The organism is Enterococcus columbae DSM 7374 = ATCC 51263, assembly GCF_000406925.1.
Classification (GTDB): domain Bacteria; phylum Bacillota; class Bacilli; order Lactobacillales; family Enterococcaceae; genus Enterococcus_E; species Enterococcus_E columbae.
The window spans coordinates 2501-60171 of sequence record NZ_KE136348.1 but is presented as its reverse complement, the minus strand read 5'-3'; the positions used below and the strand labels follow the sequence as shown (position 1 = coordinate 60171).

Below are 57671 nucleotides of genomic sequence, written 5' to 3'. Positions count from 1 at the left end.
TTGCATTTCTATTCTTTTTTAGATTTTATTAGCGCAAGTCATAAAGAAAATTTATTCCCATTAATTATGATTAATGCTATCTGTTGGACAGTAGTCATCTTAATTATTCAATATATCGAAATTAAGCGAGATGTCCTACAAGTAAAACAAAAATCAATTCGTTAGCAAGGAGGAGTAGAGATGTCGAAGATTGTCAAAAGTCGTTTAAAAAATTTATCTCTCTTGCAATTGACTATTTTCATATTGATTCTTTTGTTGGTTACTCCGGCCTTTGCCTTGGCATTAAACGAATTCATCGATGGAAATTTATATGAAAATATATTATTCTCGATTGAATTTACTTTTTACGGCTTGCCCCCTTTTTTTGCATTACTACTTTGCTTGATTCAATTTCCAGAATCAATGGAGCGTATTCGGTTGACTAAAAAATTAGAATTTAAAGTGAATCTTTGCTGCATTGCCTCTGCTGCATTTACTAGCGCCTTCGTTCCAATTTTCGCTTTAATCATTTTAGCAATTTATCATCAAACAACGCAAATCTTTATCTTGGGTTTGATGATAGAAGTGTATATTCGTTATTTGATGATGTTTGTAACGATTGGTCTTATTCAATATTTAGGGACTTTGTGGTTGAAAAATAAATGGTATATGGCAGGTTTTTTGATGATTAGTTTTTCATGCTTAGCTTTTTTATATTATATAAGAACTGATTTTGGAAACCTTTTTAAGATGGCTTTCTTTTACCTAACCCCTCCTGTTGCAGAATCAGGTCATTCCTTAGTAGCAATTATTCCAGTCTTTGTGGGAAGTTCAGGCTTACTAAGTGTATTATGCTACTTTCGACTTGTTACACAAGAACATCTATCTTAATAGGAAATTTGACTAAATGGAGATTAAAATGATTTTAGAATGGAAATATTTACTACAATTACTTAGCAAAAATTTATTATATCGCATAGTTGTTGCAATTTTATTTGCTATCTTTTTATTAATAATGTGGATGAGAGGAATAGATTTAGACAGTCATATTTTTTTGTTTAAATTTCCTAGTAATCTCGAAAATTGGACATTTTATAAATTGTTGTTTTATAACCTAATGCCTATCATCGTTTATTTCGGAGCATCATTATGGATGAATGATGTATTTCCAGTCATGATCAGTCAAGAGAATTTATGGGTTAGGATACGTAATCAAGGTAGCGTTACATCACTATTAATATACTACAGTGGTATTGTAGCTTATAGCTTATTAATTGTTGGTCTGGCAAATAGTTTGTTAATGGTGTCTTTTTATCATTTTTTGTCTGTGAGTGAAAGTGTAATAGGCTTTTTGTTTATCTTATTTTTACAACAAATGCTTGCAGTGGGTTATCTAATTAATATGCCATTTATTGGTTACATTTTCTTAATCTGTGTATTGATTTGTCTTGCTACTACACCAACGTTCACTCCATTTCAAATTGGGCTAGCAATTGTAGGAAATATTATCTTATTAGGAATAAATCCACTGTTGTTAAAAAATAAAGAGTATCTATAGAGGGGTATCTTACGATGTATATTGAAATTAGAAATATTAATAAACGAATCAAAAGAAAAGATGTATTGAAAAATATCTCGCTCCAATATGAAAAAGGTACGGTTAATGGCTTAATTGGAGCAAATGGTTCAGGTAAAACGATGCTATTTCGAGCTGTCTGTGGTTTGATAAAATTAGATAGTGGAGAAATTAAGATTAACAATCAGCTTGTTCGTTTTAATGAAAAATTACCTGTATCAACAGGGCTAATTTTAGAACATCCAGGATTTTTGAGTAATGAAACGGCGATGGAAAATTTAAAATATTTAGCTGATTTGAATAATAATTATGATGAGAAATATATTTGTTACTTATTAGATAAATTTGGTATTTTGGCAAATAAAGATCAAAAAGTAAAGACTTTTTCTTTAGGAATGCGTCAAAAATTAGGAATTATTCAATCTATTATGGAGCATCAAGAGTTAGTGATACTAGACGAACCGACCAACGGATTAGATAAACGTTCAGTAGCACAGTTCATCGAAATTGTTCAAGAACTAAAAGAACAAGGAACGACTTTTTTTATGGCTTCCCATAATGAGTATGAAATTAAAGAGCTATGTGATACTATTACAGAAATCGAGGCGGGACAAATTGTTAAAAACACTTAGAAAATATCGACATTCTATCATTTTCATTCTCGCAATCCCATTGATGATTTTTATTTGTTACCTCATGGCTGGAAAATCGTCCTTTGCAACGCAAGAAGAAAAATGGTTTCATTTTGACAATTTTGAAACACCAACAAGAACAATTATTTTAAAATATCATAATGAACAATTAACAGGATATTCCATTGAGTTATCAACAATGTATGAGCACATTGGTCTAAAAAATGCAGATGAAGCTAAAGAAAAATATCAAGGCGTTGCAAAAAAATATAAGAATAGATCAGGTATTAAAACAAAAGCAACCTTTGAACAAAGCGTGGTTATTGAAAAACTAACATTTAATTTTGAAGAAATGTCTAAAGGCGATTTTAGTACTACAAATAATCAATGGATATTCGGCAAACTTCCACCTAAAGACTTAACATTAAAACAGGCAGAAAAAGCCTTAAAAAAAGGTGGATTTACCTTGCAAAAAGATTACTATTTGAAAAAAGAAAAGCAGGAAAAAGAAGATTTAAAAAAAATACGTAGAAGATAAACTAGCGATTATCTATTGGTATATATTGATAGATAATCGCTAGTTTTATTTTTTCTCCACATAGGTGGCTTGATTGCCTAGACTTTCAAAAATCTTTTGCAGATTTACTTGACAATTTTTATAACCAAAAGTATCGTACCATTGGTACCAGTAATAGCCGCTGAATGAATTTTAGATGTTACTTTTCTTACTCCGTTTAGCGTAGACAAGCTATGGAAGGCTTGTTCGTGCGGTACTTTTAATTCTAAGGTGGCTAAAATCGAAATAGGTGTTGATTGGCTAATCAGTTTTTTTTAGTTGTTTAAATGAAAGGTATTCATTATGAACAATATAACTGTTGCCAACGACCTGACCGGCAACCGCTTTAATGGGAGAGAACCATACGCACATCGCTTGATTTATTTCTTTTATGTTGCCGACAAAGCCTTCATTAGGATCGTCATAATGGGTATTATCTACCTTTAAAGGTACATAGTATAATTGATTGGCTAATTGATTTTTATTAACATTATGTCCATAATATTGCAAAAGCATGGATAAGGCAGTAATCTCACAACCATTTTGTAGACTAGGTTTTTCAAACTGATTTTCTAAAGGTACATCCATCTGAACCTTTACTCCATTAGAAAAAGGCCAGGGGAGGTTTCCCTCCACCTTAGCCATTGTATCTACTAATAGTCTCGATAGATTTTCAAAGAATAGATCAGGATTTACTACAATTTGTTTGGAGATAAAAAATAAAAAGGTACAAAATAGTGATAAAAATAGTATTTTTCCTATTTTGGATTTTTTCATTTTGATCATTTCCTAGTCTTAACCCCGCTTTTCTTGATAGGAACGCCATTTTTTTAGAAGTGCTTGGTGATACACCAAGAAGGTTGAAATTCCCCAAATGAATAGGAAATAAAAGAGATGTTTAAAACTGCTAAATACAAGAGTGTGGCTTACATATCCATAAAAGAAAAATAAGCTAGTACCTACTGACATTAATAAAAAGATTGGCAAGCGTAATTTAGGAACAAGGATATAGTTTCCATTTTCTTCCAAGCTAGTATGGCTAAAACTGTAATAAGCTATGGATAACCCACAGACAATAGCAATAACTAAAAATGCTAGCAAATATGGATGAATTCCATAAAAAGTAGCTATGAATTGTAGTGTAGCTAAATATTTTGTTAAAGAATAAGGCAAGAGTGCACTAACAAATGCCGCATAGTAAAAAACTAGTACTATAGAAAGTGGTCCTAGTACCATATGACCTAAGACTACGCCGCAAGCTAACCCAATAATGTAGATGGTAAAGTAAGTTAGTGTAGTACAAATGCTAGCATAAATGCTTTGAAGAAAAGTTACATTTAAATATTCACTTGGAATCGATATACATAAAATGCTTTGGGCGATAATACAACCCATCAAGGTACTTATGAAAACAATCAGAGAGTAAAAAATTACTTTTTTTCTAAAGATAGTGGATCGTTTTACATTTAAACTCAATAAATATTTGTTAAAATGGGTTTTTAAATCGATAAAAAAGATAGCGAATCCTAAGAATAAAAAGAAGAAAATCCTACCGAAAATAGACATACTACCAGTTGCACTAAGATAACCAATCCAATCAGTATGGTCAAGATCGCTATTAGGTTGCAAATAATAGTCAGTATTTTTGGAATGCAAAGTTAAGTTATAACGAATATAGTCTGCTTTGGTACTGCCTTTTTTAAATCCTTGTAAAAAGTTTTTGGGCGTTTCATCAAAATATTGATTAAATTCTTTGGAATGGTAATAATCATAATTTTGATGCCACTGATTACTCAAATCTTTTGCTGAGAGACTAAAGCTTCCGATAATGATCAAACTAGCCAATAAAATTAGCCATTTACTACGTTGCCAAAAGATTTTATAAAGCATAATAATCCTCCTTAAATAGTTTCATTTTTAAGATTAGCTTCAAAGACGTCACTAAGTTGAATAGGTAGTTCTTCCATTACTAGTGGCTCTAACGCTTTGATTTTTTCAGCTAACTCATCAGAATAGTTTTCAAATAATGCGACAATGACTCGACCTTGAATTGAAATAGCCTTTGAATTTTGCTTGACGATTTCAGGTATTTCTTTACCTTTAAAGACGAGCTGTAATTTTCTAGCATGCTCACGTAAAGCTTCTAATTGATAATCTTGGGTAATGGTGTGTTGACTTAATAGCATCACACGGTCAATAATTGGTTCTAATTCGTTAAGTTGATGTGAAGAAATCAAAATACTAATTGGTTGATTACCAACAGCATCAAGCAACAATTCAATCATTTGTTTCTTTACTAAAACATCTAAACCATCAAAGGGTTCATCTAAGAAAATATAGGTTGCTTTCGAGCTCATGGCTAAGATAAGCAGGAATAATTTTTGCATTCCCTTTGAAAGACGTTGATAACTACGATTTAAAGGTAGCTGATAAGCATGGATGAGCTTCGTGAAAAAGTCTAAATCAAATTTGGGATAGCTTAATTGATAGAAAGCAGCAATTTTTTTCAGAGAATAGGGATTGAAAAAATTTTCTTTTTCATCGATAAAAAATAGTTCGTTTTTATATTGGGGATCCTCCAAAAGATTGGTTCCCTGAAGGATGATTTCACCACTGTCAGCTAAGTAATGGTTGTTCAAGGTTCGAAATAGTGTGGTTTTACCTGAACCATTTCGACCAACTAAGCCAACGATTTCGCCAATGGTTAGTTCAAATTGGATATCACGTAGGATTTCTTTTTGATCAATTATTTTACTTAAATTTTGGACTTTCATTTTTCGTCGCCTCCTAACTCGCTAGAAATTTCATTAATCCAAGTAAAAAGCTCTTCATTGGTAATTTTAAGATGTCGTGCTTCAATGATTAGTTGATAGAGCTGTTCTTTCAATAGCTGGATTTTATAGGTATCCTTAGGTAAATCTTGCGTTTGTTTGATAAAAGTCCCTTTTCCTTTGACGGTAACGATGACTTGCTCAGCTTCTAACTGTTTATAAGCCTTACTGACGGTATTAGGATTCATTAAAAGCTGTTTGGCAGCTTCTCTTACTGAGGGAAGTTGATCGCCTGGCTGAAGCACGCCTTGAATGACACTCTCTTTAACCGATAAGACGAGCTGCTCATAATAAGGTTTACTGCTGGTTTTATCAATACTAAGCATGCTATCTACTCCTTTCCGTGAATGATTTTCCTGTCCTTTGTGTACTATTATAACTAGTACACTTAATACGGTCAATCTCAAAATAAAAATTTTTTTGAAAAAAATGCAAGCTGTAAAGAAAAAACTCTTTACACCATGAAGAAAAACTGTTAAACTAGCACATGTGATTAAAAATTATGGAGGTGTTAATTAACATGGCAGTAAAAATTCGTTTAAAACGTATGGGATCTAAAAAAGCTCCTTTCTACCGTATTGTAGTTGCTGATTCACGTTCTCCTCGTGATGGACGTTTTATTGAAACTGTAGGTACTTACAACCCATTAAAGAACCCTGCAGAAGTAACAATCAAAGAAGATTTAGTTCTTGATTGGTTATCAAAAGGTGCGCAACCTTCTGATACTGTTCGTAACATCCTTTCTCAAGAAGGCGTTATGAAGAAACACCATGAAGCTAAATTCACTAAGAAATAAGGTGGATGGATATGAAAGATTTGAAAGATTTAGTCTTAACAATCGTTCGTCCATTGGTGACTCAGCCAGACCAAGTAAATTTGGAAATTACTGAGTCCGCAGAATTTTATGAATATAATTTGACCGTTGCACCTGAAGATATTGGTCGTATTATCGGTAAACAAGGACGTGTCGCTAAGGCAATCCGTACAATTGTTTATGGTGTACGTGTAAATGGTCCTAAAAAGGTGCGTTTAAATATTTTAGACGGCAAAGAATAAAAATAAAATTTTATCAGAGACTGGAACTGATTGTTCTAGTCTTTTTTTTGAAAACTAGGAAAACTAGGATGTGAGGCAACTTGCTAAGACATGAGAAAATTCGGGTATACCCACCAATGCAAAAATCAAATGATTTTAAGATTTTGGCAATTGGCGGGGCGAATTTTCAATATGTCTAGTTGCCAAACACTGAAAACTAGGATGTGAGGTGGGTTGCTTAGCTGCGAGCAGCTAAGCTTGCATCTTGGCTAGAAGGTGAATAAGCTTTAAAAACACTTCAGCCAAGATGACTTAGATGCGAAGACAGCTACCCTCCAAACACTTAAAAACTAGGATGTGAGGTGATGTGCTGATGGATTTTTGGATTATGTGGGCAGTAGTTATCTCTTGTATGATAGCTCTTTTCAAAGTAAAATCTAAATTATTAAAATTACTCTTTCTAGCAGCAATCCTCTTTTTACTATGGATTTACCAGAGCGAAATTTTTTCACTAGTACAATACGTAAAATCAAATGGTCCTAAACTAATGGATTTACAGACACTAAAGGATTGGGCCAATCAGGGGCTTACTTGGTTAAGAGATTTTGTTCAACAAATTTTTTAGTGATGATTAAGCATACGATAAAGGTTTATAAGATTTCCTGCTTAAATTCAAGAGCTAAAATCTTAAATAAAATTGATGAGGAAGGCAACCAATGACGGAATTTTATAATGTCGGAAAAATCGTGAATACACATGGAATCCGTGGAGAAGTTCGAGTAATTTCTCAAACTGATTTTCCGGATGAACGCTATCAAGTGGGCAATCAACTGACTTTATTTAGAGCCAAGCACGAACCTCTAACCCTAACGATTACTAGTCACCGTAAGCATAAAAATTTCGACCTTTTGACTTTTGAAGGCTATACAAATGTGAATGATGTCGAAGCGTTTAGAGATGGTATTTTAAAAGTAGCGGCAGAAGACTTGTCTGAATTAGCAGAAAATGAATATTACTATCATGAAATTATTGGTTTAAATGTAATTGATGAAAATGGGCAAACGCTAGGGAAAATTGCTGAGATTCTTTCGCCAGGTGCCAACGATGTCTGGGTAGTTAAAAGACCTGGAAAAAAAGACTTGCTATTACCTTATATTGAACCAGTTGTTAAACAGATTGATCTTGAAAATGGCTGTGTACACATTGAATTACTGGAAGGATTGTTAGATGATGAGGATTGATGTGCTAACCTTGTTTCCTAAAATGTTTGAAGGACCAATGGGAGAGTCGATTATAGGTAAAGCACGTGAGAAAGAGCTATTATCTATTCATGTGCATAATTTCCGTGATTATTCTGACAATAAGCATCAAACGGTCGATGATTATCCTTATGGTGGCGGTGCGGGTATGCTACTGAAGGTTCAGCCTATCTATGATAATTTAAAGGCAATTGAAGCACAAACGCCAGATACTAAAAAACGAGTGATTTTACTTGATCCAGCTGGCAAACCTTTTAATCAAAAAATGGCTGAAGAATTTTCTAAAGAAGAGCAGCTTGTTTTTATCTGTGGTCATTACGAAGGGTACGATGAACGTATTCGTACATTGGTAACAGATGAAGTGTCATTAGGCGATTATGTATTAACTGGTGGAGAGCTTGGTGCAATGGTTATGATTGATGCCACTGTTCGCCTATTGCCAGATGTCTTAGGCAATCAAACCTCTGCTCAAACTGATTCACACTCGACTGGACTTTTGGAGCACCCACAATATACGCGACCAGCTAATTTTAAAGGTATGGAGGTTCCCTTTGTTTTAACAAATGGCAACCATAAGCTCATTGAGGAATGGCAACTAAAAGAGTCCTTACGCCGAACCTATTTACGTCGGCCAGATATGTTAGAAAAACTAACTTTAACCAAACAAATGACTAAGCTCTTAGCTGAAGTAAAAAAAGAAGAAACCCCAAAAGACTGATTGCACTGCTGCGATTAGTCTTTTTTTAATAGGGATATTCAGCAAGTTGGTTAGCTCCGAGCAAATAAGATTTAGTCTGGGAAAAATTCAGCGATTATAGAAATTTTTCACCAGACTAGCTTATTTGACGAAGGGGTTACTTGCTGGACACAGACTATAATAGGGATGTTCAGCGACTTGCCTAGCTACGAGAAAATTTGAGTGTTACTTACCGTTTGAAAAACGGAAGAATTTAAATTTTTTCAAACGGTAAGGCAAATTTTCCGAGTAGCTAGTCGTTGAACACAGACTACTCTAGGGATGCGAAGTAGCTTGCTCAGACATAAGAAAATTCGAGTGCTATTCTTTATTTTAGGAATATGAAGCAGTCGATTTTAAACTAAAAAAACCATCTGCAATTTTGCAGATGGTTCGTGTCAGAAAATAGATTAGCGGCGGATTTCTTTGATACGCGCAGCTTTTCCGTGTAATGCACGTAAGTAGTAAAGTTTTGCACGGCGTACTTTACCGTAACGAACAACTTCGATTTGTGCAACACGTGGAGTGTGTAATGGGAAGGTACGTTCAACACCTACACCATTTGAAATTTTACGTACAGTGTAAGTTTCGCTGATACCAGCACCACGGCGTTTGATAACAACACCTTCAAAAATTTGGATACGTTCACGTGAACCTTCCACAACTTTTGCATGCACGCGTACTGTATCACCAGGACGGAATGCAGGGATGTCTGTACGTAATTGTTCTTGTGTTAATTCTTGAATTAATGGATTCATTTCTCTTTCTCCTTATACCAAATACTCTTAAGACTTTATAAGGTCCCAGCGGAATATCGTAATCGTTGAGCACACGCTCAAAAATTATCTTAACATAGAGATATACTTGCTGTAAAGAGAAAATTCTTGTCAGTTAGAAATTTTTTTAATACACAATAAAATTTTGGGTTTACTTAGCTTCTTTCGATTTTAATCAATGCGCTAAGCAAAGGGATAAAAAAAGCTGAATAAGCTGAGGAAGCACTAAAATCGTATATAAGGTTCGGCTAATTTGGATGAGTGCAATCTTAGTCATATCACCACCTAAGTCGCCTGCAATCAAGGAAATATCGGTTGCTCCAGCTGGTGAAGAAGCAAATAAAGCAGAGCGTAAATCTAAGCGTTTAGTGCGATAAATGGTCAAACCAAAAATCAAATTAACGATTAGATAATTGAACAATAATAGGGCTGCAGGCAAAATTAATTGGTGAAAAAATAGTAAACTGTCATCAGTAAAGGTGCTACCAATAATTGAACCAGCAATTAATTGTGCAAAAAAGCGAATGTTTTTATCTAAAGGCGTGGTGTTCATGGTTAATTTTAAAATAATTGAAGCTAGTAGTGAAAAACTCAATGCACCAACTGGCAGTTGTAAATATAAACCGAATAGTCCACCTAAGCTGGCTACTAATAGAATGAATAATTGATTGCAAAAATACTTTCTCTGCTTAGTTGTCTGCAAGCTTGATTTTTGTTTGGCTACGCTCGTTTCATTTTTTGGTTGAGGTGTCTGTTTATGAAAGTGTTGCACAAACAATTCAATCCAATAGGGTAAAATCAATAACATTCCTGCCAAACGAATAAATTGTAAAGTTGCAACAGTATGTGCATTAGCTTTCATATCCATACTGATCAGTGAAACATCCATAATGCCCCCAGGTAAACAGGAAAGCAAGCCTGTGATCCAATCAAAATGAAAAAATTTAACAAACAACCAGCCAGTTAAAAAGGTGTTAATTGTAAACAGGCTTAATAAAAAGATAATTGGTAAAGCCATTTTAGGTAGATTTTTCAGATCTTGTTTGGTGATCTGTTGGCCGATATAGGCACCACTGATTATTTGAGCAAAAGTTTTTAAATTACTGGGCATGACAGCCTGATTAGTTAAAGCAGCAAAAATGCCCACACCAATCATGCTACCAGTCATGTAAGGTGCTGGTAGTTTGAAATATTTGGCGATTTGTGCGCCAATAAAGGCGATAAATAGGGTTAATCCAATCATTAGCATTTTAGTGGTCCTTTTCTTTGGTGATTTACAAGTTAAGCATAGCATGCTTTTGTTTGTGAAGATGTTTTTTTAGTGCATTATTTGTTTCATCCAAAAATATCCAATTAGAATATTGCTTAATTTTGGCAATCTGTTTTTTCTCATGATAAAATGATTAAAAAATTATGATATTGGAAGTGAGTTAAATGCGAAAAAAAGGGTTATGGTTGGCAACAGGAGCGGCTGTTTTGACGGCTAGTTTGGCAGGTTATCGATTCTACAAAAGAAAAAAAGCGCTAACTCATAGCGAAGAGAAGACTCAAGAGGGAATGGATAAAATTACTGCTGATTTTGAAGCTGATCAAGAATTATTACAATATGAAAATGAACGATTAAGAGAAGTAATTGAAACACAATTAGCTTCCATTGATCGCTTGGCAATTAGAAAGAAGGCTAAATACATCCTTGAAAAAGATGTTTTGACTATCCAAGGTTTCATTCAAGAGGGAAAATTAACTTATGAAGAATTAACGGCTTTTTATTTGGACCGTATGTTAGCGTTTGATGTTTGTGATTCCGGATTGAATGCTATTTCGGAAGTGAATCCGCATGCTTTGGCTGAAGCTAGACGATGTGATGAACAAAAATATTTAGCGAATAATCATCCACTGTTTGGGATTCCTGTTACCTATAAGGAAAATATTTTAACAAAGGATTTAGCAACAAGTGCTGGAACGATCGCTTTTAGCAAATATATTGGCGATGAAGATGCTGGAATTGTCCAAAAATTATCCTCAGCTGGGGCTATTTTATTAGGTAAAACCAATCTATCTGAGTTAGCTAATTTTATGGATCCAACTATGCCAAGTGGTTATAGTAGCAAGCATGGGCAAACCTTAAATCCATATGGACCATTGCGCATTTCACCATTAGGCTCTAGTTCAGGAGCTGGCTCAAGTATTGCAGCGAATATTGGTGCGATTGCCATTGGATCAGAGACAACTGGCTCTATTACTGCTCCTGCCGCTTTTCAATCATTAGTAGGTTATAAGCCATCTAAAGGCGCACTACCAGAAACTGGGGTTTTTCCATTATCGAGTAGCTTAGATGTAGTTGGACCAATTACTAAAACTGTAAAAGATGCTATTTTGGTTTACAATGCAAGTAGTCATTTGGCTAAAATTGATGTTCTTGCGCTTAAGCAAGCTTCATTGGCAGGGATGCGAATTGGTTTGGTAAAAAGTGATCATCCAATGCAAGATGAGCTTCGTCAAGTATTAGCGGCGCTTGAAGCCGTTGTTGTTGATGTGGAATTTGATGAGCAAGGGATCGATAACTTGCAAATTATCAATCATGATTTATTTACCGATTTTAAAAATTTTACAACTCGTTACCATTATCCAATCCAAAATTTAGCTGATTTAGTCAGCTTTAACCAAAAAAATTTACAACAAAATGCACGCTATGGTCAACGCTTGATTGAAGAGGCAAGTAATTATCAAACACCTGATAAACTATTTATTACCCAGCAAATTGAATTGGCTCGCAAGCGTTTAAATCAGCTCAGACAAGCCTATCAACTATCAGCTTTTGTTTCATTTAATTATGACAAAGTCTTATTACCAGCAGTAGGAGGCTATCCTGAATTAACGGTGCCATTTGCTTTTGATGCGCAAGGTGTACCACATGGCGCTACTTTTATTGGGTTTAAAGATGAGGATGCTGAATTGTTGACATTAGGTTATGCATTTGAACAGGCGACAAAAGCAAGAAGACAACCGGATTTAACGCTTTTAGCGCAAATCAAATCATTTTAACAATCCTCTAATCATTTTACTAGGTTTTTTAGTGAATATTTGCTATCTTTAATAGGTATGTACGCTTAACACTGATTGTTGTTTCGCGTGCATGCCTTTTTTAGGAATTGGAGGAATTGTTTTGAAGCAAACAAATGTCAAATTAGTGACCATTGCGATTTTTGTAGCAACTTTTATGACTGCTGTTGAAGGAACCATTGTCACAACTGCGATGCCCACCATTGTTGGTTCGTTGCATGGAATCGAATTAATGAATTGGGTGTTTTCAATTTATTTACTAACTAGTGCGATGTTAACCCCAATTTACGGAAAACTAACGGATAAAATTGGGCGTAAACCAGTTTTCATGGTGGGGACATTATTATTTATCATCGGTTCTGCTCTTTGTGGGTTGTCTTTTAATATGCACACCTTGATTTTATCACGTGCCCTACAAGGGATGGGAGCGGGAGCTTTGATGCCAGTTTCGCTAACCTTATTAGCCGATTTATATCCAATTGAAAAGCGGACCAAGGTCATGGGCTATAATTCAACGATGTGGGGCATAGCGAGTGTCATTGGCCCTTTAGCTGGTGGCTTAATTGTAGATACAATCGGTTGGCATTGGATTTTCTTTATTAATGTTCCGATTGGCCTCGTGCAATTATTATTGGTTTTTATGAGTCTGCATGAAGAAAAGCGAGTTCGTCAAACAAAGAAAATGGATTTACTCGGAAGTTTTCTCTTGATGTTGGTTTTATTAACTTTACTAGCAAGCTTCCAATTATTAAGTGATCAGGGTTTTCATTTCATGGTCCTTGCTTGTTTAGTAGTCAGTGTGTTATTTTTGGCATTATTTATCAAAATCGAAAAACAAGCACAAGACCCAATTATTACTTTAAGCTTATTTAATAATCCCTTATTTATCGGGGTGAATTTAGTAGCTGCTTTGGTAAGCGGCATTTTAATGGGAGTAGAGGTATATATTCCCATGTGGATGCAAGGGGTATCAGGCTTAGCTGCGGGGATTGGTGGCTTAGTTTTAGCACCAATTTCTCTTTTTTGGGTAGTAGGGACCAATTTTGCTAGCAAGCTATTAACCAAACATTCCATTCGTCGAGTTATTTTCATTGGATTATTGTTTATTTTAGTAACAACAATTGGTTTGTTTATTGCGCCAATTAATATGCCTGCTTGGTATTTTGTCATCTTAATGTTTGTATTTGGTTTAGGAATGGGTATGGTGATTGTTTCTACAACGATTACGGCACAACAGGTAGTACCTAAAAGTCATTTAGGGGAAGCTACTTCGTTTAATACATTAGTTCGTACGATTGGTCAAACGGTGATGGTGGCGATTTTTGGCTTGATTTTTAACTTCATTACCAATCAAAGCCTAAATCAGGTTCAATTAGCCGGACGTACGGACTTATTAAATCAATTTGTCAATCCTAAAACTGCTGATCAAGTCCCAGAAATGTATCATAAGCTATTGCGCAAGGTGTTATATGATGGGTTACACATGACCTTTTTAATGACGGTTATATTGGTAGGAGTAAGTATTCTTTGTGTGGTCGTTTATATTCGTAATCAAGTGAAAATGAATGAGTTAAATTAAACTAAAAAAGCTTAAAATGTTTCCTTGAAACATTTTAGGCTTTTTTTAAGAATGATATTTAACAATCAACGGCTTTCATCTCACGCAACATGCAATTCCTGCTTGTTGGAAAATTTCCTGATGGTGTGATAAATCTTCAGTGTGTAATTGCGCTACATTTGCTAAACGATACTGTCGGTTTAATTGTTCATATTTTTTTTCACCAAATTGATGGAAGGGTAACAATTCAACCTTGGTGATGCCTAAATTTTGACAGAAGCGCGCAAATTCATGCGCATCAGCAAGTTGATTATTATAATTTGGAATGATAGGGATACGCACCACGACATTTTGATGATGTGCTAAGGCATAAGTAAGATTATCTAAGATTAGTTGTTGGTGAACACCAGTACCAGCTAGATGCTTTTGATCGTCGTAATGTTTTAGATCAAAGTAAATGAAATCAACGAGATCAATCACTTTTTGAAAAATCGCAGTTTTGGCATAACCAGTGGTCTCAATCGCTGTATGAATTTGCTTATTTTTCAATTCCTGAAGTAAAGCGATGGCAAAATCAGCTTGATACAATACTTCCCCACCTGATAGCGTCACTCCGCCACCAGATTCTTGATAAAATGGCAAATCTTTTAGTACCTCAGCCATCACTTCATCAACGGTTTTTATTTCTCCAACCGTTTGCATTTTATTTTTCTGAGGATGAAACATTTTTTCAGGATAGGTATTCTGTGATTCAGGATTGGCACACCAATAACAACGTAAAGGACAGCCTTTAAAAAAGACCACGGTCCGAATCCCTGGACCATCATGTAAACTAAATTTTTGGATATTGAAAATACAAGCAGTTAATTTTGTTTGTGTTGATGGCATCTTTCTCACTCACTTTCTTTATCAAGTTCATTTTATCACATATAATTTCAAACGTAAATATTTTTATTTCAAATGAAAATAGCGAAAAGTTGTCACTTTTGCTACTATATGTTATTCTTAAAGAGATGATAGATGAGGTGAGCGTATGAATCGAGCGGAAGAAATTATTGCGATTGTTAGTGAAAAGAAGAAAATTGAAGTGAACGAATTGGCGGAAATGTTAAAAGTTTCTAGTGTAACCATTCGTAAGGATTTAGATAAATTAGAAGCCCGAGGGATTTTACATCGCCAACATGGCTTTGCGGTGTTAAATAAGCAAGATGATATCAACTATCGTTTGGCTTATAACTATGATTTAAAGCGAAAAATTGCGAAAAAAGCTGCGCAATTAGTTAAAGATGGAGAAACCGTGATGATTGAATCAGGTTCGACCTGCGCGCTTTTAGCCGAAGAATTGGCCTATAATAAATCAGATGTCACGATTATTACTAACTCTTGTTTTATTGCTTCATATGTTCGTAAGGCTGAATCTGTAAAGGTTATTTTGATTGGCGGCGAGTACCAAAAGGATTCACAGGTTAACGTTGGTCCCTTAGTCAAAAAGGTAATTAGTGAATTTAGGGTAGATAAATTATTTGTTGGCATTGATGGCTTTGATGAAAAAAGAGGGTTTACTGGCAGTGATATTACTAGATGCGATACAGCCCAAACAATGATGGCTGCTGCGAACCAAACGATTATTTTGACTGATTCTAGTAAGTTTGAACAAATTGGTGTCGTTTCTGAATTTGCTTTTTCAGCGATTGCCAAAATTTTTACCGATAAAGGCATACAGGCAAATAAAAAGGAATTTTTAGAACAAAAAGGAATAGAAATTGTTACTGTTTAAAAAAGCGATAATCAGTAAGTCATGATAAATAAATAGAGAAAAGTTATAGGAATAGTATTTAAAAGATCTGATTGAAAGCAAAATCAGATCTTTTTTATCGTTTATAAGCTTTCAAATGAAAGTATTTTTAATTTCGTTTGACAACTTGTGAATAAATGTGCTATATTAATTCCGTAAGAAACAAAACAAACTTTCGTATGAAGAAAAGAGGGGTTTTTATGCCGACTGCCGTAGCAACTAAAGATCAGGTCAATCGTAAACATTTTGGTGATTTAACCTCACGCATGCATCAATATCGTGAAGAAGTGTTAAACAAAAAACCGTATATCTGTGCTGAACGTGCGATTTTAGCAACAGAAAGCTATCAGGCGCATCAAAATGAGCCAAATTTGTTAAAGCGTGCATATATGTTGCAAAATATTTTAAGTCATATGAGTATCTACATTGAGGATGAAACCTTCATCGTTGGCAATCAAGCCAAGTCAAATAAGGATGCCCCTATTTTTCCTGAGTATACGTTAGAGTTTGTTTTAAATGAGCTAGATACCTTTGAAAAACGCGATGGTGATGTCTTTTATATTACTGAAGAAACCAAAGAGCAGCTACGTTCTATCGCGCCGTTTTGGCAAAATAATAATTTACGTGCAAGAGCGGGGGCGATGTTACCTGAAGAAGTACAGGTTTATATGGAGTCTGGCTTTTTTGGTATGGAAGGTAAGATGAACTCAGGCGATGCTCATTTGGCCGTGAATTATGAAAAGATTTTAAAGTATGGTTTGCGTGATTTTGAAGCTCGTACGAAGCAAGCCAAGCAAGCATTGGATTTAACGAAGCCGGAAAATATTCATAAATATCATTTCTATCGCGCCGTATTAATCGTCATTGATGCCGTAAAGACCTATGCTTTACGTTTTAGTCAACTAGCCAAAGAATTAGCTAGTCAAACACCAGACAAAAAACGTAAAAATGAATTATTAGAAATCAGCCGAATTTGTGCGAAGGTTCCGTATGAAAAAGCGGAAACCTTTTATGAAGCGATTCAATCTGTTTGGTTTATTCAATTAATTTTACAAATCGAATCGAATGGGCATTCTTTATCCTATGGTCGTTTTGATCAATATATGTATCCATATTATCGTCATGATATTGATAACAAGGTAATAACCAAGCAAGAGGCACTAGAATTATTAACCAATCTTTGGATAAAAACATTAACAATTAATAAAGTTCGTAGTCAAGCCCATACCTTTAGTAGTGCAGGTAGTCCGTTATATCAAAACGTCACGATTGGTGGTCAAACAACCGATAAAAAAGATGCCGTAAATGAACTCTCCTTTTTAGTTTTACAAAGTGTGGCGCAAACAAGATTGCCCCAACCTAATTTAACCGTTCGTTATCATAAAAATCTAAATCCTGAGTTTATGAATGAAGCGATTGAAGTAATGAAATTAGGTTTTGGTATGCCAGCCTTTAATAATGATGAAATCATTATTCCATCCTTTATTAAATATGGAGTGAAAGAAGCGGATGCCTATAATTACAGCGCAATTGGCTGTGTTGAAACGGCGGTCCCAGGTAAATGGGGGTATCGTTGTACTGGCATGAGTTATATCAATTTTGCTAAAATATTGATGATTACAATGAATGATGGGATTGATCCAGTTAGCCAAAAACGCTATGCTAAGTCGCATGGACATTTTACACAAATGCAAAGTTTCGATGAATTATTGCAAGCCTGGGATGCAACGCTGCGAGAATTAACAAAAATGAGTGTGATTGTTGAAAATGTAGTCGATCTAGCGATTGAAAGTGAAGTCCCTGATATTTTATGTTCGGCTTTAACTGATGATTGTATTGCACGTGGACTAACGTTAAAAGAAGGGGGAGCAGTCTATGACTATATTTCTGCCTTACAAATTGGGATTGCTAATTTAGCCGATTCACTGGCTGCTATTAAAAAATTAGTTTATGAAGAAAAGCGCATCACTCCTGAACAATTATGGAATGCTTTAGTTGCTGATTGGCAAGGCGAAGAAAATGAAAAAATACGCGAAATGATTATTGAAGAGGCACCTAAATATGGGAATGATGAGGATTATGTCGATCAACTAGTTCATGATGCTTATGAAGTGTATATTGATGAAATTAAGAAATATCCGAATACACGTTTTGGTCGTGGACCGATTGGCGGCATTCGCTATTCAGGAACTTCCTCTATTTCTGCAAATGTCGGTCAAGGCAAAGGAACAATGGCAACCCCAGATGGTCGAAAAGCTTGGAGCCCATTAGCTGAAGGCTGTTCACCCTCACATAATATGGATCAACATGGCCCTACAGCTGTCTTAAAATCAGTAGCCAAACTACCAACCGAAGATATTTTAGGTGGGGTACTACTTAATCAAAAGGTGAATCCACAGACTTTAGCTAAAGAAGAAGATAAGCAAAAATTAATCATGCTATTGCGAACATTCTTTAATACGCTGAAGGGCTATCATATTCAGTATAATGTGGTCTCAAAAGAAACTTTATTAGATGCACAAAAACATCCAGAAAAGCATCGTGATTTAATCGTGCGCGTAGCTGGTTACTCAGCCTTCTTCAACGCATTGTCTAAGGCCACACAGGATGATATTATCGCCCGAACAGAACATGTCATTTAAAGTAAAGAAGGGAAAAATTATGGAGTTATTATTAGATACCGCAAATTTAGCAGCAATCAAGCAATGGACGGATTGTTTACCAATTGCTGGGGTTACAAGCAATCCGTCAATTATCAAAAAAGAAGGCAAGATTGATTTTTTTAATCATATGCGCCAAATTCGTTCACTAATTGGCAAAGAACGCAGCCTACATATTCAAGTGGTAGCGACGGAATATGAGGAAATGCTCTCAGATGCCAAAAGAATTGTTACTGAGATTGACTCAGATGTTTATATCAAGGTTCCGGTCAATCCAGTCGGAATTAAGGCGATAAAAGAATTAAAACGGCAAGGTTTAAAGGTTACGGCTACTGCAATCTATACAGAATTTCAAGGTTACTTAGCAATTGCGGGGGGAGCGGATTATCTAGCACCTTATTTCAATCGAATGGAAAACAGTAATATTGATGCCAAAAAGATTATTGCGCATTTAGCTAAAGAAATCGAACGGACAAATAGTACCAGTAAAATTTTAGCCGCCAGCTTTAAAAATCTTGGACAAGTAAATGTAGCCATCCAATCAGGTGCGCAGGCTGTAACAATCGGTAATGAGGTAGTCAATCAAATTTTTGCAATGCCAGCGATTAATCAAGCAGTGGCTGATTTTACCAAGGATTGGGAAAGCATTTTTGGTCAGGAACAAAAAATCTACCAATTGAATAATTAATATAAAAGATTGTTTAAGTTCAAAGGTGAGCTTAAACAATCTTTTTGTATTTTATTTGAAAAAGTATGTTATAATTCAGTTGTAAGAAAACGTTTTCAAAAAAGAGGTGAGGCGATATGTATAGCTTAGATAAAATTTTGTTTCTGACGTTTTTTTCGATGGTAGTGGTATTTATTGTGCTGATAGGTATTTGGGGATTGATGGTCTTAATCGGTCAATTTTTTAAACAAAAATAGCTGAGTATTGCTAAAAAATTTATGAGAGTAGGTGAGATTTATGAATGAAATTATTCATCAAATGATTGTAACATCAGGCTTGGCTAATTTAACCATTCAAAATGCAATAATGATTATCTTGGCATGTTTTTTCTTATATCTAGGAATTAAAAAGCAATATGAACCCTATTTAATGATTCCTATAGCTTTTGGCATGTTATTAGTCAATTTACCTTTAGCTAATTTAATGGCTAGTGGGTTCGGTAATCAGCCAGGGGGATTATTACATTATTTATATTTGGGCACAAAATATGGTATTTATCCACCACTGATCTTTTTGTGTCTAGGGGCAGCTACAGATTTTGAACCTTTGTTAGCTAATCCTTCAACGATTTTATTAGGTGGTGCGGCACAATTTGGTATTTTTGCTGCGTTTTTCTTAGCGATATTATTTGGCATGACCCCACAAGAGGCTGCATCAATTGGTATTATTGGTGGGGCAGATGGACCAACAGCGATTTTCTTAACTAGTCGTCTAGCCCCTAATTTACTACCGGCAATTGCGTTAGCTGCTTATTCTTATATGGCCTTGGTACCGATTATTCAACCACCAATTATTCGTTTGGTAACAACCAAAAAAGAACGCAAATGTAAAATGCAGGTAAATCGAAAAGTAAGTCGGACAGAGAAAATTATTTTTCCAATAGTGGTAACCATTTTTGTTAGCTTACTTGTACCTAGTGCAACGACCTTAATCGGATGTTTGATTGGCTAGTCTTTTGTAAACAAAAGCGATTGAACAGTCAGCTTGTTAAGTAATTAGCAAGTAGTCATAAGTCAGCCACTTATGCAACGAAGAAACTGAATTGCGGAAAAACCGTAAAGCTTCTAAAACAACAACGTAATTTTGAAAGAAAAATCAGCGTGATTGTGGCGAAAGCAGAAAAAATTTAGAAGATGGTATAAGGTTAAAGCCTAAGTACTGTATGAATCGGCAATCCGCAGCCAAGCTCTGAATAGGAGAAGGTTCAACGACTATTCCTCGTGAGGGAAGTACACTATAAGCGATTGATAGTGGAAGTGGTTTCGCCCTAACAGATGACACTTAGGGAAAAGAGATAGTCTGTGCTTATGTGAAAGCATAAGAAGTTCATCAGCGAACTGCATAGAATTAGCGCTTCTATGTGAACAAATATACTATTTGATGAGATCGATACTAAAATTTCGTATTCGTGTTGTATTTTTGCGAATTTATTTATTGAAGGTTGATTTGTCAAGGAACAATCTATATAATACAGCAAGATAACACGCTAACACTCATCAATAGAAAGAACAGGTTAGGAAATTTAATTCGAGAGGTCAAAATCGTTCCCAAATTAGTAGATAATTTACAAAATACTTTTATGTATGGCATTACCATTATTTTAGGCTTAACTGTAGGAGCAAAAGCAGAAGGAAATCTATTTTTATCCCCTACAACGTTATTAATTATTTTTTTAGGTCTAATAGCTTTTAGTATTGGCACGCTTTCTGGCGTTTTGATGGGGAAATTGATGTATTGGCTAACCAAGGGAAAGATAAATCCAATGATAGGAGCGGCAGGGGTTTCAGCAGTTCCAATGGCAGCTAGAGTCGTACATTTGGAAGGACAAAAGGCCGATCCACATAATTACTTACTAATGTATGCTATGGGGCCAAATGTGGCTGGAGTAATTGGTTCGGCAGTTGCTGCAGGGGTATTGCTTGCTTTTTTCCAATAAGTAAAGTATTTTTAACGGAGATAGAAAATTATTGGAGGAATGGGTAATTTATAATAATCTTTCTAATCTAGAATATTAATGACGGAAAGGTCGTATAAATAACTAACTTTATTAGAATGATTATTTGCGTACGCAACTATATGTCTTGGTTTATAAGCTTTTTTAACTAGTCTTGTATGATTAAAATAAATGTTCCTGTTTTGACATGACATATGCCTGTGCATATAATAAATCTGAATAAGTATGATTTACGGTAGGGATAACATGGAACATGATCGTATAAAACAATGGCTAGAAGATGTGCATATACACGATTTTATTGAAGAACGTTTAGAAAAAGAGTTAGAACAGACGCTGCAAATGGAGCTGAATGAATTTTATGTTACGTATTATTTGTTCCATGAAGGACGTGAGTTGCGTTTAAATGAGTTGAAAGAACTGTTTATTTTGAGTCACAGCGCTTTATCACGCTTGATTCAAAAAATGTCTACTAGTCCAAAGCCGTTAATTACGCGTGAGAAGTGTAATGATGATCGACGAGGAATAAAGATTGGTTTGACTGAATTTGGTATGGAGCAAATAAAAAAGGCTGAACCAATTGTTGCTAATTTTTTAGCCGATTATGATTACTTAAATGAATAGAGTTTGATAGCTAGGATCAAAATGAACCTAGCTATTTTTTTGTTTGCTAAACAAAAAGGCTGTGAAAAAGCTGATTTAGACAGGAGAAAATTCGAGTGTTACACTCCGTTTGAAAAGTAGATAAATGAAAATTTTTTCAAATGGAGAGGTGAATTTTCCGAAAGGGTTGGCACTTTAAACTGATTACAAAAATATAAACGGTCTTGAACAGCATTAAATTTTTTGTCAAGTCATTGTGAAGTGTTAGCTGTGAAACAATATTTTTTTATGGAACAATGTGTAATTCTTTTTTTACCTTTAAAAAAAAGTCGATTGAACACTTGATATTTCAAGGTTTTAAACGTGTGTTTTTTGCGATGGAATTCAATTTTATTTAGGTAAAACAATTTACGAGAAAGATTTTTGAAAAATTTTCATAGAAATAAGCTTGATAAATCAATAAGTCAAGGAAAAAATTTTTTTGAAAAAAATTTTGTGAAACAAAAAAAAGAAAATATAAGAAAAGTTGTGGATAACTCGTATTTAATTAAATGAATCCCTTTTTAGTAATAAATGATAGTTGCTTAGAGTGAATGTATTATGGTAAAGTAAGGCAGATAGATTGATAAAAGTGAGGGAATATCTATGTGGAGTAAAGAAGAAAAAAAAGAGGCCTATGAACTACTACTGCTTCAACAAAAAGGATTGTTGGAGATTGAAAATAATTGGATTGCTAATTTGAGTAATTCCTCGGCTTTACTAAATGAAACCTTAAAAGCTACTGTTTTTGCTGGTTATTATTTATTTGATGGTGAAGAATTGATTTTAGGACCATTCCAAGGAAGAGTATCTTGTACTCGAATCAAAATGGGCAAAGGTGTTTGTGGTGAATCTGCGCAAAAAGAAAGAACGTTAATTGTACCGAATGTTAAGGTGCATGAAAATTATATTTCCTGTGATTCAGCAGCGATGTCTGAAATAGTTGTGCCGATGATTAAAGATGGACAGTTGATTGGTGTATTAGACATTGATAGTAGTCAAACGGATATGTATGACGAAATTGATCAAGAATATTTAGAAAAATATGTAGCGATTTTATTAGATAGTTTATAAAATGGTGGCATTGCTTCAAAAATGAGGCAATGTCTTTTTAATTTTTCTTAAAAAAGCCTTTAATTATTTGAACGATGTTTGCTTTAGTTATAGAATGACAGTAATTATATGAAATTAAGGTTGTAATTTTTAATGCAAAAAAGAACAAAAATTTTAATCACATGTTGTAGCTTGGCGATAGGGAGTTGTTTGGTTTATGTAGGCTATCGTCAACTGACAGCAAATGATTCCTCGCTGCTTAAAAATATCCCTTTTATTCAAAGCGATAAGGAAAAAGAGTCAGCCTTTAAAATCAAAAAGGATCCTCAGATTCCATTGATTCAAGAGCAACTAGCTAATGAGCAGTTAGTTGAAAAAAAAGAGTTAATGGCTAAAGGAATTCAGCTTTTTCAGCACAAACCAAAAACAGCAGAGGATTTATATACCTGTTATATTGATGTACCCGTAGTGCTGCAGGCAAAATTTTTATCTGTTATCTTTTATACTGAAGAAGGGAAACAAGCTCAGGAGGTGCCTGCTAAGCAAATTGGTGCACATACATTTGTCATGCAAACAGATTTTTTTAAAAAGCAGTCGTACCGGCAAGCTATCGTATTGATGACTAAAGACGGCAATTATCAATGGCAAAACATAGATGCCACGATTGAGTTTTCGCAAACAGCACACTCAATGCCATTGCTAGCTAAGCAGCTACCAACCAAACAAAAAAAGGAAATCCCTGCTAATTTATTGAATAAACACCGGCTACATCAGCTGATTCAAGCAGCTCAAAATCAGAATTGGCGAGAACGTTGGCAGCAACAGCAAATTGGCTTTGAACGTAGTGACAATATTGAAGCTGCTGTGTTTGATTATAGTGCAATTGACGATGGCAAGTTTAGCTGTCGTTTGCAGCTGGCTAGCTTGCCACCTGTTGGGCAGTCTTATCGTTTAGCTATTTGGCGAAAAAATAGTGGCTTAGCTGATTTACATCAATATCCGTTTAAACAGATTGGTTCACGTGATTTTGTCGCTAACTTCAATAATCGTGCACATGATAACTATGCAGAAGGTAGTTTTATCAGTTATCTATTAGCGAATGCTGCTGGTCATGTGTCAAGTAAAGTAGTACAATTAAATCGGCAACTATTTATTCCAAAATATATTTTGAAGGTTCAAAGATTTGAATTAATTCCTCAGAATATTGCGCAAGGCTTGTATCAAATTCAGTTGGTTTTGAATAAAAATGAGCGAGTGAAGTCAGTTGATTTTGATGTATGGACAAAGCACAAGGGAAAAGATGATGCAGTTAATTATGTTACGAATACTTTAGTAGATAATAATATTTGGCAACAAACAATCGATGTGCGTAAGGTGCATTTTGATGATGTCAATTTAACGATTAAAGCGAGTGTAGACTTAGACTTAACGGGTAGAAAAGAGATGGAGACCATGCAAACGACGATAGAAAAGCAGACACAACCAATCTATGTTAATCATCGTGGAAAGCAACAATTTGCACCAGAAAATTCAATTCCGGCTTTTAAACAGGCTAACTATGAAGCAATTGAAACAGATATTCATCTGACAGCTGATAAAAAATGGGTGATTATGCATGATGGTTCATTGAATCGAACAACTAATGGCAGTGGGGAGATTAGTCAATTTCTTGCCCAGCAATTGTTAAGCTATCATTTAAAAGGAACGGGTGAACAGCAATATGCTATTCAGGAGTTACGGATTCCATCCATAGAAGATTACCTAGCTATTTGTCAAGCTAAAGGGAAAATACCCATTATTGAGGTGAAGACCTCAGCTTTCGATGAAGTGGCTTATCGTAATCTAATTGAACTTGTTCGTAGTTACCAATTTGCTCATACGGTTCGCTTTATCTCCTTTCATTACCAAGTGCTTAAAGAACTGAAAAAGATGATGCCGGAAGCTTCAGTTATGTATTTGAGCAAGGATTTGAATCAACAGGTGATTAACCAAACGAAAAAATTAGGCTCGCGAGCTGGCGTTAATGTCCATTGGCAAGCCTTAAATCAAGCGAATGTTCAACTTGCCCATCAAGCAGGCTTACAGGTAGGTGCTTGGACTGTCCCTTTTGATCAATTTAGTAAAATGACCTATTTAGGGGTAGACTATATTACAACAAATGATGCATAAAAATAGCAAGGAGCAAATAATCATTTCTATTTGCTCCTTGCTATTTTCGTTGGATAGTTGAGACCATCACTTTAGCCTCTTTCGTCGTTGGTTTAATGGAAGTTTTTTTAAAAAAAACAATGGAGGCGGTGGGAGTCGAACCCACGTCCAAACATATCGCTACCTAAAAATCTACGCTCATAGTCAGTTCTATTTATGTTTTGCTAAAAAGTATGCCGAATGACAGGCCTGCTAAATAGCTAGTCTGAAAAACTCTTTAATAATCAACAGACGGATGATTATTACGTATCCCACTAATAAATGAGACCCAGACTCGAGTACATGGGAGATACCGAGTGGATCACGCAATGCTGGTTATTAAGCAGCTAAAGCGTAAGAATTGTTGTTTTTTGCAGTTATATTTAACTGTAACGTTTTAACGTAGCCGTAACCTACGAAGCGCAATTCAGGCTCGAACTATGCCTGTCGAATCCGTAACGCCCCCCTTTTTATAAAAAGAGGGTAACACTTACAATTTGAATTATAGCATAATCATATTTCGAATTAAAGCTAAACCAGAGAGATTCCTAAAAATATTTAATGAATTTAAGTTTTTTATAAGCTTTTTTAGCTATTATTTTCATAGTTGAGTGAGGTTAAGATTGGTTTTAAGATTTAAAGTAAGGTATAATAAATACAAATTATACTTCATGAAATAGAGTAATCCACTGTTAATTTGAGGTGATAAATATGGAAATATTGATGATTGAAGATAATGAGTCAGTTTCAGAAATGATGCAGATGTTTTTTTTGAATGAAGGCTGGCAGGCAACTTTTAAATATGATGGCAAAGAAGGATTAGATACCTTTTTAAAAGATCCACAGAAATATGATTTAATTACACTTGATTTGAATTTACCGGGAATGGACGGTATGCTTGTAGCCAAAGAAATTCGAAAAATTAGTAGTGTACCCATCATTATGCTAACCGCTCGCGATTCTGAAAGTGATCAGGTGATTGGGTTAGAAATTGGTGCTGATGACTATGTAACTAAACCCTTCAGTCCATTGACTTTGATTGCAAGAATTAAGGCGTTGCACCGAAGAAGTGAATTGGCTGAAAAACAAGTGCACGTGAATGCAGATAATACAGCGGAGTTTGATGTTGAAACGACTCATTTTAAAATGAATATAAAAACTCGTGAAGCCTATTTGAATAATCGGTTGATTGAAGGACTAACCCCAAAAGAATTTGATTTACTTTATACGATGGCTAAAAAGCCTAGACAGGTATTCACACGTGAGCAATTATTAGAGCTTGTCTGGGATTATCAATATTTTGGCGATGAACGGACCGTTGATGCGCATATTAAAAAATTACGTCAAAAAATTGAAAAGGTTGGTCCACAGGTCATTCAAACCGTCTGGGGCGTTGGCTATAAGTTTGATGATTCGGGGATGGATGAATGAAGTATTTATACCAACAATTAATCGCCTTTTGGGTGGTCATTGCGGTGACATTTATTCTGACCGGCTTTGCTTTTACACAAATGACGCGTCATACAATCGAGCAAAACAATTATCAGCAATTATATGGTTATGCTAAAGCAGTTGAACGTATCTCAAAAAGCTTTACCAATGTTTTTGCTGAAGATCAAGATCAGTATCACATTGTCCAGAATGCTTTGAATTTATCTGAAGCTGTCTTGAATCAGCAAAGTGTGACCTTTGTATTTATCAATGGCCAAGGGAAGATATTATATCCTTCACAAGAAGCCGCAGTCAAGCTACCAATCACTAAGAAGCAGTGGAGCGAGTTAAATAAAGGCCAAATGCAGCAGGTGACGTTAGATACGGATATTTTTGGTCAAAAAAATATTACCGCTTATGCAATGGTCCCTTTTTTATTAAACAATGAATTTGGGGTATTAATTGTCAGTCAGCCCGCCAAAAATGTGGAAGATACGGTTGGTGAATTTACCAGCAATTTAATGAAAGGCTTTGTAATTTCGGGAATTTTTGCTTTTATTATTAGCTATTTTTACGCTTCTTTTCAGGTAAGAAGAATCAATCGGATGAAAAAGGCGACCAAAGAAGTAGCCAATGGTAATTTTGATATTAGCTTACCGGTTCATAATCGGGACGAGTTCGATGAATTGGCAGCCGATTTTAATAAGATGGCAGTATCTCTAAAGGCTTCACATGAAGAAATTGAGCGTCAAGAAGAAAGACGCAAGCAATTTATGGCTGATGCTTCTCATGAAATGCGGACACCGCTAACGACGATTAATGGATTGCTAGAAGGGCTACAATATCATGCAATTCCAGAAAATCAACAAGAAAAAGCCATTCACTTGATGAAAAATGAAACTGAACGCTTGATTCGGCTAGTTAGCGAAAACTTAGATTATGAAAAAATTCGCACCAATCAAATTTCGATGGTGATTAAAAAATTTAATGCCACGGAAGCTTTAAATAATATTTTGATTCAATTGGAATCTAAGGCAGAGCAATTCAACGATCAGTTGAGACTAACCACCACCGAAGCGATTGATGTCTACGCGGATTATGATCGTTTTGTACAAATTATGGTAAATATCATTCAAAATGCGATTCAATTTACTGAAAATGGTACAATTTCGGTAAGTCTTGAAAAGGGTAATTTAGAATCAATTATCCGTATTACTGATACGGGGATTGGTATGACCGAAGAGCAGCAAAAAAATATTTGGGATCGCTATTATAAGGTGGATCCTTCAAGAAAAAATAAGAAATTTGGTGAATCAGGTTTAGGGTTACCTATTGTTCAGCAATTAGTTCGCTTGCATAAAGGGACAATTAGTGTAGCTTCCACCTTAGGAGAAGGGACGACTTTTACAGTCACCTTCCCAGATGTTGAGATAACCGAATAAAAGAGAAAAAAGATGATGAAAAAATCAATTTTCATCATCTTTTTTGTTTAGGCTGTTCAGCGATTGACTAAGCTTTGAGCAAATAAGCAAAGTCTAGCAAAAAAATCATTGCTTTAAAGATTTGACTAGCTAGACAGGCTTATTTGATGAAAGGCTACGGATGATTTTCTTAAAGTTAAGAAGTTGTAATAATAAATGAAGGAGTAAAACACTCCCGTTGATAAATAGCATATTTTGAAGATAGATCCATTGGAAACGAGAAGTAGTTTGTTGCTGTTGTTTGACTAATTGCCACAAGCCGACATTGGTTTCTGGCAGCTTGATTTGAAAATAACCCTTTTGACTTAAATGTTCCGTAACAAAATTCTTAAGAGAGAATTGTTGGAGATGGTGTAAAAAGCAATAGTTCAATTCAAAAATACCTTGTCTAATAAGTGGTTGAAATAGATAAAAAATGAAAAATAAACCTAGACAGCCAATTGCTAACAGGCTGAATAGTTCGGTCGTAGTGAAAAGTAACCAACTAGCTAGGTTGCCTCCATTTGCAAACCAAATCCGTTGCTCATTTTGTCGTTTTTGGTTTTGTTTATTCAATAGGTAGATTAGACCAATTAAAAAAAGAATATATAAAAAAGCATATATACTAAGTGCTAATCGATGAAACTGTTGTTCGCTGTTGGTAAAATAATGTGTTAGCTCTTGATTATTAAGTGCTATTTCATTATTAAATACAGTGAGTATCCCTTTGATAAAGCTAGGAAAAGTCTTGATGATAATAGCACAGAGCCAAAAAAGACTATTAGCAATAAAAAGGTAGCCTGCCAAAAAGAACAGACCTTTTCTATAATAACGTAGGCCATTTTTAACCATTGTTAGCCACTGCATGAAGTTTCACCACCTTTTGTTACATTTAGTATAGTGGTTTTTTATGAAAAATTTATGAATAACTTTGGATAAATAAAGTAAAAAACTTCTCAGCCGGTATTAGCTGAGAAGTTTTTTTTAACTATTTTTGCTCGGTACTTGAGCTAGTTGTTGTTTCTTTTGGATGTAGTTCTTGATAAGATTTTGTTTGATATTGATTGGCTAGGGAGGTATTGTTGTGCTTACTGTAGACACTAGTTGATTTTTCTCCCAAATCTTTTTCAATTTGTAGTATACGCTCATTGTTTTTTAGATAATTATAGTTATCTGGATTTAGAGCTTCCAAACCACTTTGAGTATAGAAACGAAGTAAATCACCGTTATTAATCTTATCTGAGGTAGCCAATTGATCGGAAACCTCATCCTTCCATTTATTGACGGTATCGGTCAATTCTTTGGATGGCTCGGTAATTTCTTGTCCGGTTTTGTTATCATATAAAACGCCACCGTAATAAGTATATTCAGGTGTAACAAAATCACCATCGCGGAAAGCCACTAGCTGTTTATGATCTGGTGAAAACATATCTTGTCCAAGTTGAATATATTTTTCAGTATTCACTCCAAGTAAATGCAGTAAGGTTGGTAAAGCATCTACCTGACCGCCATAAGTATCAATGATTTTTCCTTGAGTCATTCCAGGAATATGAATCATATAAGGAACACGTTGTACTTGCGCATTATCAAAGTTTGACCATGTTTCTTTATCTTTACCTAACAGTGCAGCTAAATCTTTGTTTCTAGCATTTGAAATACCATAATGGTCGCCATAAAGGATAATAATTGAATTATCATATAGCCCACTTTGCTTTAGATAATCAAAAAATTCATGAACCGCTGTATCCATATAGTTAGCTGTTGAGAAGTAGCTATTGATGGTTTCATCCTTGGTATCAGCAAGTGGGAACCCTGTTTCATCCCCATTTAATTGAGTATATGGATAGTGATTCGATACAGCAATAAATTTAGTATAAAATGGTTGTTGTAAATGCTCTAGATATTTAACTGATTGTTGGAAGAATGGTTTATCATTTAAGCCATATTGGAATGAATTATTCTCAGTTACATCATAATAAGAAGCATCAAAGAAATAATCATAGCCTAAACGCTTATAGGTTTCATTTCGATTCCAAAAAGTTCCAGAATTTCCGTGGAAGACAGCTGAAGTATAGCCTTGTGTTTGTTTTAAGATATTTGGTGCTGCTTCAAAGGTGTTTTTACCACCAAGTTGGGTAAATAAAGCCCCTTGGTTTAGACCAAACAAGGAATTTTCAAATAAGGTTTCTGCATCACTGGTCTTACCAGCTTTCACTTGATGGAAGAAGTTACTAAAACTAAAGGTACTATTACTATGATATAAGCTATTAATGAATGGCATTACCTCATGTTCTACGCCATTTTTGTCTTTTAGCTTATAATCAATCAGGAATTGTTGGGTACTTTCTAAATGAATGTAAATGACATTGCGACCCTTTGCCATACCAAACAATTGATCATTGGGTTTGGCATAGTGTTGCTTAACATACTCAGCCACTTTATCCATATCAGTAGCGCTCGCTTGTGCACGCACCTGTGTTGTTTGATAGGTTTGAATACCGTCATAAGCCGTAAATGCATTTATTCCTAAATATTTAACTAGATAATCTCTTGAGAAAGTACGAGTCAATAATTCAGGACGGTCGCTTTCTGCTAAAAATAGATTTCCAGAAAAAATCATAATGGCTAATGTTGAAAATGCAAAAGCCATGCGTACACGAACGGGTTGTGTATCCATTTTAATCCGCTTAGTGACTAGGGCGAAGATTAAAAAGAGAATATCAATCCAATAGAGCACATCATATGGTCTAAATAACTTTAATGCACTCTCACCTAAGCCACTTGCCACTTTCCCTGCACCTAAGAAGGTATTAATAGTAATGAAATCGGTGAACTCGCGATAGTAGACAGCATTGGCGAAAAGTAAGATCGTCATAAAGAGATAAATACCAAGCATCAAACTATAGGAAAGTTTTTTTCTGCGTATATATAAGCCGAATGAAAGCAGTAGTAAGGTTGTTGCGATTGGATTTATAATTAAAATGAAATGTTGTAACGCATTTTCCAAGGATAAATGAAAATCAACTGTATATGCGAAAAGATTTTTAATCCACATTAGTGCAGCTAATAACGCAAAAAAACCAAGGCGTCTATTTACCCAGTTAAAATTAATTTTCTTAAACAAAGGAAGGCTCCTTTCTTAGTTGAATAATATTTGACATAGCTTTTCTGTTCCTAACCATTTTACCTATCCACTTATTGACTGTCAATTGAACTTAAAGTGTAATCATGATTATTTATGAATTCTTTACGATTTAAACTTAGGATTTATCTAGTTGTGAACATCGTGTTTCATGATATTTTATGTTATAATTTTTCTTAGATATTTGTAGAATGGAGTAAAGGTATGAGCAAACAACAAGTATTTTATCGACAAAAATTAACCAATCAAGCCAAAAAACGTGTTCTAAACGGAGTGCCGTTAATTCAACAAGAGGATTGTCTAGACTTGCAGGTAGTCAATCAATGGGTTGATTTTGTTGATGAAAAAAATCAATGGATTGCTCAAGGCTACTTGGGAAAACAAAATAAAGGGGTAGGTTGGGTTTTAAGCCTAACGAAACAACCCTTTGATCAAGCTTTTTTTACTGAAAAACTGTTATCAGCGAAAAAGGTACGCCAGTATTTTTTTAATCAAGACTTGACTACAGCTTTTCGTTTATTTAATGGCGAAGGCGATGGGATTGGTGGAGTGACGATTGATTATTATCAAGGTTATGCGGTAATTTCTTGGTATAATGCAACAATTTATCAGTTTAAGGCTTTGATTTTAGCCGCTTTTTTAGCTGTTTATCCTGATATTTTAGGTATCTATGAAAAAAATCGCTTTGAAACCAAATTACCTGAAACGCAACACATTTATGGACAAACAGCGCCAGAACCACTGATCATTCGTGAAAATGGCATTCAGTATGCTACCTATTTAAATGAAGGGTGGATGACAGGGATTTTTTTAGATCAAAAGGATGTTAGAGGATATTTATCAAACGGCTTTGCAAGTGGTAAAAGCGTATTGAATATGTTTAGCTATACAGGAGCGTTTTCAGTGGCTGCTGCGATGGGAGGCGCTAGTATGACGACTAGTGTTGATTTAGCCAAACGTAGCTTGCCAAAAACGAAAGAACAGTTTTCTATCAATGGCATTGATCCAGCGACGCAAAAGATTCATGTCATGGATACATTTGATTATTTTCATTATGCACGTAAAAAAGGGTTGAAATTTGACTTAATTATTTTAGATCCACCAAGCTTTGCCCGAAACGGTAAAAAAGTTTTTTCTGTGGCCAAAAACTATGGACAATTAATCGCTGATAGCTTACCAATTTTGAATAAGCAGGGTTGGATTGTGGCTTCGACTAACGCAGCGAATGTTTCAAGCAAAAAATTTAAGCAAATGATTGAGCAGGAATTCAAAGGAACTGTCAAGAGCTATCAATTGTTAAATACCTTCCAATTACCTGCAGATTTTGCAGTGCGACCAACCTTTGCTCAAGGTAATTATTTAAAAGTGTTTATTTATCAAATTGTTCAATAAAGGGTGTGAAGAGATGAATTCTCAACAATTAAAAAAATATCGACGACCGCGGATTTGTGTACCTATCGTAGCAAAAACTGCGGATGAAATTGTCAGTCAGGCTGAAAAAATTAAAGATTGCGCAGCACAAATTGTTGAATGGCGTTGTGATTATTTTGAAGATTTTGCTGATTTAGAACATGTTTTATCTATGCTACAGATTTTAAAAAATAAGTTACATAATAAAGAGCTCTTGTTTACCTTTCGGACTTTAGCAGAAGGGGGTCAAATAGAGATCGGCTTAAAAGATTATGAGCAGCTGTGTCTGACGGTTGCTAAATCGGGTTTAGTTGACTTGATTGATATAGAGTTGAATATGGCGGAATTTTTAGGTCGACATTTTATTAAAAAGTTAAAAAAACGTCATACGCTAGTGATATTAAGTCATCACAATTTTGAAAAAACTTTAGCTGATCCTGAAATGATTTTTAAGGTGGGCTTGATGTATCAATTAGGCGCAGATATTGGTAAGCTTGCGATGATGCCAAATGATTTAAATGATGTTTTAAGAATGATGGGCATTATTCAAAAGGCACACAATTTTTATACCCTTCCTTTAGCTGTTATGGCAATGGGAGATTTGGGTAAGATTTCGAGATTAAGTGGTGAATTAACTGGCTCAGTCTTTACCTTTGGTGCTTATGGCGAAATCTCTGCACCTGGACAATTGCCAGTAGATTTATTAGCGCAAGTGCTTGATGCACTTCAAATTGATCATGCGGCAGATTAAAAAAGATTAGGTGATATTGGTGGCAAAGAAAAAAGTAAATAAAACGAATGCGATTCGTTTAGTTGAACAAAAAAAGATTCCCTATACTGAACATGAATATACCTGGAGTGAAGGCCATGTTGGGACTGATCAAGTGGCGAAAGAATTAGGACAAGATGAAAATCAGATTTTCAAAACACTAGTAGCTGTGGGGAATAAAACGGGTCCTATAGTAGCGGTGATTCCTGGCAGCAGCGAATTAGATTTAAAAAAATTGGCTAAGATTAGCGACAATAAAAAAGTTGAGATGTTGCATTTAAAGGAGCTAGAACCTTTGACCGGTTATGTTCGTGGGGGCTGTTCTCCTGTCGGTATGAAAAAACTTTTTCCCACTTTTTTTGATCAAAGTGCACAAAATTTTGATACTATCATGGTTTCAGCCGGTAAAAGAGGTCTACAAATGGAATTATCGCCAATTGATTTGGCTAATTTAGTCCGTGGTACTTTTGCAGATTTGCTAGCACACGAGGAAGAATAAAAAAGAAGAATTAATTAAAAGCTTGATGATAGTTTTTTTAAATAAAACATACGCACTTTTGCTTTATAATTGGCTAAGTGCGTATGTTTTTGTAGTTATTGGTGGAATTGTTTCATTTTATGAGTAATTATAATAGCTAGCAGTAATCGCAGCATTTTTACCTGCAACATGTCCTGTGCAAAAGGCTGCAGTAATATTATAGCCACCAGTATAGCCGTTGATATCTAGTACTTCACCACAAGCGTATAGTCCATTGATTTTTTTACTTTCTAGGGTTTTGGGATTGATTTCTTTTAAATGAATGCCCCCACCAGTTACAAAGGATTTTTCCAGAGCAAAGGTGCGTTCGATTGGAATAGTCCATGCTTTACATAATTCACAAAAACTTGTTAATTGTTGCTCGGTTAAGCTATGAGCCGGTAAATCACTTATAGCTAATTGTTCTAGATAAAAGTGTAATAATCTCTCTGGCAATAGGCCTTTCAATGCATTCTTCACTGTTTTTTTCTCTTGTGTGTTCAATAACTGCTTGATTCTTTGAGCTAGTGCTTGTTTAGAATCATCTGGGAAGCAATCCAAACAAACATTTACAATTGACTGTTTTTTTAATAATTGATTGATAAATGAGGAACAGCGTAGAGCAGCTGGACCTGATAAACCAAAGTGCGTGAATAATAAATCTAATTGATGTTTGGTAATCATCTTTTCATTTTCATCTAAAACTGCAAGTTGCACATCTCTTAAAGACAGACCTTGCAATGTTCGCTCTTTGATAAATGCAGCATTAGAAATTAGTGGCGATTCAGTTGGATAAAGTGGCGTAATCGTATGCTTTACTTGCTTGGCTAACTGATATCCATCACCGGTAGCGCCGGTTGAAGGATAGGTTTTTCCACCCGTTGCAATAATCACGCTTGGTGCTAAAAACTCTCCTTTATCGCATCTCACACCTTGGATACTTACGCCATCGTGAATTAATTTTTCTACTTTAGTTTGCATTAAACAAGTGACATTTAATTTTTTTATTTTATTGACAAGCGTATCAACAATTGTTTTTGATTGATCAGTAATTGGAAACATCCGTCCGTGATCTTCTTCTTTTAATGCTACGCCTTCATTTTCGAAAAATTGAATAATGTCTTGATTATTCCACTGAGCAAAAGTACTATGTAAAAATTTTCCGTTTCCTGGAATGTGTTCGATTAAGTGATTAATCGATTGGCAATTCGTCACATTACATCTGCCGCCACCAGTCATTAAAAGCTTTTTACCAAATTTTCTATTTTTTTCAATTAATAATACATCTGCTTCTTCTTGACTAGCGGCAATGGCAGCCATCAAACCACTGGTGCCACCACCAATAACAATTACGTCATATTTTGTATTCATTTAAATTCTCCTATATAAAAATATTTATTCAGACTTTTGCTGAAAAAAATTGTATTTTCAGCTACAATGATAGCATATAGTCAGTTAGTTTGTTTAGTCATTTTTATTAGCCATCTTTTTAGTTAGTATAAATGCTAGTGAGCTAATTGATTATAAAGAAAATAGTTAACTGACAGCTGAAAAGATTGATCAGAAGGATTGATATTTTCATCCGTTTAGTGTAACTATTGCTAAATTAAACAAAGGAGTAGAGGTTAAATGGTAGATGTATTGACTTATGTTAAACAAATTCAAGCGTCCGTTCACGAAAAGGATAGTCATCAACAAGAATTTTTACAAGCAATTGATGAGTTTATGGGGACGATTACGCCTTTTTTAGAAGAACATCCCGAATATGTGGCCCATAATTTACTTGGCATAATTACGGAGCCTGAACGAATTGTACAATTTAGAGTTCCTTGGCAAGATGATGCAGGTAACTGGCAAGTCAACCGTGGCTATCGTATTCAATTTAATTCGGCTTTAGGTCCATATAAAGGGGGCTTACGTTTCCATCCAAGTGTTAATTTAAGTATTTTAAAATTTTTAGCTTTTGAACAAATTTTTAAAAATAGTTTGACTGGCTTACCAATTGGTGGGGGAAAAGGTGGCAGTGATTTTGATCCTAAAGGCAAATCTGATGCAGAAATCATGCGCTTTTGCCAAAGTTTTATGACAGAATTAGTCAAACATATCGGACCAGATACAGATGTGCCTGCCGGTGATATTGGCGTAGGTGGAAGAGAAATTGGGTATCTATTTGGCCAATATAAACGGTTAAAACAATATGATGCCGGTGTATTAACTGGTAAACCACTTATCTTTTGGGGAAGTTTAGGTCGAACAGAAGCGACTGGTTATGGCGCAGTGTATTTCGTCAAACATTTATTAGCCGATGAAAATGAAGACTTTAAAGGTAAAACAGTCATGGTTTCAGGTAGTGGTAATGTTGCTATCTATACAATTGAAAAATTGCAACAATTAGGGGCTAAAGTTATTACCTGTTCTGATTCAAGTGGTTATATTATCGATGAAGCTGGTATTGATTTAGCATTACTAAAAGAAATTAAAGAAGTTAAACGGGAACGCTTGACTAGTTATCAAGAAAAACGTCCTTCAGCGAAATACATTGCGAATGATTCAGTTTGGAATGCTTCGCTTAAAGTGGATTTTGCTTTTCCAAGTGCCACTCAAAATGAAATAGATTTAGAAAAAGCCAAACGTTTAGTAACTAATGGTGTAAAAGTTGTTGCTGAAGGTGCAAATATGCCTTCAACATTAGAAGCGGCTAATTACTTTATTGAAAATGGTGTTCACTATTGTCCGGGTAAAGCAGCAAATGCCGGGGGAGTAGCTGTTTCAGCTTTAGAAATGAGCCAAAACTCGCAACGTTTAACTTGGAGTAAAGAAGAAGTAGATCAAAAATTAGATGAAATTATGCATAACATCTATCGTTCATGCCGTGATACAGCGACACATTTTAATCAACCCAATAATTTATTGTTAGGTGCAAATATTGCTGGATTTGCCAAAGTAGCTCAAGCAATGATCAGTCAAGGATTGGTGTAATATGAGTTAATTGCTTGTTTGGTCTTAATCAATGGAAGGAATAAGTGTATATTTCATTTAGTCAATAAGATGATTCATTAGAAATGAAACAATTAAGGCTGCCTTCCTTTAATTAATTAGAAAATTTCATTGGTAATATTTCGATATTTTTTTCACTAAATTTAGAAATTTACTTGAAAAATTTTGTCAAACAACGTAAAGTATAAACTGTAAACGACGAATATTTAGGAGGAGAACAATGGCTCACATTAAATTTGATTATTCAAAAGTGGCTCCATTTGTTAGTGAACATGAGTTAGACTACATGCAAACTCAAGTGTCCGCTGCCGACAAAGCGTTAAGAGAAGGTACAGGTCCTGGTAATGATTTTGTTGGTTGGTTAGAATTACCAAAAAATTATGATAAGGAAGAATTTGCACGTATCAAAGCTGCAGCTAAAAAAATTCAGTCTGATTCTGAAGTTTTAGTAGTAATTGGTATTGGTGGTTCTTATTTAGGAGCTCGTGCTGCAATTGAATTCTTGAATCATTCATTCTACAATATTTTATCAAAAGAAGATCGCAAAGCACCTCAAATTTTCTTTGCTGGTAACTCAATTTCTTCAACTTACTTAGCTGATTTAATTGAATTAATTGGCGATCGCGATTTCTCTGTTAACGTAATTTCAAAATCTGGTACAACAACAGAACCAGCAATTGCGTTCCGTGTGTTTAAAGAATTATTAATTAAAAAATATGGTAGAGAAGAAGCTAACAAACGTATCTACGCAACTACTGACCGTGCTCGCGGTGCAGTAAAAGTTGAAGCAGATGCTGAAGGTTGGGAAACTTTTGTTATTCCTGATGATGTTGGTGGACGCTTTACAGTATTAACTGCTGTTGGTTTATTACCAATTGCTGTAAGTGGTGCTGATATCGATGCGTTAATGCAGGGTGCTGCTGATGCTCATGATGCCTATTCATCAGATAACTTAAAAGAAAACGAAGCTTATCAATATGCTGCTTTACGCAATATTTTATATCGTAAAGGTAAAGCTATTGAAATCTTGGTAAACTATGAACCAGGAATGCAATACTTCTCAGAATGGTGGAAACAATTATACGGTGAATCTGAAGGTAAAGATCAAAAAGGTATTTACCCTTCAAGTGCTAACTTCTCAACTGACTTACACTCTGTTGGTCAAACAATCCAAGATGGTGTAAGAAATATCTTTGAAACTGTTGTGAAAGTTGAAAAACCACGTAAATCTGTAGTTATTCCATCTCAAGAAGATGATTTAGATGGTTTAGGTTACTTACAAGGTAAGGAAGTAGACTTTGTTAATACTAAAGCTTTCGAAGGAACTTTACTTGCTCATACAGATGGTAATGTACCAAACTTATTAGTTAAATTACCATCAATGGATGCTTATACTTTAGGTTATGTCATTTACTTCTTTGAAATTGCAGTAGGGATGTCTGGTTACTTAAATGGTGTCAATCCATTTGACCAACCAGGTGTTGAAGCTTACAAGAAAAACATGTTTGCTTTATTAGGTAAACCTGGTTTTGAAGAATTAGCAAAAGAATTAAACAATCGTCTATAAAAGAATGATTAGCCTTGGCGCAAATGCGCCAGGGCTTTTTTGCGTTGTGCGAAAACGGGATGCATGCGAAAAAATGATTTTTTTACTGGGTTTCATTTAAGTAACATAAAAACCTCTTTAGTTCGATTACTAAAGAGGTTTTTAAAGCGAATTTATTTTCTGTTGGGTAGACATAAATAATCAAGGTTTTCCTTTCTTGGAATGATTGGTTAATTACGGATTAAGGCAGCAACAGCTTCTTCAATAGTAATGCCATAAGCAAATTGGTCTTCGTTGTTTGCATTATAGGCGATGAATAAGTTTTCCTTTGTATCAAAAGCGACACGGTAAGTAAAACCTGTTTTTTGATAAGTCATCAAAATTCCTCCTTTCGTTTTGTAAACCCTTTTACATTGTTCATTATATCACAAAAAATATAGTTGGGCAAACATTCTGCTCAAATCTTTTCGTTAATGGCTATCGTTTAAGTCTCATGAAGACAAAAAACACCCTACTTGAAACCAAAATTTCAAGTAGGGTGGGAAAATTAATGAAGGAAATTTGCTAACCAGTTTGCACCATAAATCAAAGACATGCTATAAACTAAAATCGTTGCTGGTTTACATAGAAGAATAATCCAGGTGAATTTCTTTAATGAAATATCCGTTAAGCCTGCTAGCATACATAAGGCGTCATCAGGAGCTACTGGTAGAAAAATTGCAAGTGCAAATAATCGATCAAAGCGCTTCTGATTTTCTAACCAGGAACTATATTTATGAAAAGTTTTTTCACTAATCATACTCAAGATAAATGGTTTTCCATATTTTCTAGCCAGTAAAAAGGCAATTACTGAACCGATACAGATTCCTACATAATTATATACAAATCCCCAAAACGGACCAAAGATGATTACCCCAGCGGCAGTTGAAATACCACCCGGAATAATGGGGATGACTACTTGAATAATTTGTAACAGGACAAAGATGAATGGACCGAAAATAGCTGCATTTTCAATATATAATCGTAAGGAATGGATATCCTTAAATAGTCCCAATTTATAGAAATAGATAGTTAAAATAATCGTTGCGATCAAGCCGCATAACGAGATAAAGCTTACGATTTTACGGGATGTTTCAGCGTTCATCAGGTCATCTCCTTTGCCGATAGTCTATGTATATTATAGTGCTTTTTACTTTGTTTGAGAATAGAACTTAGGACTGATTTTAGGAATTTATAATTTTTTTCTTGCTCTTCTTTGCAAGGTAAATTTCAGAACGATTCTTTCAACTAGGTTACTCATTAAAAAGGCTCCGGCAATCGCAGCGGCGGTAACTAGTACAACAGATAGTTGATAGAAGGCTTGCTTTGTATCGCCAAGCACAAATTCTCGAATGGCTAGATAAGCAGGGCCACCCGGGACTAAGAGAAACAAACTTGGGATGTGAAAAATAATCACCGGCATTTTCATCTTTCGTGAAAAAAAGATACTTAGGCAGCCAATGATGAAGGCAGCCCAAAAGTTGGCACCGCCTAAACCGATTTGATGTAGCTTGAGTTGCCAAAAAATTAACCAACCACAAGTACCGGTAAATCCGGCGGCAGGCAAGGCTTTTCTTGGAATGTTGGTTAAGATACCAAAACCAATCGTACTAAAAAAACTGAATAAAATCTGAATCATCCATTCCATTTTATAACCAACCTCCAATCAAATTGAAGACACTGGCAATACCAGCACTAATCGTTGCAGCGACAATTAATGCTTCCGTTCCTCTAGCAAGGCCACTAATTAAATGCCCTGCCAAAATATCACGAAAGGAATTGGTGATGGCTACACCTGGTACAAAGGGCATAATTGAACCAATAATAATGGGATCAATCTTTGTTGCTAAATGATATTTCACTGCACAAATACTTAAAAAACCTATGACAAAAGAGGAGATGAATAAATCAAAGTAATTTAAATTAATCCACTGTTTGCAAAGAACGCTGATGCTAAAACCAATACAACCGATGATAAAAGTTATCAACAAATCAGCTAAAACACCCCCAAATAAGTACATTGCGCCTGCACTAATGATGCCGGCAGCAATAATTTCTAGCCAAAGTGGAAAAGTGGGGACCCGTTGATCGATTCGGATTAGTTTTTTATATAGAACATCTAAGGTAATTTTTTTCTCAGCGAATTGTCTCGATAATTCATTGACTGCAACGACTTTTTCCAAATTAATCACTCGTTGATCGACATTATCTATCATCACTCTTTGTTGATTTTCTAAACCGACAAAGATACCAGTCGCAGTTACGTAACAACTACAATTCTCTTCTCCACCATTGATGACAATTCGTTTCATTGTATCTTCTACACGATAAGCTTCAGAACCGTTTGCCATCATTATTTTCCCGGCTAAGAGGGAAGTTTTTAATAGTTTGGCCTTGGGATCATTTAAATAATTTTGGGGTTGTTGTAATTTTTTCAAATTTGTTTACCTCCTTTTTAGACTAACTTTTCTTCTTTATTTTAACGAAAATATTGTTATATAGCAAAAAATAAATAGATAACGAAAATTAATGATTTAAAGTAGAAGACATCCGTTTACTATGATAACTTATTTTAAAATATATGATAACATTTTTTTGTATTTTATCTTTGCTAAATTCTAATTTTTTGTGTAAAATAGAATTGTAAATAAGTATCTGGGGGGAGAATATTATGAGATACAAGATTTATACAAAAGAACAGATTATTAGGGCAGGCTACAATATCATTGCACGAGAAGGCTTTGATAAGTTTACGGCAAGAAATGTTGCACGGGAATTAGGGATTTCGACACAACCGATTTATTTACAGTTTAAAAATATGGACGATTTGAAGCATCATGTGTTGGATAAGGTGTGGGCAGATTTGGTTAAAAACAGTCTAACTAAACCTTTTACTGGTGATGTCTTAATTGATGCCCCAACTCATTTTGTAGAATGGGCTTTGAAAAAACCGATTTTATATAAAGCATGTTGGGTAGATCCAAATGGTGGGGGTAAATATTTATTTGGTTTATCTGAAGAATTTTATCACGAATATGCTTTTAAGGATGAACGCTTCAAACATTTAAGTGAACAAGAATTTAAGATGCATCACCTTGAAACGCTCATTTTAATTAGTGGCTTAATTTCATTACAAATGTCAGGGATTATTACTTTAAGTCATGATGAAATCATCAAAATGATTACGAAGATTTTAGGTGATATTGCGCAAGGGCAAAAGTTAGAATTGAATTTTTAATTATTTAATCACTCATAGGTAGGGACATATCGGTTTTTGATTGTTTTCCTACCTATTTTTAGTTTTTTTATTGACATTTGAAGCAAAAAAGGTAAAAATAAAGAGGTGTTTGGAGAGTTGGCAGAGTGGTAATGCACTGGACTCGAAATCCAGCGAGCCGATTTTTTCGGTGCACGGGTTCAAATCCCGTACTCTCCTTTATAAAAAGATGAGTTTAGCGCAGTGACTTGACTGGGCTTTTTTTATTGGAAATTTACTTGTTCACTACTACATATTGTGTTATGATACTTTTTGTGCGCTAGATTTAGTAGTTAATAGACTTTTTTGAATAGATTAAGGAGCTTTAGTTGATGAAAGGAGATAAAAAAGCAGTGATAGTTTTAGCCGGAATGATTGGTGCTGGTAAAACCAAATACACACAGATGATATCAGAAGAATTAGGTAGCCAGCCTTTTTATGAAAGTGTTGAGGATAATCGAATTTTAGAGATGTTTTATAAGGATCCTAAACGTTGGGCCTTTGCTTTACAGATTCATTTTTTAAATACTCGTTTTCAAAGTATCAAGCAAGCGTTAAAACATCAGCATAATGTTTTAGATCGTTCCATTTATGAAGATGCTTTGTTCACTAAAATCAATTATGAAAGTGGGAATATGAGTGAAGCAGAGATGGACACGTATCTTTCTTTATTAGACAATATGATGGAAGAATTAGCAGGTATGCCTAAAAAAGCACCAGATTTATTGGTCTATTTACAAGGTCCGCTTTCTATTCATTTAGAAAGAATTAAAAAACGTGGACGTGAATATGAACAGGTTGAAAATGAAGATGATGAATTATTAGCTTATTATAAGCATTTACATAGTCGTTATGATGAATGGTATGATGCTTATGATAAAAGTAAAAAAATTGCCATTCCAATTACTGAATATGATATAGAAATCGCAGAAGATCGCCAAAAGGTAATGCAAATTATTCGTGAATCTTTAGCTGAATAAGATTAGAAAAAAGTTTCCTTGAGCTAGGCTTAAGGAAACTTTTATAGTTTAAGATATTTTTGTAAATAGTGCGCTAGTCCATCTTGATCATTAGTTAGCGTAGTGATGTCATTTGCAACTTTTTTTGCTTTATCAGAGCCATTTAACATTGCAACACCATGTCCCGCATATTCTAGCATTTCTACATCGTTATATTCATCACCAAATGCGATAATGTTTTCGCGTTTAATGCCTAAATCGTTGGCAATGATTGCTAAACCAGTTGCCTTGTCTACCCCTTTTGGTGTCATTTCTAGCATATTGTGTGGTCCGCCCCAAGTTTTAGTGTCTACCTCAAGATAACGCTCATGTAAGGTAGCGGCGACGTTTTGTAAGGTTTCAGGCTTAGTTTTAATCAATAAAGAGGTCGGATTGTTTTGCAATCGTTGTAACAAATGGTCATTGGTGATTTGGGTCGAACCAAAAAAGCTAGGATCAATTCCCTCCAATTGACTAACAAAGAATGAGCGGCGATTTTCGGCTGCGACAAATTCAATTCCTAATTCTTCCTTATGTTTGACTAATTCAAAGGCGATTTCACGATTGATAAAATGTTCTTTTTCTTTATCCCAGTGCTGAAATGGTTTATGCACCAGCGAACCATTGAAATTAACCATCGCACTATTTAATGCCAACTGTTGATAAAATTGGCGGCTCATCCGAAACGGGCGACCAGTAGCAATACTGACAACATGACCGTTTTTTTGCGCTTGTTTTAAAATCTGCTCTGTTAAGGGAGTGATTAGCGCTTGGTTATTTAGCGTGGTTCCATCTAAATCGATAGCAATCAATTTTCTTTCCATTAAAAATCTCCTTTCAATCAAAATGCTTTCTCATTAGTGTATCATATCTTTAGAATTAAACAAGATATAAGTGATAATCCGTGAAAAAACTTAAAATATCTTCAAGTTAACGTTTTCTAACTATTAAACACGAACATTCGAAAAAAATTCGTCATCTGATGTAAAAAAAAGATTGAAAATCGCTAGTGTATTTTCTATACTCGGAATGTGGTTATGATAAATACGTACATTTATGGTATTTTTATCTAACATTATACATATTATTTAGGAGTGAAATTAGAAAATGGAACGTTTTTTCAAATTGAAAGAAAATAAAACTTCTGTATCAACTGAAGTTTTAGCTGGTTTAACAACATTTTTTGCGATGAGCTATATATTGTTCGTTAATCCTAGTATTTTATCGCAATCTGGCATGCCGTTTCAAGCAGTATTTCTAGCAACAATCATTGCTTCGGTTATTGGAACTTTAGTCATGGGATTGTTTGCCAATGTTCCTTATGCGCAAGCACCAGGGATGGGATTGAATGCTTTCTTTACCTTTACTGTCGTTTTTGGATTGGGTTATTCATGGCAACAAGCTTTAGCGATGGTTTTTATTTGTGGTCTCATTAATATTTTTATTACTGTTACACGTATTCGTAAAATGATTATTCATGCAATTCCTGAAAGTATGCAACATGCAATCAGTGGAGGAATTGGTATTTTTGTGGCTTATGTAGGAATTAAAAATGCCAACTTACTTCATTTCTCAGCTGATGGTGCAACAATTACCAATGCGGTTGTTGAAAAAGGAAAAGCCGTAAGTGTGGCGATGAATGGTGGTGTGGTACCAGGTTTAGCTAATTTTAATAATGCACCGGTTATTTTAGCCTTAATTGGTTTATTTTTAATGACTATTTTGGTTGTATTAAATGTTCGTGGTGCAATTATTTTAGGGATTATTGGTACAACAGTTATTGGTATTTTAATGGGTGTTGTTGATTTAGGTGCAATTGATTGGCATGCGAATTCATTAACTAATTCATTTAAAGCATTAGGCACTACTTTTGGTGCAGCATTTGGTCCAGAAGGAATGCAATCTTTATTTAGTACGTCACATAAAATCCCACAAGTTATCATGACAATCTTGGCATTTAGCTTATCTGATACTTTTGATACAATTGGTACATTTATTGGTACAGGTCGTCGTACAGGTATTTTCTCTAAAGAAGATGAAGAATCATTAGATAATGGCAAAGGATTAAATACTCGTTTAGATCGTGCTTTGTTTGCGGATGCTATTGCCACAAGTATTGGGGCAATCGTTGGTACATCCAATACAACAACTTATGTTGAGTCTGCCGCAGGAATTGGTGCCGGGGGTCGTACAGGCTTAACTTCGGTAGTTGTTGCTATTCTTTTTGCGATTAGTAGTTTCTTCTCACCATTAATTTCAATTGTACCAAGTCAAGCAACTGCACCGGCGTTGATTTTAGTTGGTGTTATGATGATGGCATCATTTAAAGATATTAATTGGACTGAATTAGAAGATGCTATTCCAACTTTCTTTGCTTCCATTTTTATGGGCTTATGCTATAGTATCTCTTATGGTATCGCTGCAGGCTTCATAATGTTTGCTTTGACTAAAACACTTAAAGGTAAAGGGAAAGAAGTTTCACCAGTTATCTGGGCTGTAAATGCTTTGTTTATCTTAAACTTTGTAATATTAGCGATTATTTAAATGATTCATTAGTGATTTTTGTATGCTACACTAAGGCTTAATTGCTTTGGTGTAGTTTTTGTATGTAAGTATTGTTTTCTGAAAATTATCTAAATAATTTACATTTTTCCTTCAAAAGGGTTGTCAAAGCTTGAATGAATAATATATATTATTTAATAGTCGAAATGAAGGAAGGAATAAATTTGAAAGTTGATTGGAAACGAAATCTATATATTTCATGGATTGGTTGCTTTTTTACGGGTGCAAGTTTTAGTCTAGTGATGCCATTCATTCCACTGTATATTGAAGAATTAGGTACACCTAAGAGCCAGGTAGAGTTGTTTGCTGGTTTTGCGATTTCGGTAACAGCATTAGCCGCTGCTTTAGTTGCACCTATCTGGGGTAATTTAGCTGATCGCAAAGGTCGTCGTTTAATGATGATTCGAGCTGCTGCGGGGATGACATTTAGCATGGGGGCACTTGCTTTTGTGCCCAATGTCTATTGGCTGTTAATCATGCGTTTTTTAACCGGTGTTCTATCAGGGTATATCCCTAATGCAACTGCTTTAATCGCTTCACAAGCGCCTAGAGCAAAAAGTGGCTGGGCACTAGGGACACTAGCGACAGGCGCAATCGCTGGAAGTATGATTGGCCCCTCTTTAGGTGGAATTTTAGCTCAGCTATTTGGAATGAAGAATGTTTTTATCATTACGGGGATTGTTTTATTTATCACGTTGATTTTAACTGTAACGATGGTAAAAGAAGATTTTCAACCTGTACATAAACAAGAAATGCTATCATTGAAAGAATTGTTAGCAAAAATGCATAATGTTCAATTATTGTTTGGTTTATTTATTACTTCATTAATCATTCAAGTCGGGATTACCTCTATTAGTCCAATTCTAACCTTGTATATCAGACAATTGAGTACTTCAAAGGGAAATATTTTATTTGTAAGTGGCTTGATTGTTTCAATTGCGGGGGTTTCAGCGATGATTTCATCGCCAAGTCTAGGCAAATTAGGGGATAAGATAGGAAATCAAAAGGTGTTAATTGGTGGTTTGGTCTTTTCGTTAATTTGTATCATTCCAATGTCTATAGTCCAAACAACTTGGCAATTAGGCCTTTTACGATTTTTATTAGGTTTTTCAACGGGCGCATTGATGCCTTCAGTAAATACCTTAATCAGTAAGATTACGCCTCCAGAAGGGGTTAGTCGAATTTATAGCTTTAATCAGATGTTTTCTAATTTTGGTCAGGTGGTCGGTCCACTTGTGGGCTCAACGGTAGCACAAGGATTAGGTTATCGTGCGGTTTTTTTGGTAACCGCTGCCTGTATTTTCGTTAATTTATGTGTGTCATTATTTAATTTTAGAAAACCAATTGTTTATTATGGCGTTAAATAAAACAAAAAACGAACGACAAAATCGTTCGTTTTTTTATTTGGATTTTTTTTCTAGCTATTTTGCTTTTTTGGGTGAACTTACACTAGCGATTAGGATAACAATTACACCTAGTAGTAAAGACATTTCTGTCGTTACTAAAAAGTTATATTGACCTCCTGATAACGCGCTACCTAAATAACCAACTACTTGGCCAAGTACAAAAGCCCAAATCAATGTAACTATATAACGCACGAAGATACCTTCTTTCCAAGTCATTGCTGCTATTTAGTTTATCACAAATTTTCTGAAAGTAAAGTATTTCTTGCTCGAAACATCGTTAAAGATAGGTTAAAATAAAGACAAATAGTTAATTGAGGTGAACGCTGATGAGCTATGTGCAGATTCATACATTAAGTGCTTATTCCCTGATGAAAAGTACAGTTAAAGTGACCGATTATGTGCAAAAAGCTGCACAGATGGGCTATCAATCATTAGGATTAGTGGATGAAGGGGTATTATCAGGCAGTATTGAATTTTATCAAGCCTGTTTAAAACACCAAATTCAACCAATTATTGGTTTGACAGTTCAATACTATTCTGAAGTCTTAGGTATAACCCAACCAATTACCTTAATTGCTGAAAATTATCAGGGATATCAAGCCCTGCTTCGATTATCTAGCCAGTATCAAATTGACGGTAAGTTACAATTGGCTGATTTTAAGGACTTATCACATTTGATTTTCATTTTTACTTCGGCTAATCAAGTCGTTGCCGGCTTTAATATAGAGGTTGAGCAAGCCAATCGTCTAATGAGAGAATTAAAAGAGATGGCTGGAAATCATGCGCTTTATTTTGGCTTAATGTATGAGCAAAAAATTAAGCCTACTTTTTTAGAGTATTTAGCAACAAATGCTATCGAGCTACTCGCTTTTTCCAAGGTGAATATTTTAACTAAAGATGAAGCTTTTGCCTTAAAAGTTTTAAATCATTTACAAAAAGGAACGCAATTAGCGGTGGATGAAATGCAAGAGGTGACTTGGTCGTTTGCCCATGAATTACAGGAAGTGGCAGTCTATCAAGAGTATTATCAGCGTACGTATCCACAAGCATTAACGAATTTAGCTAGTTTAGTCGAAAAGATTGATTTACAAATTCCTTTACATTTGAAAAAATTGCCTCATTATCCATTGGAAAACGAATCGGCACCTAGTTATTTGTCTAAATTATGTCAAGAAAAATTAGTTCAACGCGTACCTGATTATAATGAGCACTATCAACAGCGTTTGGCTTACGAGCTAAAAGTAATCACACAAATGGGCTTTGCCGATTATTTCTTAATTGTTTGGGATGTGATGGATTATGCGCATCGTCAACAGATTGTAACCGGTGCAGGCAGAGGTTCGGCTGCAGGCTCGTTGGTTGCTTATGTACTAGGGATAACAGATGTTGACCCTCTAAAATACAATTTGATTTTTGAGCGCTTTTTAAACCCTGAACGCCAAACCATGCCTGATATTGATTTGGATATTCCAGATAATCGTAGGCAAGAGATTTTACACTATGTTCATCAAAAATATGGTCAATATCAGGTTGTGCAGATTGCAACTTTTGGTACTTTAGCTGCTAAAATGGTCTTACGAGATGTCAGTCGTGTATTTGGTTTGTCGCAAAGTGAGGCGAATCGATGGTCGAAGGCCATTCCAAATGTATTAAAAATTACGCTTAAACAAGCCTATGAGCAATCTAAGCTATTGCAACAAATGGTTTCAGAGAGTAGACGCAATCAGCTGATTTTTAAAGTGGCGCTGATTTTAGAAGGATTGCCACGCCACGTTTCTACTCATGCGGCAGGCATCATTATTTCAGATGAAAATTTAATGGATTTAATTCCATTACAACCTGGAAGTGAGGGGATTTTCCTTTCACAGCTGACAATGAATGACATCCAGACGATCGGTTTATTAAAATTTGATTTTCTAGGCTTAAAAAATTTATCTATTATTGATGAAACTTTAAAAGGAATTCAATATATTCAAAATAGAAGCTTCTCACAAAAACAAATTCCCTTAAATGATCCAGTAACGATGCGGTTATTTCAAACGGGTGATACGACTGGTGTTTTTCAATTTGAATCAAATGGAATTCGGCAAGTATTAAAAAAAGTTCAACCGCAAAATTTAGAGGACTTAGCAGCGGTGAATGCACTGTATCGTCCAGGCCCGATGCAACATATTGATGAATTTGTCGCCCGTAAGCATGGAAAGCAGGCGGTTAAATATTTGGATGAGAGCTTACAGCCGATTTTAGCGAATACTTACGGCATTATTGTGTATCAAGAGCAGGTCATGCAGATTGCTGCTCAGATGGCTGGTTTTAGCTTAGCGCAAGCTGATTTATTGCGTCGGGCAATCAGTAAAAAGGATCATCAAGGCTTAGATGCACAGCGTCGAGCTTTTATTCAAGGTGCTTTACAAAAAGGCTATAGTCAAAAAAATGCAGAGAAGGTTTATAGCTATATTGAAAGTTTTGGTGATTATGGCTTTAACCGATCGCATTCTTTTGCGTATTCATTGATTGCGTATCAAATGGCTTATTTAAAAGCTCATTATCCGGCAGCCTTCTTCACTGCTTTACTAAATACCGTTCAAAATAATACAGAAAAGCTAAAAGAATATGTGCATCAGTTGAAGAAATATCAACTAACCCTGCTACCTCCAGATATTAATCAAAGCGCTAGTGAAACACGAGCGATTTCATTAAAAGCAATTCGGCTAGGTTTAGCTAATGTAAAGGGCATGCGTCGAGATTTTTTAAGAGCGATTGTCCATGAGCGAATGGCAAATGGCAAATATACAGATTTTGATAATTTTTTAGTGCGTTTATATCATATCAACAGTCATTGGCTCAAAGAGGAATTACTCATTCCGTTAATTGCTAGTGGTTGCTTTGATCAATTAGGTGAGCATCGTAAGGCTTTGTTGGAGCAACTAGAAGGCAAAATTCAAAATTTCAAAATTAGTGCAGGTAGCTTAGACTTACTTGCGATTATGAAATTATCGCCTGCTGAAGAGCTTACCCCCTATAGCCAGCAAGAAATTCTAGCATTAGAGCAACAATATTTAGGGCTATATGTTTCTGGTCATCCGCTAGATCGTTTTGAGAAATATTATGAACAATACTTGGTAAATGAAATTAGTCAATTGCAGGTGAATCAGTCGGCCAAAATCTTTTACTATTTGACCAGTTTAAAGGAAATTACGACCAAACGTGGGGAAAAAATGGCATTTCTAGAAGGAAATGATAGCAGTGGAGAAATGAGCGTAACGATTTTCCCTCAGCTATATCGACAAATACGCAAGGAATTGGCTGTGAATCAGTGCTTTTTAGTCATTGGTAAGGTGGAAAGAAGTAAATATAATGATGAGCTACAATTGATTGCAGAAAAAATAATTACTGAGTCACAAATTGTTCAATATTTAACAAGTAAAACCTGCTATTTACGTTTAGCACAAGGTTTTGCCAATCAAGAGATAGTTGAAAAGCTAAAACGACTACTTGCATCTTCTCCAGGTAAGATACCGGTTGTTATTTATGATCCGATAACCCATCAAAAGGTACAGGTAGCTAGAGAATTATGGATTGAACCGACAAATAACTTGTATGATAGCCTTAGACAACTTTTAGGGGAGAATAATGTGGTTATGAAATAATTTACAGTCATTTTCAAATAATCTTTACATTTTTCGAATTTTTTCACGATATTTCAAGACATTTTGCTTAATTAATGGTAAAATACTGTTCGTGGCTAAGTTTAGCAAGGGAACACGAAGCAATTGTGTTAAAAAATTTTTTTATGAGGTGAAAATGAAATGAAACGCATTGGAATTTTAACCAGTGGTGGCGATGCGCCTGGTATGAATGCAGCGATTCGTGCTGTAACGCGTAAAGCAATTTATGAAGGAATGGAAGTATACGGAATTAACTACGGTTTTGCTGGATTAGTAGCTGGTGATATCCGTCGTTTAGATGTTGCTGATGTAGGTGACAAAATCCAACGTGGAGGTACTTTCCTTTACTCAGCACGTTATCCTGAATTTGCAACTGTTGAAGGTCAATTAAAAGGAATCGAACAATTAAAGAAATTCGGTATTGAAGGTTTAGTTGTTATCGGTGGTGACGGTTCTTACCATGGAGCAATGGCTTTAACTAGACATGGTTTCCCAGCAGTAGGTATCCCAGGAACAATCGATAATGATATTCCAGGAACTGATTATACAATTGGTTTTGATACTGCTATTAACACCGTGTTAGATGCTTTAGACCGTATTCGTGATACAGCGACTTCACACGTTCGTACTTTTGTTATCGAAGTAATGGGACGCGGCGCTGGTGATATCGCATTATGGGCTGGTGTTGCTGGTGGAGCAGACGACATTATCATTCCTGAACATGATTTTGATATGGAAGATGTTGCTAAACGTATCCAAGCTGGTCGTGATCGTGGGAAAAAACACTGCTTAATCGTTTTAGCTGAAGGTGTAATGGGCGGAAATGAATTTGCTGAAAAATTAGCTAAATATGGCGACTTCCATACTCGTGTATCTATTTTAGGTCACATTGTTCGTGGTGGTTCACCAAGTGCTCGTGACCGTGTGTTAGCAAGTAAGTTTGGTGGTTATGCTGTTGACTTACTTAAAGAAAATAAAGGTGGTTTATGTATCGGTATCGAAAATGAACAAATCGTTGCTCGTGACATCATCGATACTTTAGAAAACAACAAACATAAACCAGACTTATCATTATATCAATTAAACAGAGAATTATCTGTTTAATATATATTTTTTACATTGTGAATTAATAGGCGTACGTCTATTAAAATAAACGAATAGGAGCAAGTAGTAATGAAAAAAACAAAAATTGTTAGTACATTAGGACCAGCTAGTAATAGTGTCGAAACAATCGCAAAATTAATTGAAGCAGGAGCAAATGCTTTCCGTTTCAACTTCTCACATGGTGACCATGAAGAACAATTATCACGTATGAACATGGTTCGTGAAGCGGTTAAATTAACCGGTAAAGATGTAGCCCTTTTATTAGATACAAAAGGTGCTGAAATCCGTACTACTGTTCAAGGAACTGAATCTGGTAAAATCGAATTTAACATTGGCGACATCGTTCGTATCTCAATGGATGGCGAACATGTTGGTTCAAAAGAAAAAATCGCTGTAACTTACCCAGGATTATATGATGATGTTCATGTAGGTGGTCACGTATTATTTGATGATGGCTTAATCGACATGAAGATTTTAGAAAAAGATGAAGCAAATCGTGAATTAGTAACTGAAGTACAAAATGCAGGTATCCTAGGTTCACGTAAAGGGGTTAATGCTCCTGGCGTATCAATCAGCTTACCAGGGATTACTGAAAAAGATGCGGCTGATATTCGTTTTGGTCTAGATAATGATATTAACTTTATTGCTGCAAGTTTTGTTCGTAAAGCACAAGACGTTTTAGAAATTCGTGAAATCTTAGAAGAAAAGAACATGACACACGTTCAAATCTTCTCAAAAATTGAATCTCAAGAAGGTATCGACAATATCGATGAAATCTTAAAAGTTTCTGACGGTATCATGGTTGCTCGTGGTGACATGGGTGTAGAAATTCCAGCTGAAATGGTACCAATGGTTCAAAAAACAATCATCAAGAAATGTAACGCTGCTGGTAAAGCAGTAATTACTGCAACACAAATGTTAGAATCAATGCAACACAACCCACGTCCAACACGTGCGGAAGCTTCTGACGTTGCTAACGCAGTATTTGATGGTACAGATGCAACTATGTTATCTGGTGAGTCTGCAAATGGTCAATATCCAGTTGAAGCAGTTTCAACAATGGCTCGTATCGATATGGAAGCTGAAAAACAACTTGCTAAAGTGGGCACTTATAAAATTGATCATTTCGATAAAACTGACGTTACAGAAACAATTGGTATGGCTGTAGCTACAGCAGCTAAAAACTTAGGTGTTAAAACAATCGTTGCTGCAACTGAATCAGGTCATACTGCTAAAATGATTTCTAAATATCGTCCTGATGCTGACATTTTAGCTGTAACTTTTGACGAACGTACAAAACGTGGTTTAATGTTAAACTGGGGTGTTTATCCAACAGTTACTGAAAAACCAACAACAACTGATGAAATGTTTGAATTAGCTACTAAGAAAGCTGTAGAATTAGGCTTTGCTAAAGAAGGCGACTTAATCTTAATTACTGCTGGTGTACCAGTTGGTGAACGCGGAACTACAAACGTGATGAAGATCCAATTAATTGGTTCAAAATTAGTTGAAGGACAAGGCGTAGGTAGCCGTTCAGTTGTTGCCAATGCAGTTGTTGCTAAAACTGCTGAAGAAGCAATTGCTAATGCAAAAGATGGTATGGTATTAGTTGTTCCTACAACTGATAAAGAATTCATGCCAGCAATTGAAAAAGCTGCTGCTTTAGTTGTTGAAGACGGTGGTTTAACTTCACATGCTGCAGTTGTAGGTATTGCTAAAGACTTACCTGTAATCGTTGGTGCCAAAGGTGCAACAACTTCAATTAAAGATGGAGAAGTTGTAACTGTTGACTCACGTCGTGGTATTGTATACCGTGGAGAAACAACAACTATCTAATTGAATTTTCGTTAGATTAGAGACTTTTGGTGGATAAATTGTCGAAAGATGGTTTATCCACTTTTTTATGAAATATATGGTTTTAAACAACATTTATCTTGGAATTTGATTAGGATTTTTTAGGTGTCAAGAAAATTTCATTGACAAAGCCAAAATCCAATTGTATAATTCTTTTTGTTGCTTAGAGGTGAGAAAAATGAAATGGTCATTAATGGAATTAAGAAAGTATCAAGAACAAAATCTTGATTTTTCAGAAGTTCTTGATTTAAAGAAAGCATTGTTAGATCGTGATAGTTCTATCATTGATGTAGCGAAAGTGGAAGTCAAAGGCTTCTTACGTGTAGAAGCGAATGATTACTTAACTCATTATCATGTTGAAACGATGATTACCGTTCCTTCAACACGATCTTTAGAGCCGGTTTGTTTACCACTTAGTTTTGATGTTGATGAGATTTTTATGACACCTGAGCAATTTGCAAAACGAGATAATTTGATTCCTGAAGAGGAGATTCTCCTGCTAGAAACGCAAACGTTGAATCTAGAGGAATCAGTTATTGACAACATTTTATTGGCGATTCCTATGCAGGTGTTTGCTGAAGATGAAAGTGATACCTTTCCATCAGGGAATGATTGGGTAGTGCTTTCTGAAGAGGCCTATCAAAAGCAAAAAGAATCTGACCAAAAAAATCAATTTGATCCTCGTCTTGCGAAATTATCAGCACTATTAGAGAATGAAGATTCTTCTGCTGATAAGTAAGATTGGAATATAAAACAGTATTTTTACTGTAATGTTTATAAGGAGGTGTAGCAAATGGCAGTACCAGCTAGAAGAACTTCTAAAGCTAAAAAAGCAAAACGCCGTACTCATTACAAATTAACGATTAACGGCTTAAACGAATGCCCAAACTGTGGTGAAATGAAGAAGAGCCACCACGTATGTGCAAATTGTGGACACTACGACGGTAAAGACGTAGTTTCAAAAGAAGCATAATTCAACTGAATGCTTGATAAACCCTTAGGCTAACCATGGAGCCTAGGGTTTATTTTTTTTGCTTAGTCCTTTAATAAAACGATTAGTAAAGGAAATTTTCATAAATATTTCTTACTTTCTTTCGTAAGTATTTTGAGCTATAATAATAGAGATTAAGTTTAGTCTATGACTTTACGAGGAGGAATGAATATGACAAAACAACAAATTGGTGTTGTTGGAATGGCTGTAATGGGTAAAAACCTAGCTTTAAATATTGAAAGCCGTGGATACTCAGTTGCACTATACAATCGTACAGCCTCTAAAACAGAAGATGTAGTTAAAGAACACCCTGAAAAAAATTTCAAACCTACTTACAGTATTGAAGAATTTGTTGCTTCACTTGAAAAACCACGTCGAATTATCATGATGGTGCAAGCTGGTAAGGGAACAGATGCGACTATTCAAGCATTATTACCACATTTAGATCAAGGGGATATTTTAGTGGATGGTGGGAACACCTTCTTTAAAGATACAATCCGTCGCAATGAAGAGTTAGCGAATTCAGGAATTAACTTCATCGGTACTGGGGTATCTGGTGGGGAAGAAGGCGCGCTTAAAGGACCATCTATTATGCCTGGTGGACAAAAGGAAGCTTATGAGTTAATTGCTCCGGTTTTAGAAGAAATCTCAGCTAAAGCTGAAGATGGTGCTCCTTGTGTCACTTATATTGGTCCAAATGGTGCAGGTCATTATGTAAAAATGGTACACAACGGAATTGAATACGGCGATATGCAGTTAATTGCCGAAAGCTATGATTTATTAAAAAATGTTTTAGGCTTATCTACAGAAGAATTAGCTGATACATTTGCTACTTGGAATCAAGGCGAGCTAGATAGTTTCTTAATGGAAATTACCGCGGATATTTTCACTCGTAAAGATGACTTAGGTACGGGTCAACCAATTGTTGATGTTATCTTGGACGCTGCAGGAAATAAAGGAACTGGTAAATGGACCAGTCAAAGTGCTCTAGATTTAGGTGTGCCCCTTCCATTGATTACTGAATCAGTTTTTGCTCGTTTTATTTCTACTTACAAAGAAGAACGTGTCAATGCAAGTAAAAAATTCCCACAAACGAACTTTACTTTTGATGGGGATAAGCAAGTATTTGTTGAAAAAATACGTCAAGCCTTATACTTTAGCAAAATCATGAGCTATGCACAAGGATTTGCTCAATTACGTCAAGCATCAAAAGAATACAATTGGGAATTGCCATTTGGCGAAATTGCAAAAATTTGGCGTGCCGGCTGTATCATTCGTGCACAATTCTTACAAAAAATTACGGATGCCTATGAAAAAAATGCCGATTTGGAAAATCTATTATTAGATGACTACTTCTTTGATATTACGGTAAAATACCAACAAGCAGTTCGTGATGTAGTCGCTTTAGCGGTGCAAGCAGGCGTGCCTGTTCCAACCTTCTCATCTGCGATTGCTTACTTTGATTCTTATCGTGCAAAACGCTTACCAGCTAACCTTATTCAAGCGCAACGTGATTATTTTGGTGCACATACTTACCAACGTACCGATCGTGAAGGTATTTATCACTATTCATGGTATGAATAATTGAAGCTAAATTAAAATATACTAAAAGAAAATGAAGGAATTTATTCAATAATTTTCTTCATTTTCTTTTTTTTCTTGGTTTTCCATGATAGAATTGCTTTGATAACTAAATATAAATTAAAGGAGAGTAATTGAAAATAGATGAGTAATATTTTAATTATTGAGGATGAGAAGAACTTAGCTCGTTTTGTTGAATTAGAACTGAAGCATGAGGGCTATACGACAGAAGTTCACTACAATGGCCGTACGGGCTTAGATGCTGCCTTAAATAAAGATTGGGATGCGATTTTGCTTGATTTGATGTTACCAGAATTAAACGGTTTAGAAGTTTGCCGGAGAATTCGTCAAAGTAAAAATACCCCTATCATCATGATGACTGCACGTGATTCGGTTATTGACCGAGTTTCTGGCTTAGATCATGGGGCGGATGACTATATTGTTAAACCTTTTGCGATTGAAGAATTGTTAGCTCGATTACGTGCATTGCTTCGTCGCATTGACATTGAGGGAGATAAAAATGCAGCTAAACAAACCACGTTAACTTATCGCGACTTAACTATCGAAAAGGAAAATCGCGTGGTGCGTCGAGGTAATGAAATTATTGAATTAACGAAGCGTGAATATGAATTGCTACTCACTCTAATGGAAAGTGTAAATGCTGTCTTAGCTCGTGATGTTTTATTAAACAAGGTTTGGGGCTATGAAACCGAAGTTGAGACTAATGTAGTGGATGTTTATATTCGTTACCTACGTAATAAGATTGATATTCCAGGTGAGGATAGCTATATCCAAACAGTACGTGGAACAGGCTATGTGATGCGTTCATGATTTTAAAAAAGAAACAACAGCAAGAGCTAAAAGGGCCTTCTTTAACAATTAAGTGGGCCTTAGCAAGCTCTTTCTTTATATTTGTCATCTTTACGGTCTTTGCGGTGACGACTTATAAAGCAGCCGTTAATTTACTGGTTGAAAAGGAACGTAAACAAAGTGAGGAGACCACTTATCAAATTGTCTCTCGATTGGCTAACTTAGATGAAAATTTAACCCTAGTCAGCGTTTATCGCAACTTAACGAATAGCTCGAATACACAATCACGTTTGTATGATCGGACTTCGACGATTAGTGGAAATTTGATGTCAATTGATCCATTTATCGCTGAGTTAGGACAAACGAATTTTCGCCTTTATGTCTATAATCCTGACTATCATTTGGTCTTTAGAACAAAAGCGGCTAGCCTATCCTTGCAATCAGTAGAGCCAACCAATAGTCGCTTGACGACAATTAATGGCAAAACAGGTCTTTTAAGTATACAACCGGTTATATCGAAGCAAACAAGAGAAAAAATCGGTTATGTTCAAACGTTTTATGCTTTAACCTCCTTTTATGAAATTAAGCGAAATCTATTGATGATCTTAATTGCCGTTGAATTAGTTTCGTTAATTTTAAGTAGTATTTTGGCCTTCTTGTTATCATCTTATTATTTGAAACCATTAAAGATGTTGCGAGATACGATGGACAGTATTCGTAAAGATCCACAATCAGATATTCATGCGCCTGTCATCGATACACGAGATGAATTGGCTGATTTGTCTGAAATCTTTAATGAAATGCTTGATCGGATGCGCACTTATATTGAACAACAAGAGCAATTTGTTGAGGACGTCTCTCATGAGCTTAGAACGCCCGTAGCGATTATTGAAGGACATTTAAGTATGTTAAATCGCTGGGGGAAAGATGATCCTGAAATTCTAGAAGAATCATTGACTGCTAGTATGCAAGAAATTAAACGGATGAAAGACTTGGTACAAGAGATGCTAGATTTATCTAGAGCCAAACAAGTAGATATCTATTACGGTAATGAAACTTGTAACGCCAAAGAAGTTGTCAATCAAGTATTTAATAATTTTAAAATATTATA

53 protein-coding genes, 1 tRNA gene, 1 other RNA gene and 2 pseudogenes (2 of these 57 running past the window's edge) are annotated in these 57671 nt (G+C 35.2%); 40 read left to right on the top strand and 17 right to left on the bottom strand.

Annotation, left to right across the window (positions count from 1 at the left end; genetic code table 11):
- The 5 genes in view from RK02_RS05255 to RK02_RS05235 are tightly spaced (at most 28 nt apart) and all read left to right on the top strand, a layout consistent with a single transcriptional unit that may run on beyond the window.
- Window positions 1-165 carry the 3' end of a hypothetical protein gene (locus RK02_RS05255; protein ID WP_016183208.1) on the top strand. The gene continues 651 nt to the left of window position 1, outside the view, so 165 of the gene's 816 nt are visible here — the last part of the coding sequence; the start codon falls outside the window, past its left edge; its stop codon occupies window positions 163-165.
- 15 nt (window positions 166-180) lie between these two features.
- Window positions 181-870 carry a hypothetical protein gene (locus tag RK02_RS05250; protein WP_016183207.1) on the top strand — a complete coding sequence of 230 codons (690 nt, stop codon included), beginning with the start codon at window positions 181-183 and terminating at the stop codon, window positions 868-870.
- Window positions 871-898: 28 nt separating this feature from the next.
- Window positions 899-1537 (top strand): hypothetical protein, encoded by a 639-nt coding sequence (locus RK02_RS05245; RefSeq protein WP_016183206.1) that lies wholly within the window; start codon window positions 899-901, stop codon window positions 1535-1537.
- A gap of 14 nt (window positions 1538-1551) precedes the next feature.
- Entirely contained in the window at window positions 1552-2187 is a 636-nt protein-coding gene (locus RK02_RS05240) for an ABC transporter ATP-binding protein (RefSeq protein WP_016183205.1), read from the top strand.
- A complete protein-coding gene (locus tag RK02_RS05235; protein ID WP_016183204.1) occupies window positions 2171-2725 on the top strand; it encodes a DUF1307 domain-containing protein in 555 nt (184 codons plus the stop codon). The genes RK02_RS05240 and RK02_RS05235 overlap by 17 nt, the downstream gene beginning before the upstream one ends.
- Before the next feature lie 279 nt (window positions 2726-3004).
- Here the strand turns inward: RK02_RS05235 and RK02_RS12470 are convergent, their stop codons facing one another.
- From RK02_RS12470 to RK02_RS05215, 4 genes are all read right to left on the bottom strand, one after another.
- Window positions 3005-3331: a C39 family peptidase gene (locus tag RK02_RS12470; protein ID WP_245555730.1), complete on the bottom strand. Its 327-nt coding sequence runs from the start codon at window positions 3329-3331 to the stop codon at window positions 3005-3007.
- A gap of 207 nt (window positions 3332-3538) precedes the next feature.
- Window positions 3539-4633: an ABC transporter permease gene (locus tag RK02_RS05225; RefSeq protein ID WP_016183202.1), complete on the bottom strand. Its 1095-nt coding sequence runs from the start codon at window positions 4631-4633 to the stop codon at window positions 3539-3541.
- 11 nt (window positions 4634-4644) lie between these two features.
- Entirely contained in the window at window positions 4645-5517 is an 873-nt protein-coding gene (locus RK02_RS05220; RefSeq protein ID WP_016183201.1) for an ATP-binding cassette domain-containing protein, read from the bottom strand.
- Window positions 5514-5900, bottom strand: coding sequence for a GntR family transcriptional regulator (locus tag RK02_RS05215; protein ID WP_016183200.1), 387 nt, complete (start codon window positions 5898-5900; stop codon window positions 5514-5516). The genes RK02_RS05220 and RK02_RS05215 overlap by 4 nt, the downstream gene beginning before the upstream one ends.
- A gap of 194 nt (window positions 5901-6094) precedes the next feature.
- Between RK02_RS05215 and rpsP the strand changes: the two genes are divergently transcribed.
- From rpsP to trmD, 5 genes are all read left to right on the top strand, one after another.
- Window positions 6095-6370 (top strand): 30S ribosomal protein S16, encoded by a 276-nt coding sequence (rpsP, locus tag RK02_RS05210; RefSeq protein ID WP_016183199.1) that lies wholly within the window; start codon window positions 6095-6097, stop codon window positions 6368-6370.
- 11 nt (window positions 6371-6381) lie between these two features.
- Window positions 6382-6630, top strand: a complete 249-nt coding sequence (locus tag RK02_RS05205; RefSeq protein WP_016183198.1) for a KH domain-containing protein — start codon at window positions 6382-6384, stop codon at window positions 6628-6630.
- Between the two features lie 352 nt (window positions 6631-6982).
- Window positions 6983-7234, top strand: a complete 252-nt coding sequence (locus RK02_RS05200) for a hypothetical protein (protein WP_016183197.1) — start codon at window positions 6983-6985, stop codon at window positions 7232-7234.
- A gap of 91 nt (window positions 7235-7325) precedes the next feature.
- Complete coding sequence (rimM, locus tag RK02_RS05195) at window positions 7326-7850, top strand: ribosome maturation factor RimM (protein ID WP_016183196.1); 525 nt, start codon at window positions 7326-7328, stop codon at window positions 7848-7850.
- Window positions 7837-8586 (top strand): tRNA (guanosine(37)-N1)-methyltransferase TrmD, encoded by a 750-nt coding sequence (gene trmD / locus RK02_RS05190; protein ID WP_018451636.1) that lies wholly within the window; start codon window positions 7837-7839, stop codon window positions 8584-8586. The genes rimM and trmD overlap by 14 nt, the downstream gene beginning before the upstream one ends.
- Before the next feature lie 428 nt (window positions 8587-9014).
- Here the strand turns inward: trmD and rplS are convergent, their stop codons facing one another.
- Together rplS and RK02_RS05180 are read right to left on the bottom strand one after the other, a co-directional pair.
- Complete coding sequence (gene rplS / locus RK02_RS05185) at window positions 9015-9362, bottom strand: 50S ribosomal protein L19 (RefSeq protein ID WP_016183194.1); 348 nt, start codon at window positions 9360-9362, stop codon at window positions 9015-9017.
- Window positions 9363-9555: 193 nt separating this feature from the next.
- A complete protein-coding gene (locus RK02_RS05180) occupies window positions 9556-10629 on the bottom strand; it encodes an AbrB family transcriptional regulator (RefSeq protein ID WP_016183193.1) in 1074 nt (357 codons plus the stop codon).
- 185 nt (window positions 10630-10814) lie between these two features.
- Between RK02_RS05180 and RK02_RS05175 the strand changes: the two genes are divergently transcribed.
- Both RK02_RS05175 and RK02_RS05170 read left to right on the top strand, forming a co-directional pair.
- The gene (locus RK02_RS05175) at window positions 10815-12425 is read left to right on the top strand and encodes an amidase family protein (RefSeq protein ID WP_016183192.1); all 1611 of its coding nucleotides are present in this window, start codon (window positions 10815-10817) and stop codon (window positions 12423-12425) included.
- A 91-nt stretch (window positions 12426-12516) separates the two neighbouring features.
- The gene (locus tag RK02_RS05170) at window positions 12517-14022 is read left to right on the top strand and encodes an MDR family MFS transporter (protein ID WP_033415317.1); all 1506 of its coding nucleotides are present in this window, start codon (window positions 12517-12519) and stop codon (window positions 14020-14022) included.
- A gap of 75 nt (window positions 14023-14097) precedes the next feature.
- On the opposite strand, the gene RK02_RS05165 is transcribed toward RK02_RS05170, so the two are convergent.
- Window positions 14098-14889 carry a glycyl-radical enzyme activating protein gene (locus tag RK02_RS05165; RefSeq protein WP_016183190.1) on the bottom strand — a complete coding sequence of 264 codons (792 nt, stop codon included), beginning with the start codon at window positions 14887-14889 and terminating at the stop codon, window positions 14098-14100.
- Between the two features lie 145 nt (window positions 14890-15034).
- Between RK02_RS05165 and RK02_RS05160 the strand changes: the two genes are divergently transcribed.
- From RK02_RS05160 to RK02_RS05125, 8 genes and pseudogenes are all read left to right on the top strand, one after another.
- Window positions 15035-15778, top strand: a complete 744-nt coding sequence (locus tag RK02_RS05160) for a DeoR/GlpR family DNA-binding transcription regulator (RefSeq protein WP_016183189.1) — start codon at window positions 15035-15037, stop codon at window positions 15776-15778.
- 218 nt (window positions 15779-15996) lie between these two features.
- Window positions 15997-18438, top strand: coding sequence for a glycyl radical protein (locus tag RK02_RS05155; protein ID WP_016183188.1), 2442 nt, complete (start codon window positions 15997-15999; stop codon window positions 18436-18438).
- A gap of 19 nt (window positions 18439-18457) precedes the next feature.
- On the top strand, window positions 18458-19144 hold the full coding sequence (locus RK02_RS05150; protein ID WP_016183187.1) for a fructose-6-phosphate aldolase: 687 nt from the start codon (window positions 18458-18460) through the stop codon (window positions 19142-19144).
- Window positions 19145-19420: 276 nt separating this feature from the next.
- A pseudogene (locus RK02_RS05145) lies at window positions 19421-20128 on the top strand (sodium ion-translocating decarboxylase subunit beta); the annotation flags it as partial.
- A 568-nt stretch (window positions 20129-20696) separates the two neighbouring features.
- Window positions 20697-21119 (top strand): annotated as a pseudogene (locus tag RK02_RS05140) (sodium ion-translocating decarboxylase subunit beta); the annotation flags it as partial.
- A gap of 264 nt (window positions 21120-21383) precedes the next feature.
- Window positions 21384-21761: a MarR family winged helix-turn-helix transcriptional regulator gene (locus RK02_RS05135; protein WP_016183183.1), complete on the top strand. Its 378-nt coding sequence runs from the start codon at window positions 21384-21386 to the stop codon at window positions 21759-21761.
- Window positions 21762-22385: 624 nt separating this feature from the next.
- A complete protein-coding gene (locus RK02_RS05130; protein WP_016183181.1) occupies window positions 22386-22853 on the top strand; it encodes a GAF domain-containing protein in 468 nt (155 codons plus the stop codon).
- Window positions 22854-22985: 132 nt separating this feature from the next.
- Window positions 22986-25001 (top strand): glycerophosphodiester phosphodiesterase, encoded by a 2016-nt coding sequence (locus RK02_RS05125; protein WP_016183180.1) that lies wholly within the window; start codon window positions 22986-22988, stop codon window positions 24999-25001.
- A 117-nt stretch (window positions 25002-25118) separates the two neighbouring features.
- On the opposite strand, the gene ssrA is transcribed toward RK02_RS05125, so the two are convergent.
- Window positions 25119-25485, bottom strand: a transfer-messenger RNA (tmRNA) gene (ssrA, locus tag RK02_RS12110).
- 245 nt (window positions 25486-25730) lie between these two features.
- Here ssrA and RK02_RS05120 point away from each other — a divergent pair.
- On the top strand, window positions 25731-26450 hold the full coding sequence (locus RK02_RS05120) for a response regulator transcription factor (RefSeq protein WP_016183179.1): 720 nt from the start codon (window positions 25731-25733) through the stop codon (window positions 26448-26450).
- Window positions 26447-27892, top strand: a complete 1446-nt coding sequence (locus RK02_RS05115; RefSeq protein ID WP_016183178.1) for a sensor histidine kinase — start codon at window positions 26447-26449, stop codon at window positions 27890-27892. Before RK02_RS05120 ends, RK02_RS05115 begins: the two co-directional genes overlap by 4 nt.
- Before the next feature lie 129 nt (window positions 27893-28021).
- Here RK02_RS05115 and RK02_RS05110 read toward each other — a convergent pair whose 3' ends face one another.
- Together RK02_RS05110 and RK02_RS05105 are read right to left on the bottom strand one after the other, a co-directional pair.
- Window positions 28022-28777: a hypothetical protein gene (locus tag RK02_RS05110; RefSeq protein ID WP_016183177.1), complete on the bottom strand. Its 756-nt coding sequence runs from the start codon at window positions 28775-28777 to the stop codon at window positions 28022-28024.
- Window positions 28778-28898: 121 nt separating this feature from the next.
- On the bottom strand, window positions 28899-31034 hold the full coding sequence (locus RK02_RS05105; RefSeq protein WP_016183176.1) for an LTA synthase family protein: 2136 nt from the start codon (window positions 31032-31034) through the stop codon (window positions 28899-28901).
- Window positions 31035-31256: 222 nt separating this feature from the next.
- On the opposite strand from RK02_RS05105, the gene RK02_RS05100 reads away from it, so the two are divergent.
- From RK02_RS05100 to ybaK, 3 genes are read left to right on the top strand one after another with little or no spacing between them, the layout of a single operon-like run.
- Entirely contained in the window at window positions 31257-32444 is a 1188-nt protein-coding gene (locus tag RK02_RS05100) for a class I SAM-dependent rRNA methyltransferase (protein WP_016183175.1), read from the top strand.
- Window positions 32445-32457: 13 nt separating this feature from the next.
- Window positions 32458-33213 carry a type I 3-dehydroquinate dehydratase gene (gene aroD / locus RK02_RS05095; protein WP_016183174.1) on the top strand — a complete coding sequence of 252 codons (756 nt, stop codon included), beginning with the start codon at window positions 32458-32460 and terminating at the stop codon, window positions 33211-33213.
- 19 nt (window positions 33214-33232) lie between these two features.
- A complete protein-coding gene (gene ybaK, locus RK02_RS05090; protein ID WP_016183173.1) occupies window positions 33233-33730 on the top strand; it encodes a Cys-tRNA(Pro) deacylase in 498 nt (165 codons plus the stop codon).
- A 117-nt stretch (window positions 33731-33847) separates the two neighbouring features.
- Here the strand turns inward: ybaK and RK02_RS05085 are convergent, their stop codons facing one another.
- Window positions 33848-35119, bottom strand: a complete 1272-nt coding sequence (locus tag RK02_RS05085) for a BaiN/RdsA family NAD(P)/FAD-dependent oxidoreductase (RefSeq protein WP_016183172.1) — start codon at window positions 35117-35119, stop codon at window positions 33848-33850.
- 258 nt (window positions 35120-35377) lie between these two features.
- On the opposite strand from RK02_RS05085, the gene gdhA reads away from it, so the two are divergent.
- Both gdhA and RK02_RS05075 read left to right on the top strand, forming a co-directional pair.
- The gene (gdhA, locus tag RK02_RS05080; RefSeq protein ID WP_016183171.1) at window positions 35378-36727 is read left to right on the top strand and encodes an NADP-specific glutamate dehydrogenase; all 1350 of its coding nucleotides are present in this window, start codon (window positions 35378-35380) and stop codon (window positions 36725-36727) included.
- A 238-nt stretch (window positions 36728-36965) separates the two neighbouring features.
- Window positions 36966-38312: a glucose-6-phosphate isomerase gene (locus tag RK02_RS05075; RefSeq protein ID WP_016183170.1), complete on the top strand. Its 1347-nt coding sequence runs from the start codon at window positions 36966-36968 to the stop codon at window positions 38310-38312.
- 209 nt (window positions 38313-38521) lie between these two features.
- Here the strand turns inward: RK02_RS05075 and RK02_RS12335 are convergent, their stop codons facing one another.
- The 4 genes from RK02_RS12335 to RK02_RS05060 form a co-directional block, all read right to left on the bottom strand.
- Window positions 38522-38668 (bottom strand): hypothetical protein, encoded by a 147-nt coding sequence (locus RK02_RS12335; protein WP_016183169.1) that lies wholly within the window; start codon window positions 38666-38668, stop codon window positions 38522-38524.
- A gap of 170 nt (window positions 38669-38838) precedes the next feature.
- Window positions 38839-39435: a TVP38/TMEM64 family protein gene (locus RK02_RS05070; RefSeq protein WP_016183168.1), complete on the bottom strand. Its 597-nt coding sequence runs from the start codon at window positions 39433-39435 to the stop codon at window positions 38839-38841.
- An 87-nt stretch (window positions 39436-39522) separates the two neighbouring features.
- Window positions 39523-39978 (bottom strand): threonine/serine exporter family protein, encoded by a 456-nt coding sequence (locus RK02_RS05065; RefSeq protein WP_016183167.1) that lies wholly within the window; start codon window positions 39976-39978, stop codon window positions 39523-39525.
- Between the two features lies 1 nt (window position 39979).
- Entirely contained in the window at window positions 39980-40768 is a 789-nt protein-coding gene (locus tag RK02_RS05060) for a threonine/serine exporter family protein (RefSeq protein WP_016183166.1), read from the bottom strand.
- 233 nt (window positions 40769-41001) lie between these two features.
- On the opposite strand from RK02_RS05060, the gene RK02_RS05055 reads away from it, so the two are divergent.
- From RK02_RS05055 to RK02_RS05045, 3 genes are all read left to right on the top strand, one after another.
- The gene (locus tag RK02_RS05055) at window positions 41002-41568 is read left to right on the top strand and encodes a TetR/AcrR family transcriptional regulator (protein WP_016183165.1); all 567 of its coding nucleotides are present in this window, start codon (window positions 41002-41004) and stop codon (window positions 41566-41568) included.
- Between the two features lie 111 nt (window positions 41569-41679).
- Window positions 41680-41766, top strand: a tRNA-Ser gene (locus RK02_RS05050).
- A 152-nt stretch (window positions 41767-41918) separates the two neighbouring features.
- Window positions 41919-42566: a deoxynucleoside kinase gene (locus tag RK02_RS05045; protein ID WP_016183164.1), complete on the top strand. Its 648-nt coding sequence runs from the start codon at window positions 41919-41921 to the stop codon at window positions 42564-42566.
- Window positions 42567-42607: 41 nt separating this feature from the next.
- Here RK02_RS05045 and RK02_RS05040 read toward each other — a convergent pair whose 3' ends face one another.
- A complete protein-coding gene (locus tag RK02_RS05040; protein WP_016183163.1) occupies window positions 42608-43408 on the bottom strand; it encodes a Cof-type HAD-IIB family hydrolase in 801 nt (266 codons plus the stop codon).
- Between the two features lie 283 nt (window positions 43409-43691).
- On the opposite strand from RK02_RS05040, the gene RK02_RS05035 reads away from it, so the two are divergent.
- Both RK02_RS05035 and RK02_RS05030 read left to right on the top strand, forming a co-directional pair.
- Window positions 43692-45128, top strand: coding sequence for an NCS2 family permease (locus RK02_RS05035; protein WP_016183162.1), 1437 nt, complete (start codon window positions 43692-43694; stop codon window positions 45126-45128).
- 182 nt (window positions 45129-45310) lie between these two features.
- Window positions 45311-46513 (top strand): multidrug efflux MFS transporter, encoded by a 1203-nt coding sequence (locus RK02_RS05030; RefSeq protein ID WP_016183161.1) that lies wholly within the window; start codon window positions 45311-45313, stop codon window positions 46511-46513.
- A gap of 54 nt (window positions 46514-46567) precedes the next feature.
- On the opposite strand, the gene RK02_RS12105 is transcribed toward RK02_RS05030, so the two are convergent.
- Complete coding sequence (locus RK02_RS12105) at window positions 46568-46744, bottom strand: YjzD family protein (RefSeq protein WP_016183160.1); 177 nt, start codon at window positions 46742-46744, stop codon at window positions 46568-46570.
- A 134-nt stretch (window positions 46745-46878) separates the two neighbouring features.
- Between RK02_RS12105 and RK02_RS05025 the strand changes: the two genes are divergently transcribed.
- The 8 genes from RK02_RS05025 to RK02_RS04990 all read left to right on the top strand — a co-directional run.
- The gene (locus tag RK02_RS05025) at window positions 46879-50202 is read left to right on the top strand and encodes a DNA polymerase III subunit alpha (RefSeq protein ID WP_016183159.1); all 3324 of its coding nucleotides are present in this window, start codon (window positions 46879-46881) and stop codon (window positions 50200-50202) included.
- Window positions 50203-50361: 159 nt separating this feature from the next.
- Window positions 50362-51324, top strand: coding sequence for a 6-phosphofructokinase (pfkA, locus tag RK02_RS05020; protein WP_016183158.1), 963 nt, complete (start codon window positions 50362-50364; stop codon window positions 51322-51324).
- A 69-nt stretch (window positions 51325-51393) separates the two neighbouring features.
- On the top strand, window positions 51394-53160 hold the full coding sequence (pyk, locus tag RK02_RS05015; protein WP_016183157.1) for a pyruvate kinase: 1767 nt from the start codon (window positions 51394-51396) through the stop codon (window positions 53158-53160).
- A 196-nt stretch (window positions 53161-53356) separates the two neighbouring features.
- On the top strand, window positions 53357-53917 hold the full coding sequence (locus RK02_RS05010; protein WP_016183156.1) for a YceD family protein: 561 nt from the start codon (window positions 53357-53359) through the stop codon (window positions 53915-53917).
- Between the two features lie 54 nt (window positions 53918-53971).
- A complete protein-coding gene (gene rpmF, locus RK02_RS05005) occupies window positions 53972-54151 on the top strand; it encodes a 50S ribosomal protein L32 (protein WP_016183155.1) in 180 nt (59 codons plus the stop codon).
- 189 nt (window positions 54152-54340) lie between these two features.
- Window positions 54341-55753 carry an NADP-dependent phosphogluconate dehydrogenase gene (gene gndA, locus RK02_RS05000; protein WP_016183154.1) on the top strand — a complete coding sequence of 471 codons (1413 nt, stop codon included), beginning with the start codon at window positions 54341-54343 and terminating at the stop codon, window positions 55751-55753.
- 141 nt (window positions 55754-55894) lie between these two features.
- Complete coding sequence (locus RK02_RS04995) at window positions 55895-56581, top strand: response regulator transcription factor (protein WP_016183153.1); 687 nt, start codon at window positions 55895-55897, stop codon at window positions 56579-56581.
- Window positions 56578-57671, top strand: the 5' portion of a protein-coding gene (locus tag RK02_RS04990) for a HAMP domain-containing sensor histidine kinase (RefSeq protein ID WP_016183152.1). Its footprint extends 415 nt past the window's final position; the window shows 1094 of its 1509 coding nt (coding positions 1-1094); it begins with the start codon at window positions 56578-56580; its stop codon lies off the right edge, out of view. The genes RK02_RS04995 and RK02_RS04990 overlap by 4 nt, the downstream gene beginning before the upstream one ends.

What these genes read in the sequence shown, in the direction of transcription:
- RK02_RS05125 (WP_016183180.1), top strand. Translation starts at nt 22,986, where the DNA reads ATGCAAAAAAGAACAAAAATTTTAATCACATGTTGTAGCTTGGCGATA.
- rimM (WP_016183196.1), top strand. Translation starts at nt 7,326, where the DNA reads ATGACGGAATTTTATAATGTCGGAAAAATCGTGAATACACATGGAATC.
- RK02_RS05205 (WP_016183198.1), top strand. Translation starts at nt 6,382, where the DNA reads ATGAAAGATTTGAAAGATTTAGTCTTAACAATCGTTCGTCCATTGGTG.
- gndA (WP_016183154.1), top strand. Translation starts at nt 54,341, where the DNA reads ATGACAAAACAACAAATTGGTGTTGTTGGAATGGCTGTAATGGGTAAA.
- RK02_RS05150 (WP_016183187.1), top strand. Translation starts at nt 18,458, where the DNA reads ATGGAGTTATTATTAGATACCGCAAATTTAGCAGCAATCAAGCAATGG.
- rplS (WP_016183194.1), bottom strand. Translation starts at nt 9,362, where the DNA reads ATGAATCCATTAATTCAAGAATTAACACAAGAACAATTACGTACAGAC.
- RK02_RS05170 (WP_033415317.1), top strand. Translation starts at nt 12,517, where the DNA reads ATGCCTTTTTTAGGAATTGGAGGAATTGTTTTGAAGCAAACAAATGTC.
- RK02_RS05160 (WP_016183189.1), top strand. Translation starts at nt 15,035, where the DNA reads ATGAATCGAGCGGAAGAAATTATTGCGATTGTTAGTGAAAAGAAGAAA.
- pyk (WP_016183157.1), top strand. Translation starts at nt 51,394, where the DNA reads ATGAAAAAAACAAAAATTGTTAGTACATTAGGACCAGCTAGTAATAGT.
- RK02_RS05100 (WP_016183175.1), top strand. Translation starts at nt 31,257, where the DNA reads ATGAGCAAACAACAAGTATTTTATCGACAAAAATTAACCAATCAAGCC.
- RK02_RS05075 (WP_016183170.1), top strand. Translation starts at nt 36,966, where the DNA reads ATGGCTCACATTAAATTTGATTATTCAAAAGTGGCTCCATTTGTTAGT.
- RK02_RS05155 (WP_016183188.1), top strand. Translation starts at nt 15,997, where the DNA reads ATGCCGACTGCCGTAGCAACTAAAGATCAGGTCAATCGTAAACATTTT.
- RK02_RS05180 (WP_016183193.1), bottom strand. Translation starts at nt 10,629, where the DNA reads ATGCTAATGATTGGATTAACCCTATTTATCGCCTTTATTGGCGCACAA.
- RK02_RS05135 (WP_016183183.1), top strand. Translation starts at nt 21,384, where the DNA reads ATGGAACATGATCGTATAAAACAATGGCTAGAAGATGTGCATATACAC.
- RK02_RS05200 (WP_016183197.1), top strand. Translation starts at nt 6,983, where the DNA reads ATGGATTTTTGGATTATGTGGGCAGTAGTTATCTCTTGTATGATAGCT.
- RK02_RS05045 (WP_016183164.1), top strand. Translation starts at nt 41,919, where the DNA reads ATGAAAGGAGATAAAAAAGCAGTGATAGTTTTAGCCGGAATGATTGGT.
- RK02_RS05130 (WP_016183181.1), top strand. Translation starts at nt 22,386, where the DNA reads ATGTGGAGTAAAGAAGAAAAAAAAGAGGCCTATGAACTACTACTGCTT.
- RK02_RS05035 (WP_016183162.1), top strand. Translation starts at nt 43,692, where the DNA reads ATGGAACGTTTTTTCAAATTGAAAGAAAATAAAACTTCTGTATCAACT.
- RK02_RS05040 (WP_016183163.1), bottom strand. Translation starts at nt 43,408, where the DNA reads ATGGAAAGAAAATTGATTGCTATCGATTTAGATGGAACCACGCTAAAT.
- RK02_RS05070 (WP_016183168.1), bottom strand. Translation starts at nt 39,435, where the DNA reads ATGAACGCTGAAACATCCCGTAAAATCGTAAGCTTTATCTCGTTATGC.
- RK02_RS05115 (WP_016183178.1), top strand. Translation starts at nt 26,447, where the DNA reads ATGAAGTATTTATACCAACAATTAATCGCCTTTTGGGTGGTCATTGCG.
- RK02_RS05120 (WP_016183179.1), top strand. Translation starts at nt 25,731, where the DNA reads ATGGAAATATTGATGATTGAAGATAATGAGTCAGTTTCAGAAATGATG.
- RK02_RS05250 (WP_016183207.1), top strand. Translation starts at nt 181, where the DNA reads ATGTCGAAGATTGTCAAAAGTCGTTTAAAAAATTTATCTCTCTTGCAA.
- RK02_RS05175 (WP_016183192.1), top strand. Translation starts at nt 10,815, where the DNA reads ATGCGAAAAAAAGGGTTATGGTTGGCAACAGGAGCGGCTGTTTTGACG.
- RK02_RS05165 (WP_016183190.1), bottom strand. Translation starts at nt 14,889, where the DNA reads ATGCCATCAACACAAACAAAATTAACTGCTTGTATTTTCAATATCCAA.
- rpsP (WP_016183199.1), top strand. Translation starts at nt 6,095, where the DNA reads ATGGCAGTAAAAATTCGTTTAAAACGTATGGGATCTAAAAAAGCTCCT.
- trmD (WP_018451636.1), top strand. Translation starts at nt 7,837, where the DNA reads ATGATGAGGATTGATGTGCTAACCTTGTTTCCTAAAATGTTTGAAGGA.
- RK02_RS05010 (WP_016183156.1), top strand. Translation starts at nt 53,357, where the DNA reads ATGAAATGGTCATTAATGGAATTAAGAAAGTATCAAGAACAAAATCTT.
- RK02_RS05245 (WP_016183206.1), top strand. Translation starts at nt 899, where the DNA reads ATGATTTTAGAATGGAAATATTTACTACAATTACTTAGCAAAAATTTA.
- RK02_RS05225 (WP_016183202.1), bottom strand. Translation starts at nt 4,633, where the DNA reads ATGCTTTATAAAATCTTTTGGCAACGTAGTAAATGGCTAATTTTATTG.
- RK02_RS05240 (WP_016183205.1), top strand. Translation starts at nt 1,552, where the DNA reads ATGTATATTGAAATTAGAAATATTAATAAACGAATCAAAAGAAAAGAT.
- RK02_RS05025 (WP_016183159.1), top strand. Translation starts at nt 46,879, where the DNA reads ATGAGCTATGTGCAGATTCATACATTAAGTGCTTATTCCCTGATGAAA.
- RK02_RS12335 (WP_016183169.1), bottom strand. Translation starts at nt 38,668, where the DNA reads ATGACTTATCAAAAAACAGGTTTTACTTACCGTGTCGCTTTTGATACA.
- gdhA (WP_016183171.1), top strand. Translation starts at nt 35,378, where the DNA reads ATGGTAGATGTATTGACTTATGTTAAACAAATTCAAGCGTCCGTTCAC.
- RK02_RS04995 (WP_016183153.1), top strand. Translation starts at nt 55,895, where the DNA reads ATGAGTAATATTTTAATTATTGAGGATGAGAAGAACTTAGCTCGTTTT.
- RK02_RS05110 (WP_016183177.1), bottom strand. Translation starts at nt 28,777, where the DNA reads ATGCAGTGGCTAACAATGGTTAAAAATGGCCTACGTTATTATAGAAAA.
- RK02_RS05220 (WP_016183201.1), bottom strand. Translation starts at nt 5,517, where the DNA reads ATGAAAGTCCAAAATTTAAGTAAAATAATTGATCAAAAAGAAATCCTA.
- RK02_RS05085 (WP_016183172.1), bottom strand. Translation starts at nt 35,119, where the DNA reads ATGAATACAAAATATGACGTAATTGTTATTGGTGGTGGCACCAGTGGT.
- RK02_RS12470 (WP_245555730.1), bottom strand. Translation starts at nt 3,331, where the DNA reads ATGGATGTACCTTTAGAAAATCAGTTTGAAAAACCTAGTCTACAAAAT.
- aroD (WP_016183174.1), top strand. Translation starts at nt 32,458, where the DNA reads ATGAATTCTCAACAATTAAAAAAATATCGACGACCGCGGATTTGTGTA.
- RK02_RS05055 (WP_016183165.1), top strand. Translation starts at nt 41,002, where the DNA reads ATGAGATACAAGATTTATACAAAAGAACAGATTATTAGGGCAGGCTAC.
- rpmF (WP_016183155.1), top strand. Translation starts at nt 53,972, where the DNA reads ATGGCAGTACCAGCTAGAAGAACTTCTAAAGCTAAAAAAGCAAAACGC.
- RK02_RS05215 (WP_016183200.1), bottom strand. Translation starts at nt 5,900, where the DNA reads ATGCTTAGTATTGATAAAACCAGCAGTAAACCTTATTATGAGCAGCTC.
- pfkA (WP_016183158.1), top strand. Translation starts at nt 50,362, where the DNA reads ATGAAACGCATTGGAATTTTAACCAGTGGTGGCGATGCGCCTGGTATG.
- RK02_RS05065 (WP_016183167.1), bottom strand. Translation starts at nt 39,978, where the DNA reads ATGGAATGGATGATTCAGATTTTATTCAGTTTTTTTAGTACGATTGGT.